Source organism: Pseudomonas germanica (genome assembly GCF_019614655.1).
In the GTDB taxonomy this organism is placed as follows: Bacteria; Pseudomonadota; Gammaproteobacteria; order Pseudomonadales; family Pseudomonadaceae; genus Aquipseudomonas; species Aquipseudomonas neuropathica.
The window spans coordinates 4504300-4561970 of record NZ_CP071586.1 but is presented as its reverse complement, the minus strand read 5'-3'; the positions used below and the strand labels follow the sequence as shown (position 1 = coordinate 4561970).

At 60.2% G+C, this 57671-nt stretch carries 47 protein-coding genes and 1 pseudogene (2 of these 48 only partly in view); 19 read left to right on the top strand and 29 right to left on the bottom strand.

Annotated elements, in window-relative coordinates:
* The 3 genes from J0G10_RS20030 to mnmH all read left to right on the top strand — a co-directional run.
* On the top strand, nucleotides 1–6303 hold the 3' portion of the coding sequence (locus tag J0G10_RS20030) for an autotransporter-associated beta strand repeat-containing protein (RefSeq protein ID WP_220556541.1). It extends 4221 nt beyond the left edge of the window; only the last 6303 of its 10524 coding nucleotides appear in the window; the start codon falls outside the window, past its left edge; its stop codon occupies nucleotides 6301–6303.
* 239 nt (nucleotides 6304–6542) lie between these two features.
* Nucleotides 6543–7577 (top strand): selenide, water dikinase SelD, encoded by a 1035-nt coding sequence (selD, locus tag J0G10_RS20025; RefSeq protein WP_095124423.1) that lies wholly within the window; start codon nucleotides 6543–6545, stop codon nucleotides 7575–7577.
* Nucleotides 7577–8680: a tRNA 2-selenouridine(34) synthase MnmH gene (gene mnmH, locus J0G10_RS20020; protein WP_220556540.1), complete on the top strand. Its 1104-nt coding sequence runs from the start codon at nucleotides 7577–7579 to the stop codon at nucleotides 8678–8680. The genes selD and mnmH overlap by 1 nt, the downstream gene beginning before the upstream one ends.
* A gap of 135 nt (nucleotides 8681–8815) precedes the next feature.
* Here mnmH and J0G10_RS20015 read toward each other — a convergent pair whose 3' ends face one another.
* Nucleotides 8816–9490, bottom strand: coding sequence for a hypothetical protein (locus tag J0G10_RS20015; RefSeq protein WP_007918234.1), 675 nt, complete (start codon nucleotides 9488–9490; stop codon nucleotides 8816–8818).
* A 343-nt stretch (nucleotides 9491–9833) separates the two neighbouring features.
* On the opposite strand from J0G10_RS20015, the gene J0G10_RS20010 reads away from it, so the two are divergent.
* Together J0G10_RS20010 and hemB are read left to right on the top strand one after the other, a co-directional pair.
* On the top strand, nucleotides 9834–10532 hold the full coding sequence (locus tag J0G10_RS20010) for a glutathione binding-like protein (RefSeq protein WP_093433898.1): 699 nt from the start codon (nucleotides 9834–9836) through the stop codon (nucleotides 10530–10532).
* Between the two features lie 255 nt (nucleotides 10533–10787).
* A complete protein-coding gene (gene hemB / locus J0G10_RS20005; protein WP_095051006.1) occupies nucleotides 10788–11762 on the top strand; it encodes a porphobilinogen synthase in 975 nt (324 codons plus the stop codon).
* A 128-nt stretch (nucleotides 11763–11890) separates the two neighbouring features.
* Here hemB and J0G10_RS20000 read toward each other — a convergent pair whose 3' ends face one another.
* Together J0G10_RS20000 and J0G10_RS19995 are read right to left on the bottom strand one after the other, a co-directional pair.
* On the bottom strand, nucleotides 11891–13426 hold the full coding sequence (locus tag J0G10_RS20000; RefSeq protein ID WP_095124425.1) for an FAD-dependent oxidoreductase: 1536 nt from the start codon (nucleotides 13424–13426) through the stop codon (nucleotides 11891–11893).
* Nucleotides 13427–13762: 336 nt separating this feature from the next.
* Nucleotides 13763–15967 (bottom strand): TonB-dependent receptor, encoded by a 2205-nt coding sequence (locus J0G10_RS19995; RefSeq protein ID WP_220556539.1) that lies wholly within the window; start codon nucleotides 15965–15967, stop codon nucleotides 13763–13765.
* A 273-nt stretch (nucleotides 15968–16240) separates the two neighbouring features.
* Between J0G10_RS19995 and J0G10_RS19990 the strand changes: the two genes are divergently transcribed.
* Entirely contained in the window at nucleotides 16241–17332 is a 1092-nt protein-coding gene (locus J0G10_RS19990) for a DUF1615 domain-containing protein (protein WP_220556538.1), read from the top strand.
* 73 nt (nucleotides 17333–17405) lie between these two features.
* On the opposite strand, the pseudogene J0G10_RS19985 reads toward J0G10_RS19990, so the two are convergent.
* The 12 genes and pseudogenes from J0G10_RS19985 to J0G10_RS19930 all read right to left on the bottom strand — a co-directional run.
* Nucleotides 17406–17687, bottom strand: a pseudogene (locus J0G10_RS19985) (hypothetical protein); the annotation flags it as partial.
* A 132-nt stretch (nucleotides 17688–17819) separates the two neighbouring features.
* On the bottom strand, nucleotides 17820–18512 hold the full coding sequence (locus J0G10_RS19980; protein ID WP_220556536.1) for an anti-sigma factor: 693 nt from the start codon (nucleotides 18510–18512) through the stop codon (nucleotides 17820–17822).
* Nucleotides 18509–19042: a sigma-70 family RNA polymerase sigma factor gene (locus J0G10_RS19975; RefSeq protein ID WP_095124429.1), complete on the bottom strand. Its 534-nt coding sequence runs from the start codon at nucleotides 19040–19042 to the stop codon at nucleotides 18509–18511. The genes J0G10_RS19980 and J0G10_RS19975 overlap by 4 nt, the downstream gene beginning before the upstream one ends.
* A gap of 163 nt (nucleotides 19043–19205) precedes the next feature.
* Complete coding sequence (locus J0G10_RS19970; protein ID WP_093433916.1) at nucleotides 19206–19727, bottom strand: DUF3455 domain-containing protein; 522 nt, start codon at nucleotides 19725–19727, stop codon at nucleotides 19206–19208.
* 114 nt (nucleotides 19728–19841) lie between these two features.
* Nucleotides 19842–21527 (bottom strand): ABC transporter ATP-binding protein, encoded by a 1686-nt coding sequence (locus J0G10_RS19965; protein ID WP_245397988.1) that lies wholly within the window; start codon nucleotides 21525–21527, stop codon nucleotides 19842–19844.
* Nucleotide 21528: 1 nt separating this feature from the next.
* A complete protein-coding gene (locus tag J0G10_RS19960) occupies nucleotides 21529–22551 on the bottom strand; it encodes an ABC transporter permease (protein ID WP_220556535.1) in 1023 nt (340 codons plus the stop codon).
* Entirely contained in the window at nucleotides 22551–23615 is a 1065-nt protein-coding gene (locus tag J0G10_RS19955) for a microcin C ABC transporter permease YejB (RefSeq protein ID WP_220556534.1), read from the bottom strand. Before J0G10_RS19955 ends, J0G10_RS19960 begins: the two co-directional genes overlap by 1 nt.
* Before the next feature lies 1 nt (nucleotide 23616).
* A complete protein-coding gene (locus tag J0G10_RS19950; protein ID WP_220556533.1) occupies nucleotides 23617–25482 on the bottom strand; it encodes an extracellular solute-binding protein in 1866 nt (621 codons plus the stop codon).
* 149 nt (nucleotides 25483–25631) lie between these two features.
* Nucleotides 25632–28343 (bottom strand): TonB-dependent receptor, encoded by a 2712-nt coding sequence (locus J0G10_RS19945; protein WP_220556532.1) that lies wholly within the window; start codon nucleotides 28341–28343, stop codon nucleotides 25632–25634.
* 208 nt (nucleotides 28344–28551) lie between these two features.
* A complete protein-coding gene (locus tag J0G10_RS19940) occupies nucleotides 28552–28953 on the bottom strand; it encodes an ExbD/TolR family protein (RefSeq protein WP_220556531.1) in 402 nt (133 codons plus the stop codon).
* Complete coding sequence (locus J0G10_RS19935) at nucleotides 28953–29639, bottom strand: MotA/TolQ/ExbB proton channel family protein (RefSeq protein ID WP_371857721.1); 687 nt, start codon at nucleotides 29637–29639, stop codon at nucleotides 28953–28955. The genes J0G10_RS19940 and J0G10_RS19935 overlap by 1 nt, the downstream gene beginning before the upstream one ends.
* A gap of 67 nt (nucleotides 29640–29706) precedes the next feature.
* Nucleotides 29707–30531, bottom strand: coding sequence for an energy transducer TonB (locus J0G10_RS19930; protein ID WP_095051017.1), 825 nt, complete (start codon nucleotides 30529–30531; stop codon nucleotides 29707–29709).
* Between the two features lie 1112 nt (nucleotides 30532–31643).
* Between J0G10_RS19930 and J0G10_RS19925 the strand changes: the two genes are divergently transcribed.
* Entirely contained in the window at nucleotides 31644–32267 is a 624-nt protein-coding gene (locus J0G10_RS19925; protein WP_095051018.1) for a glutathione S-transferase, read from the top strand.
* 55 nt (nucleotides 32268–32322) lie between these two features.
* Here J0G10_RS19925 and J0G10_RS19920 read toward each other — a convergent pair whose 3' ends face one another.
* Nucleotides 32323–32763, bottom strand: coding sequence for a CBS domain-containing protein (locus tag J0G10_RS19920; protein ID WP_008084932.1), 441 nt, complete (start codon nucleotides 32761–32763; stop codon nucleotides 32323–32325).
* 198 nt (nucleotides 32764–32961) lie between these two features.
* Between J0G10_RS19920 and J0G10_RS19915 the strand changes: the two genes are divergently transcribed.
* On the top strand, nucleotides 32962–35322 hold the full coding sequence (locus J0G10_RS19915) for a DNA polymerase II (protein WP_177409298.1): 2361 nt from the start codon (nucleotides 32962–32964) through the stop codon (nucleotides 35320–35322).
* On the opposite strand, the gene J0G10_RS19910 is transcribed toward J0G10_RS19915, so the two are convergent.
* The 3 genes from J0G10_RS19910 to J0G10_RS19900 form a co-directional block, all read right to left on the bottom strand.
* Nucleotides 35287–35757 (bottom strand): DUF1810 domain-containing protein, encoded by a 471-nt coding sequence (locus J0G10_RS19910; RefSeq protein ID WP_095051020.1) that lies wholly within the window; start codon nucleotides 35755–35757, stop codon nucleotides 35287–35289. The genes J0G10_RS19915 and J0G10_RS19910 overlap by 36 nt on opposite strands.
* A 25-nt stretch (nucleotides 35758–35782) precedes the next feature.
* The gene (locus J0G10_RS19905; protein WP_220556530.1) at nucleotides 35783–36604 is read right to left on the bottom strand and encodes an aldo/keto reductase; all 822 of its coding nucleotides are present in this window, start codon (nucleotides 36602–36604) and stop codon (nucleotides 35783–35785) included.
* Between the two features lie 184 nt (nucleotides 36605–36788).
* Nucleotides 36789–37937, bottom strand: a complete 1149-nt coding sequence (locus tag J0G10_RS19900) for an aldose epimerase family protein (RefSeq protein ID WP_095051022.1) — start codon at nucleotides 37935–37937, stop codon at nucleotides 36789–36791.
* Nucleotides 37938–38281: 344 nt separating this feature from the next.
* Here J0G10_RS19900 and J0G10_RS19895 point away from each other — a divergent pair, with 344 nt between their 5' ends.
* The 3 genes from J0G10_RS19895 (at nucleotide 38282) to J0G10_RS19885 (ending at nucleotide 41577) form a co-directional block, all read left to right on the top strand.
* Complete coding sequence (locus J0G10_RS19895) at nucleotides 38282–39031, top strand: hypothetical protein (protein ID WP_095051023.1); 750 nt, start codon at nucleotides 38282–38284, stop codon at nucleotides 39029–39031.
* A gap of 316 nt (nucleotides 39032–39347) precedes the next feature.
* Nucleotides 39348–40562 carry an MFS transporter gene (locus J0G10_RS19890; RefSeq protein ID WP_220556529.1) on the top strand — a complete coding sequence of 405 codons (1215 nt, stop codon included), beginning with the start codon at nucleotides 39348–39350 and terminating at the stop codon, nucleotides 40560–40562.
* Nucleotides 40563–40791: 229 nt separating this feature from the next.
* Nucleotides 40792–41577 carry a sulfite exporter TauE/SafE family protein gene (locus J0G10_RS19885; RefSeq protein WP_034154648.1) on the top strand — a complete coding sequence of 262 codons (786 nt, stop codon included), beginning with the start codon at nucleotides 40792–40794 and terminating at the stop codon, nucleotides 41575–41577.
* Nucleotides 41578–41688: 111 nt separating this feature from the next.
* Here J0G10_RS19885 and J0G10_RS19880 read toward each other — a convergent pair whose 3' ends face one another.
* A complete protein-coding gene (locus J0G10_RS19880; protein WP_095050840.1) occupies nucleotides 41689–42153 on the bottom strand; it encodes a GNAT family N-acetyltransferase in 465 nt (154 codons plus the stop codon).
* Nucleotides 42154–42361: 208 nt separating this feature from the next.
* On the opposite strand from J0G10_RS19880, the gene J0G10_RS19875 reads away from it, so the two are divergent.
* Nucleotides 42362–42925: a DUF4174 domain-containing protein gene (locus tag J0G10_RS19875; RefSeq protein ID WP_095050839.1), complete on the top strand. Its 564-nt coding sequence runs from the start codon at nucleotides 42362–42364 to the stop codon at nucleotides 42923–42925.
* A gap of 147 nt (nucleotides 42926–43072) precedes the next feature.
* Here the strand turns inward: J0G10_RS19875 and ampC are convergent, their stop codons facing one another.
* Nucleotides 43073–44239 (bottom strand): class C beta-lactamase, encoded by a 1167-nt coding sequence (ampC, locus tag J0G10_RS19870; protein ID WP_220556528.1) that lies wholly within the window; start codon nucleotides 44237–44239, stop codon nucleotides 43073–43075.
* A gap of 160 nt (nucleotides 44240–44399) precedes the next feature.
* Here ampC and J0G10_RS19865 point away from each other — a divergent pair, with 160 nt between their 5' ends.
* On the top strand, nucleotides 44400–45272 hold the full coding sequence (locus J0G10_RS19865; protein WP_220556527.1) for a LysR family transcriptional regulator: 873 nt from the start codon (nucleotides 44400–44402) through the stop codon (nucleotides 45270–45272).
* 187 nt (nucleotides 45273–45459) lie between these two features.
* Here the strand turns inward: J0G10_RS19865 and gudD are convergent, their stop codons facing one another.
* Both gudD and J0G10_RS19855 read right to left on the bottom strand, forming a co-directional pair.
* On the bottom strand, nucleotides 45460–46803 hold the full coding sequence (gene gudD / locus J0G10_RS19860; RefSeq protein ID WP_095050836.1) for a glucarate dehydratase: 1344 nt from the start codon (nucleotides 46801–46803) through the stop codon (nucleotides 45460–45462).
* Nucleotides 46804–46843: 40 nt separating this feature from the next.
* Entirely contained in the window at nucleotides 46844–48190 is a 1347-nt protein-coding gene (locus J0G10_RS19855) for an MFS transporter (RefSeq protein ID WP_220556526.1), read from the bottom strand.
* Nucleotides 48191–48535: 345 nt separating this feature from the next.
* Between J0G10_RS19855 and J0G10_RS19850 the strand changes: the two genes are divergently transcribed.
* Together J0G10_RS19850 and J0G10_RS19845 are read left to right on the top strand one after the other, a co-directional pair.
* A complete protein-coding gene (locus J0G10_RS19850; protein WP_093433993.1) occupies nucleotides 48536–49249 on the top strand; it encodes a FadR/GntR family transcriptional regulator in 714 nt (237 codons plus the stop codon).
* 92 nt (nucleotides 49250–49341) lie between these two features.
* Complete coding sequence (locus tag J0G10_RS19845; RefSeq protein ID WP_095124442.1) at nucleotides 49342–49575, top strand: hypothetical protein; 234 nt, start codon at nucleotides 49342–49344, stop codon at nucleotides 49573–49575.
* A gap of 217 nt (nucleotides 49576–49792) precedes the next feature.
* Here J0G10_RS19845 and trhP read toward each other — a convergent pair whose 3' ends face one another.
* Complete coding sequence (gene trhP, locus J0G10_RS19840) at nucleotides 49793–51124, bottom strand: prephenate-dependent tRNA uridine(34) hydroxylase TrhP (RefSeq protein WP_220556525.1); 1332 nt, start codon at nucleotides 51122–51124, stop codon at nucleotides 49793–49795.
* 225 nt (nucleotides 51125–51349) lie between these two features.
* Between trhP and J0G10_RS19835 the strand changes: the two genes are divergently transcribed.
* Nucleotides 51350–52411: an AI-2E family transporter gene (locus J0G10_RS19835; protein ID WP_093434002.1), complete on the top strand. Its 1062-nt coding sequence runs from the start codon at nucleotides 51350–51352 to the stop codon at nucleotides 52409–52411.
* On the opposite strand, the gene J0G10_RS19830 is transcribed toward J0G10_RS19835, so the two are convergent.
* The 3 genes from J0G10_RS19830 to J0G10_RS19820 form a co-directional block, all read right to left on the bottom strand.
* Nucleotides 52408–52590 (bottom strand): hypothetical protein, encoded by a 183-nt coding sequence (locus J0G10_RS19830; protein ID WP_095050832.1) that lies wholly within the window; start codon nucleotides 52588–52590, stop codon nucleotides 52408–52410. The two genes, J0G10_RS19835 and J0G10_RS19830, sit on opposite strands and share 4 nt — an antisense overlap.
* Before the next feature lie 98 nt (nucleotides 52591–52688).
* On the bottom strand, nucleotides 52689–52883 hold the full coding sequence (locus J0G10_RS19825; protein WP_016984641.1) for a hypothetical protein: 195 nt from the start codon (nucleotides 52881–52883) through the stop codon (nucleotides 52689–52691).
* 230 nt (nucleotides 52884–53113) lie between these two features.
* Nucleotides 53114–53473: a hypothetical protein gene (locus tag J0G10_RS19820; protein ID WP_007917357.1), complete on the bottom strand. Its 360-nt coding sequence runs from the start codon at nucleotides 53471–53473 to the stop codon at nucleotides 53114–53116.
* Nucleotides 53474–53729: 256 nt separating this feature from the next.
* Between J0G10_RS19820 and J0G10_RS19815 the strand changes: the two genes are divergently transcribed.
* Together J0G10_RS19815 and J0G10_RS19810 are read left to right on the top strand one after the other, a co-directional pair.
* On the top strand, nucleotides 53730–54548 hold the full coding sequence (locus J0G10_RS19815; protein WP_095050831.1) for a shikimate 5-dehydrogenase: 819 nt from the start codon (nucleotides 53730–53732) through the stop codon (nucleotides 54546–54548).
* 188 nt (nucleotides 54549–54736) lie between these two features.
* Complete coding sequence (locus J0G10_RS19810; RefSeq protein WP_095124445.1) at nucleotides 54737–55255, top strand: cupin domain-containing protein; 519 nt, start codon at nucleotides 54737–54739, stop codon at nucleotides 55253–55255.
* Between the two features lie 116 nt (nucleotides 55256–55371).
* Here the strand turns inward: J0G10_RS19810 and J0G10_RS19805 are convergent, their stop codons facing one another.
* Nucleotides 55372–56019, bottom strand: a complete 648-nt coding sequence (locus J0G10_RS19805; RefSeq protein ID WP_095124446.1) for a YceH family protein — start codon at nucleotides 56017–56019, stop codon at nucleotides 55372–55374.
* A 125-nt stretch (nucleotides 56020–56144) separates the two neighbouring features.
* Here J0G10_RS19805 and J0G10_RS19800 point away from each other — a divergent pair, with 125 nt between their 5' ends.
* Nucleotides 56145–56654: a DUF1993 domain-containing protein gene (locus J0G10_RS19800; protein ID WP_034154670.1), complete on the top strand. Its 510-nt coding sequence runs from the start codon at nucleotides 56145–56147 to the stop codon at nucleotides 56652–56654.
* Between the two features lie 251 nt (nucleotides 56655–56905).
* On the opposite strand, the gene sstT is transcribed toward J0G10_RS19800, so the two are convergent.
* Nucleotides 56906–57671, bottom strand: the 3' portion of a protein-coding gene (sstT, locus tag J0G10_RS19795) for a serine/threonine transporter SstT (protein WP_095050828.1). 467 nt of this gene lie beyond the right edge of the window; 766 of the gene's 1233 nt are visible here — the last part of the coding sequence; its start codon lies beyond the right edge, outside the window; it ends in the stop codon at nucleotides 56906–56908.

Sequence of the window (57671 nt, the reverse complement as noted above, 5' to 3'; positions counted from 1 at the left end):
ACCCTGACCGGTACCGGCTCTGCGCTCGGCGCGGTCAACATCAACAACGGTGGGCATCTCGCGTTGTCGTCGGGCAACACCTTGTCGGCGAGTGCTCTGACTCTCGGCGCCGGCAGTAACGTTGATGTGGCACTGGGCACACCGTCGACCTCATCGCTGATGAATGTCGGTGGCAACCTGACTCTCGACGGCAATCTCAATGTCACCGATGCCGGCGGCTTCGGCGTCGGTGTGTATCGCTTGTTCAACTACACCGGCAGCCTGACCAATCTCGGTCTGGACGTCGCCAGCGTGCCGGTCGGCTACGGCCTCGGCGATCTGCTGGTGCAAACCGGCGTGGCCAATCAGATCAACATTCAGGTCTCCGCGCCGAACAGCAACATCCGTTACTGGGACGGCAGCCAGACCATTGCCAACGGTGTGGTCGATGGCGGCAGTGGCACGTGGAATGCGGTCGGCACCAACTGGACCGATGCCAACGGTCTGGTCAACCAGCCGTGGGCCGGCGACTTCGCGGTGTTCCAGGGCAGCGCCGGCACTGTGACGGTGAACGGCACGCAAGCGTTCACCGGCATGCAATTCCTCACCGATGGCTACAACGTGGTTAACGGTGCGGCGGGGCAACTCACGGCGGTCAACGGCACCGGCGGCACCACTTCGTTGCGCGTCGATCCGGGCGTGACGGCGACCATCAATGCCAATATCGATGGCAGCGGCATCCTCAATAAACTCGATGCAGGCACCTTGGTGCTCGGTGGTGCCAACACCTATACCGGCGGCACGCAACTGGATGGCGGCAAGATTATCGTCGGCAGCAACACCGCACTCGGCACCGGAACGTTGACGGCGAATGCCGGTACGCAACTGGACAGCAACGCGGCGGTGACACTGGCTAACGCGGCGACGCTCAACGGCAACCTCACCGTGGTCGGCAGCAATGCGTTGACCCTCAACGGCGTGATTGGCGGCACCGGTGGCTTGATCAAAACCGGCACGGCCAATCTGACCCTCGGCGGCAATAACGCTTTCCTCGGCCCGGTGGCGCTGAATGCCGGCGGACTGATTCTGGCGTCGAACTCAGCGCTCGGCTCCGGCACGTTGAACGCGGCGGGCGGTACGACGCTGGATGCCAGCACGGCGGTTTCGGTAAACAACGCGGTCAACCTGGCCGGCAATCTCGGCATCGGCGGCACGGCGGATCTGACCTTGGCCGGTACGGTCAACGGCGCCGGCAGCCTGAGCAAAAACGGCGCGGCCAACCTGACCCTCAGCGGCAACAACAACTTCCTCGGCGGCACCACCCTGAACGCCGGCACCCTGACCGCCGGCAGCAACTCGGCACTGGGCCTGGGCAACCTGACCGTGGCGGGCGCCTCGGCGCTGGACAGCAACAGCGCGCTGAGCCTGGGCAACAACGTTGTGCTCAATGCCAATCTGAGCAACACCGGCAGCAACAATCTGACCCTCGCGGGTGTGGTCAGCGGCGCGGGTGGCTTGATCAAGGACGGCGCGTCGAACCTGACCCTCAACGGCATCAACACCTTCACCGGCGGTACCACGCTGAATGCCGGCACGCTGACCCTTGGTACAGGCGCGTCGCTGGGCAGTGGCGCGCTGACCGTGGCCGGCGCTTCCACCCTCGATAACTCCGCGCCACTGGTGCTGGCCAACAACCTCAACGTCAACGCGAATCTGGCCCTGGCCGGCAACAACAACCTGACCCTTGGCGGTGTGATTGCCGGCGCCGGCACGTTGAGCAAAAACGGTCTGGCCGACGTCACGCTGAGTGGCAACAATACCTTCAGCGGCACGTTCGATGTGGCGTCCGGCAGCCTGACCACACTGAGTGGCGCAGCGCTGGGCAACAACGCTACGGTCAATCTCGCGGGTGGCGCGGCGCTGAATCTCGGTGCTTCGGGCAGCCTCGCCAGCCTAACCGGCAGCGGCACTGCGCTGATCGGTACGGGCAATACGTTGAGCCTTGGCGGCAACAACGTCAGCAGCACTTTCGCCGGCATCCTCAGCGGTGACGGCAGCCTGAGCAAACTCGGCAGCGGCACCCTGACCCTCAGCGGCATCAGCGATCTGACCGGCGACACCAGCGTCAACGCCGGCACCTTGCAGGTCAACGGCTCGCTGACCAGCGGCAACGTGTTGGTCAACAACGGTGGCACCCTCGGCGGCAGCGGCACCTTGACCGGTGCCGTGACGGTGGCCGATGGCGGTCATCTGGCGGGCGTCACCGGCAGTACGCTGAACGTGAGTTCGCTGGTGTTCAACGGCAACTCAAACTTCGACGTCGGACTTGGCACACCGGTGTCCGGTGGCGGCAATGCGCTGGTCAGCGTTGGCGGCAACCTGACCCTCGACGGCACTCTCAATGTCAGCGACATCGGCGGTTTCGGCAGCGGTGTGTATCGCCTGATCGACTACACCGGCGGCCTGACCGACAACGGCATGCTCTTCGGCACGTTGCCGGGTAGCGTCAGCCCGGGCGATCTGCAACTGCAAACCGCGCTGGCCAATCAGATCAACCTGCTGGTCACCGCACCGGGCGTCACCGTGCAGTTCTGGGACGGCAATCAACTGGTGGCCAACGGTTCGGTCGAAGGCGGCAGCGGCACCTGGGGCACCGGCACCACCAACTGGACCGACGTCAACGGCACTACCAACCAGGCCTGGACCAACAGCTTCGCGGTGTTCCAGGGTGCGGCCGGCACGGTGACCGTCAACGGCGCGCAAACCATTACCGGCCTGCAGTTCGTCACCGATGGCTACAGCTTGGTGAATGGCACGGCGGGCTCGCTGAATCTGGTCAACGGTTCACTGGGCAATGCCACGGTGCGGGTTGACCCGAACGCCACGGCAACCATCGGTGTCGCGCTCAACGGCAGCGGCACGCTGGGCAAATACGACAGCGGTACGCTGGTGCTCAACGCGGCCAACGGCTACACCGGCGGCACGGCGCTCAATGGCGGCAAAATCGTGGTTGGCAACAACGCGGCGCTCGGCACTGGTGTGTTGACCGCTGCTGACGGCACGGCGCTGGACAGCAACGCGGCCGTCAGTCTGGGCAACGACGTGGTCGTCAATGGTGGTTTGACCGTTGCCGGCTCCAACGCCTTGACCCTCGACGGCGTGGTCAGCGGCAGCGGCAGCCTGATCAAGGCCGGCGCATCGAGCCTGACCCTCAACGGCAGCAACACTTTCAGTGGCGGCACTCAACTCGCCGGCGGCACGCTGGTTCTTGGCAACAACAGTGCGATCAGCAGCGGTGCGCTCAATGTGATCGGCAATGGCACCCTCGATAGCACTTCAGCGCTGCAACTGGCCAATGCCATCAACCTTGGCGCTCAACTGACCCTGGCCGGTAATCAGAACACCACATTGATCGGTGCGGTGACCGGCACCGGCAGTCTGCTGAAAAACGGTAGCGGTGATCTCGTTCTCAGTGGAGCTAACACTTACAGCGGTGGCACCACGCTGAACGGCGGCACGACGCGCGGTGACACCAGCAGCCTGCAAGGTGCGATCGTCAACAACGCAACGCTGACCTTCGAGCAAAACGCCGACGGCAGCTACACCGGTAACCTCACCGGTGCCGGCACGCTGAACAAAACCGGGGCTGGAGAGTTGCTGCTGACTGGCAACAACACCTTCACTGGCAACACGTCGGTGCAGGCTGGCAACCTGATCGTCAACGGCGTGCTCAACAGCGCCAATGTCGACGTTGCCAGCGGTGCGGGCATCGGCGGCGGTGGCCAGTTTGGGGGTGCCGTGCAACTGGCCAGCGGCGCGACGCTGCTGGGTGGCGGTACGGCAACGCCATTGTCAGTCGGTTCGCTGGCACTGTCGTCGGGGACCAATCTGGACTTCAGCCTCGGCTCGGCGGCCAGTTCGACCACGGTGGTCAATGTCGCCGGCAACCTGACCCTCGACGGTACGTTGAACATCAGCAACGCCGGCGGTTTCGGCACTGGGGTTTATCAACTGTTCAGCTATGGCGGCAGCCTGATCGACAACGGTCTGGTCTACGGTAGCCTGCCGGTGTCGGCGGCCAACCTGACCCTGCAAACCGCCATCGCCAATCAGATCAACCTGCTGGTGCAAGGCACCCCGGGTGAGGTGCAGTTCTGGAACGGTGGCACCACCAATCCGGACGGCAGCATCGGTGGCGGCAGCGGTGTGTGGGGGCCGGACACCAACTGGACCGATCCGAGTGGTACTCAGGCGCTGGCTTCAAATGGTCAGTTCGCGGTGTTCGGCGGTCAGGCAGGTACGGTTACGGTGCAGGGCAATCAGAACTTCACCGGCCTGCAATTCCTCTCCGGCGGCTACAGCCTGGTTCCAGGGGCTGGCGGTACGCTGACCCCGGTCAACGGCACGGACGGCAGCCTCGCACCGGTGCGGGTCAATGCCGGAGGGAGCGCAGAAATCTCCGCGCCGCTGGTGGGCACGGGCGGCATCGAAAAACTCGATTCCGGCACGCTGGTATTGAGCGGCGCCAACACCTACAGCGGTGGCACCACGGTCAGCGGCGGTACGCTGGTCGGTAACACCACCAGCCTGCAGGGCAATATCCTCAACAACGCATCGCTGCTCTTCTTGCAGAACTTCAATGGTCAGTTCAATGGATCGCTGCGCGGACTTGGCGCGATGCTCAAACGCGGTACCGGCACCTTGCTGTTGACCGGTGATAATCCGTTCAGCGGCACAGTCGCGGTCGATCAAGGCGTGCTGCAAGTCGGCAGCCGTGCGGCGCGCGCTTCGTTGGGTGGGCAAGTCACCGTGGCCAACGGCGCCGGCCTGAGCGGTAATGGCAGCGTCGGCTCGGTGGTCAACCATGGCGTTGTCGCCTCGGGCTCCGAAGCAGGAACCCTGAGCGTGGCCGGTAACCTGACCAATGCGAGCGACGGGGTGCTGGCGCTGACCGTCAGTTCGCCAACCGCGACACCGCTGGCCGTCGGTGGCACCGCAACCTTGGGCGGCGCTTTGCAAGTGAATTCGCTGGCACCGTTCACCGGCAACACCACGTATTCGCTGATCACGGCGGGCGGTGGCGTGAATGGCACCTTCAGCGCTGCGGACCTGCCGCAATACGCGTTCCTCAACACAGCACTGGTGTATGACGCCAACGCGGTGAACCTGGTGGTCAGCCGCAATGGCAATTCGTTCGCCGATGTCGCCGCCACTGGTAACCAGTTCCGCACCGCCACCGCGTTGTCGAACAACGGCCCGGCCGGTGCGGCGTTGCAGAACGAGATCGTCAACCTCAGTGTTGCCGGTGCGCGCAATGCCTTCGACAGTCTGTCCGGTGAGATCCACGCCAGCACCGCCAGTGCCATCCTTGAGGATTCGCGTTATGTGCGTGACGCAGTCAACGATCGCATGCGCCAACCGTCATGCAGCGCGGCGGATGATCCACGCCGTGCTCTGGCGCCAAGTGACAACCAGTTGAGTAGCAACGGTTGCCACGGCGAAATGGTTGGCTGGGCGCGGGCTCTTGGTGCGTGGGGTGAGTCGGATGGCGACAGCAACGCGGCGAAACTCGACCGTAACCTCAGCGGCTTCATGCTCGGCACCGACAAGCAACTCGATGACCAGTGGCGCGTGGGCATGGCCGCCGGTTACACCCGCAGCGATCTCGATGCGCATGATCGTCGCTCGGATGCCACCGTTGAAAGCTACCATCTGGCGGCGTACCTCAATTCGCAGTTCGATGCACTCGCAGTGCGCCTCGGCGCCGCGTACAGCTGGCACGACATCGAAACCAAACGCAACGTCAGCGTCGGCAGCTACAACGACCGTCTGAAAGCCAACTACGACGCGCGCAGCGCCCAGGTGTTCGGTGAAGTCGGTTACGCCATCGACGCGGGCGGCATTGCCCTCGAGCCGTTCGCCGGTCTGGCCTACGTCAACTACGACACCGACAAAGCCAAGGAAAAAGGCGGAGTAGGACGCTTGGAAGCCGATGCCGATCAAGACATCACCTTCTCGACCCTCGGTGTACGCGCCGGCAAAGTCATCACCCTGGCCAACGGCGGGCAATTCACCCCGCGCGCGGCGCTCGGCTGGCGCCATGCCTTTGGTGACACCAAGCCTGACGCTGATCTGACCTTCATCGACGGCGGCGCCTCGTTCAGCACCCAGGGCGTGCCGATCGCCAAGGACAGCGCGATTGTTGAAGCGGGGGTCGACTTCCAGATCAGCCCGACCGGCAAACTCGGCGTCGGCTACTCGGGTCAACTGTCGAACGACAGCAACGACCATGCGATGACCATCAGCTTCAGCCTGGGCTTCTGATTTAGGGGCGAAGCACTTTTAGCCGCCCGTAAGGGCGGTTTTTTTTTGCCTTGTCGCCAGATGATCGTTCCCACGCTCTGCGTGGTAACGCCTCTAGGGACGCTCCGCGTTCCGGCTCCGTGAAGGGACGCGGAGCGTCCCGGGCTGCATTCCCACGCGGAGCGTGGGAACGATCGACGATCGGATAGACCCGGCGTGCTCTGCTAGAATCGGCCCCATCAACAGCCTGAGACTCCCCCATGAGCGAGCCGATTCGTCTGACCCAATACAGCCACGGCGCCGGTTGCGGCTGCAAGATTTCCCCGCAGGTGCTGGAAGTGATTCTGGCCGGCAGCGGTGCGCAGAACCTTGATCCGAAACTGTGGGTCGGCAACGCCTCGCGCGATGACGCGGCGGTCTACGAGATCGATGCCGAGCGCGGTGTGGTCTCGACCACCGACTTTTTCATGCCGATCGTCGATGACCCGTTCGACTTCGGCCGCATCGCCGCGACCAATGCGATCAGCGACATCTACGCGATGGGCGGTGATCCGCTGATGGCCATCGCGATTCTCGGCTGGCCGGTCAATGTGCTGGCGCCGGAAGTGGCGCGTGAAGTGATTCGCGGCGGCCGTGCCGTGTGCGACGCGGCGGGCATTCCACTGGCAGGCGGGCATTCGATCGATGCGCCAGAGCCGATCTTCGGCCTCGCCGTCACCGGTCTGGTCGAGAAGCGCCATATGAAGCGCAACGACACCGCCACCGCCGGTTGCCTGTTGTACCTGACCAAACCGCTAGGCATCGGCATCCTCACCACCGCCGAGAAGAAGGGCAAGTTGCGCCCGGCCGACGTCGGCGTGGCCCGCGACTGGATGTGCACCCTGAACAAACCCGGCAGTCGCTTCGGCAAACTCGCCGGCGTTACAGCGATGACCGACGTTACCGGTTTCGGCCTGCTCGGGCATCTGGTGGAAATGGCCGATGGCAGCCAGCTCACCGCGCGCATCGCCTATGACCGTGTGCCACGTCTGGACAGCGTCGAGTATTACCTCGATCAAGGTTGTGTCCCCGGCGGTACGCTGCGCAACTTCGACAGCTATGCGAGTAAGGTGGGCCGCGTGCAGGAACTGCACAAACGCGTGCTCTGCGACCCGCAAACCAGTGGCGGTCTGCTGATCGCGGTGACGCCGCAAGGCAATGAAGAATTCCTCGCTGTTGCCGCCGAACTGGGTCTGAACCTTGCGCCAATCGGCGAACTGGTTGAGCGACAGACGAACGCAGTCGAGGTGATTTGATGCTCCGCGACTGCACTGACTACCGAGACATTTTTCTCAACGACCGGCCGTTGATGGACGCCCGCGCACCGGTCGAATTTCACAAGGGCGCGTTCCCCGGCGTGATCAATCTGCCGCTGATGAACGACGTTGAACGGCAGAAGATCGGTACCTGCTACAAGCAACACGGCCAGCAGGCCGCCATCGAGCTGGGCCATCAACTGGTGTCGGGCGCGGTGAAGGCCGAGCGCATCCAGGCCTGGGCCGATTTTGCCCGCGCCCATCCTGACGGTTATCTGTATTGTTTTCGTGGCGGCCTGCGCTCGCAGATCACTCAGCAATGGCTGCGTGACGAGGCCGGCATCGACTATCCGCGCATCGGCGGTGGTTACAAAGCGATGCGCAACTTCCTCATCGACACCCTTGAACAGGCCATCGCGCAATGTGATTTCGTCCTGCTCGGCGGCATGACCGGCACTGGCAAGACCGAAGTGCTGGTGCAGTTGCGCAATGGCCTGGACCTGGAAGGGCACGCCAATCATCGTGGCTCAAGCTTCGGCAAACGCGCCACCGGACAGCCGTCGAACATCGATTTTGAAAACCGCCTGGCCATCGACATTCTCAAGAAACGCGACGCGGGGTTTGCGCAGTTCGTGCTGGAGGACGAGAGCCGGGTGGTCGGCAGTTGCGCCTTGCCGCTGCCGCTGTATCAGGGCATGCAGCAGTACCCGATGGTCTGGCTGGAAGACAGTTTTGACGATCGCGTGGAGCGGATTCTGCGTGATTACGTGGTGGATCTGTCTGCGGAATTTACGGCTGTGCACGGTGAAGAGGGCTTCACGTTGTTTTCTGAACGCTTGCTGGAAAGCCTCAACAATGTGCAAAAACGCCTCGGCGGCGAGCGTCATCGGCGAATGCTGTTGTTGATGGAAGAGGCGTTGATCGAGCAGGGGCGGAGTGGGGCGGTGGACTTGCATCGCGGCTGGATCGAAGGGTTGCTGCGTGAGTATTACGACCCGATGTATGTGTTTCAGCGCGAGAAGAAGGGCGGGCGGATCGAGTTTGCCGGGGAGCGTGGGGCGGTGCTTGAGTATCTGCGTGAGCGGGTGAATCAGAAGGATTGATAGTGCTTTTGCTGGCCTCATCGCTGGCAAGCCAGCTCCCACAGTTATTGCGGATGTACATGGATTTTGTGTACACCCTAGAACCCTGTGGGAGCTGGCTTGCCAGCGATGGGGCCGGTTCAGACAGAAGATGACTCAGGTCGGGCAGGTTTCCTTGCCATGATCCAGCCCCTGCTTGTAGCTGTGGCTCTGCAGACTGGCCTTGCCGTTGTGCCAGGTCAGGGTCAGTACATACAGCGAGTCAAAATCGTTGCCCGCCCAGTCCTCGGTGATGTTCTGCTTCTCGCCGACCGCTTTGCCCGCCACCTTGTTGATCAGCTCTGGCAGATAGCCGTGGGACCAGGCGGTGTAGATCGTCGAGTTGTGATACTTGTCTTCCAGCAGTTCGCGGGCCAGATCGCTGGTGTCGTTGGCCGAGAACTCGATGTTCACCGGCAGGCCGAGCTTGATCGCGGCGGGGCTGATGGTCATCAGCGGGCGAATGTAGCTGTAGGAATTATCCAGCTCACCTTCCTCGACATTGCGCGTCGGGTTGGCGGCAAACACGTAATCGGCCTTGCCGAATTTCTCCGGCAGCAGCGTCGACAGGTCGATGGCGCGGTTCAGGCCCTGACAGTTGAGCTGGCCGAGGCCACCTTCGGGTTTCTCCGCATGGCGCAGGAACACCAGCGTCTGGGTACCGTCCACCGGTTGCGCGCGGCTTTCGCTGGACTCCAGCGACAGGAACAGCGCACTGACGGCCAGCAGGGAAGGCAGGGCCACATATGCGCGGTGTTTGAAACGTTTGGCGAATCGCATAAGGATCGTCATGAAATAAAAGGTTCTTCAACAAATTCGGTTAAGGCTGACAAACCTTTACACCGCGGGCTCCCAGCACCGGGTGTTTTCCCTGTCTTGAACGGCTTCCTCTGCAACAAAGGCATAGCTCAGAGTCCCCTGAGGGCCGATTGGTTCGATCGTCCGAGTGCGCAGCACTCTAACGGCTACGTTCAGCGGCCTGGTGGCAGGTTAGCGACAGGATGTTACGGGTTCATGTAGGCGCTGGCGCAGGCTGTGATCTTTTTGCAGGCTGCAAAGGCTCAAGATCAAAAGATCGCTGCCTGCGCAGCGCCTACATTATGATCAGGCTTTAATTTGTGACTGGATGCTTCCCATGACCGATCTGTCCGCGTTCCCGATCACCCAGAAATGGCCGGCGCAGTACCCTGACTGGATTCAGCTCTATTCCTTGCCGACGCCCAATGGTGTCAAAGTCTCGATCATGCTCGAAGAGATCGGCCTGCCGTACGAACCGCACAAGGTCGCTTTCGACAGCAATGATCAATTGTCTGCCGAGTTCCTTTCGCTGAACCCGAACAACAAGATCCCGGCGATCCTGGATCCGCATGGCCCCGAAGATCAGCCACTGGCGCTGTTCGAATCCGGTGCGATCCTGATTTATCTGGCCGACAAAAGCGGCCAGTTGCTCGCGCAGGAAGGTGCGCAGCGCTACGAAACCATCCAGTGGCTGATGTTCCAGATGGGCGGCATCGGTCCAATGTTCGGCCAGCTCGGTTTCTTCAACAAATTCGCTGGCAAGGATTACGAGGACAAGCGCCCGCGTGATCGTTACGTCGATGAAAGCAAGCGTCTGCTCAAGGTGCTCGACGGCCGGCTCGAGGGTCGTGACTGGATCATGGGCGAGCGTTACACCATTGCCGATATCGCCACGTTTCCGTGGGTGCGTAACCTGATTGGGTTTTATGAGGCCGGTGATCTGGTCGGCATCAGCAACTTCCCGAATGTCACCCGCGTACTGGAGCGATTCCTCGCCCGCCCTGCGGTCATTCGCGGCCTGACCATCCCCTCATGATTTTCGGGCTATACACATAACCTTGTGGGAGCTGGCTTGCCAGCGATGACGCCGGTACAGTCGACATCTATGTTGACTGAACCACCGCCATCGCTGGCAAGCCAGCTCCCACAGGGATTTACAGTGTTCTGAAAGATTGTTACCCGCCCGGTAATGCACTCTTGATTGATCCAGGTTTGTACCGCGCGCCCCGCAAGGCATAAGCTTCGCCCCCTACGACTTTCGTCTCATCTGCCGTTTTCAGGAAAGGCCCCCATGTCCAGTCAGTTCCCCGAAGCACGTCCCCGCCGTCTGCGCCGCAATGCGAGCCTGCGCAGCCTGTTCCAGGAAACCGAATTCAGCCTGAACGATCTGGTCCTGCCGATTTTCGTTGAAGAAGAAATCGATGACTTCGTGCCGATCAAGAGCATGCCCGGGGTGATGCGCATTCCCGAGCGCAAACTGGCCAGCGAAATCGAGCGTTATGCCCGTGCTGGCGTCAAGTCGGTGATGACCTTCGGCGTGTCGCATCATCTGGACAGCAACGGCAGCGATACCTGGCGCGAGAATGGTCTGGTCTCGCGCATGTCGCGCATCGCCAAGGACGCTGTGCCGGAGATGATCGTGATGTCCGACACCTGCTTCTGCGAATACACCGATCACGGCCACTGCGGCGTGATGCACAACCATGAAGTCGACAACGACCAGACCCTGATCAACCTCGGCAAACAAGCTGTGGCGGCGGCCCGCGCTGGTGCCGACGTGATCGCGCCGTCAGCAGCGATGGATGGACAAGTGCGGGCGATTCGTCAGGCGCTGGATGCCGCCGGTTTCACCCAGATTCCGATCATGGCTTACTCGACCAAGTTCGCCTCGGCACTCTACGGCCCGTTCCGCGAGGCCGGTGGCAGTGCGCTGAAAGGCGACCGCAAAAGCTATCAGATGAACCCGATGAACCGCCGCGAAGCCCTGCGCGAATCGCTGCTCGACGAGCAGGAAGGCGCCGATGCGCTGATGGTCAAGCCGGCCGGCGCTTACCTCGACATCATCCGCGACATTCGTGAGGCCTCGAACCTGCCGCTGGCGGCGTATCAGGTCAGTGGCGAGTACGCGATGATCAAGTTCGGCGCGCAGGCCGGGGCAATTGATGAGGATCGCGTGGTGCGAGAGAGTCTGGGCGCGATCAAGCGTGCGGGTGCTGATTTGATCTTTACTTACTTTGCGATGGATCTGGCATTGGCCGGGATCTAAAGACCAACGCACAACCCTGTGGGAGCTGGCTTGCCAGCGATAGCGTCAGCACAGTCAAAATCAATCTTGACTGATCCACCGCTATCGCTGGCAAGCCAGCTCCCACAGGTTCTTGTGGTTTCCTTGGGTCAGAGGCAGGCAAAGAACGGGCGGATGCCGTGATCGCGGAAGTAGCGTTCAATCACTTTCGGATCCGCACTGCTTTCGGCAATCGCCACATAAGTATCCGGGCGCAGCAGATAAAAACCGTTGCGCCCTAATCCTGCCGCGTCAAACGCCGGGCGCCAGTCGAACACATGCAGCGGTAAATGGTGTTCATTGCACCAGGCGATCATTTCGTCGCTGGTGTCGCCGTACACGTGCACCTGCCAGCATGGTTGCCTTAGCGGTTCGTAATTATCCCCCTCACCATCATGCGCCCACGGCAAGCGATCGCCGCCATGCACGTGGCCGGCGGCGCCCTGGCTCAGCGGCATGCCGCGATAGTTGAGGGTGACTTGTGACACGGTGCGAAAAAGGAACTCGCGACTGGCCTCGAACGAAGCCATTTTCGGGATCAGAAACGGTGCCACACGCATGCGTAGCAGATCGGCCATGCGTCCTTCGGCAGTGACAAAACTGAAGACTTTGTCGGTGGTCGACACCAGTCGGCGGGCGAAGGCAATGCGTTCTGTTTCGTAGCTGTCGAGCAGGCTTGGTTCGGCGCCACCGCTGAGCACAGCGGCGAGTTTCCACGCCAGATTGATCGCGTCGCCAATGCCGGTGTTCATGCCCTGACCGCCCGCCGGGCTGTGCACATGCGCGGCATCGCCGAGCAGAAACGCACGACCGCTGCGAAAATGCTCGGCCACGCGGTGATGCACGCGGTAGGTCGAGAACCAGTGCACGTCTTCGATATGCACTTTCAGATGTTCGATGGCACGGCTGCTGACGTCGGAGAATTCCAGGCTTTCGGCGCGATCCGCGCGCTCATCACGCACCGTGCCGATCAGACGGGCACGGCCTTCGCCGGCCAGGGGAAACACGGCGAGGAAGTCCGCCTCATCCAGATCCAGGTGCAACTCGCCGTTCATAGCCGGGCCGCTGGCCTTGACGTCGGCGACGTAGAAAATCTGCTGATAGGTGCCGCCGGGAAAACCGGTGTCGAGGGTTTTGCGCACCACTGAGCGGGCGCCATCACATCCCGCCAGATAACAGGCCTGGCAGATTTCCTGCTCGCCATCGGGCAGGCGCAAGTGCGCGGTGAGGCCGTCGCCGGTTTCCTCGAAGCTTTCCAGGGTGGTATCGCGTTCGACCGTGACCCCATAGTCTTCAAGACGCTCGATCAGCAGCCGTTCGTGTTGATCCTGCGGGAAGATTTCGACGAACGCGTACGGCGTCAGGCCTTCGCCGATGCGGTTCAGTGGCAACTGCGCGACCGGTTTACCGTTGACCCAGAAATTCGCCGCCGCCACCCGATGGCCGTTGCGCACCACGGTGTCGGCGAGGTCCAGTTGCCGGTACAACTCGAGGGTGCGCGCCTGCACCGCCAGCGCTCGCGACGTGGTACCGGGCGCGGAGGCCTTGTCGATGATCCGCACGCGCACGCCCAGTTTGCTCAGCCACAGGGCCAGCACCAGCCCGGTGGGACCGGCGCCGATGATCAGAACGTCGCTGCGGTTCATGGGCCTGTCCTCCGTTTGCTGTGCAGCAAGTATGGATCAGAAGGAGAGGCTGGCCAGTTGATCGGCCAGACGGAAGACGGCCCCGCAGCGGTGAGGCTGTGGGGCCTTTTTTGGGTGTTCGGCGGGAAGGTATTGGCGGTAGTGAAATTTACCCCCTCACCCCAGCCCTCTCCCCCAGGGGGCGAGGGGGAAAGGGAGCCGATTTGTGTGTTTTTTAAGACTTGAGTTCGACTCGATATTTCAGGTCGGTGTAACTTGCAAGAACACCACGGTCAGTCCCCTCTCCCTCTGGGAGAGGGTTAGGCGGGCGGCGTTCCGATGAGGGGCTTTTCAGCCTTAGAAATCAATAGTCCCGGACAACTTCGCCACCCGCGGCTCACCCTGAGTCAGATACCCCCCCTGAGCCGATTCCCAATACTTCTTGTTCGCCAGATTTTCCACGCCCAGACGCACGGTCACGTCCTTCTCCGACACCTTGAACGCATAACGCGCCCCCGCATCGAAGCGGTTCCAGGTCGGCAGGCTGAGGTTGTTCGCCGCGTCAGCGTATTGACCGCCGGTACGCAGCATCCGCGCATTCAGCGCCACGCCTTGCAGACCCGGCACGTCCCAATCCGCACCGGCGTTGAACTGGAAGGTCGGCACACCGATCGCACGGTTGCCGTCGTTGGCGCCATTGAGGGTGTTCTTCAGTTCGGTGTCCATCAGGGTCAGACCGCTGATCAGGCGCAGACCATTGATCGGTTCGCCGAACACGTTCATTTCCACGCCTTTGTTGATCTGCTCGCCTTCACGCACGTAGGTGCAGGTGGTGGCGCTGTCGATTTCGCAGTAACCATCGCTCGGCTGTTCGATGCGATAAACACCCAGGCTGGCGCCGTAAGTGCCCATGTCGACTTTCACCCCGACTTCGGTCTGCTTGGAGCGTTTCGGCGCATAGACTTCGTTGCCGTTGGTGACACGGAAACCACCGGAACTGGTCGGCGAAGTCGGGCCCTGGGCCAGACCTTCGATGTGGTTGGCGTAGAACGACACATGGTCCCACGGCTTGAACACCACGCCGTAGACGGGTGTGGTGATCGATTCGTCGTAGCTCGACTTGCGACCGCCGCTGCCCCAACTGGCGTAGTTGTAGCCTTGCACCACCAGTTGCTGGCGACGCAGGCCGGCGGTGACCAGCAGGCGATCATCGAAGAAACCGAGGGTGTCAGAGAGTGCGATGCTGCGGTTGAAGGTCTTGCCGACGATGCCGGGATCATTCAAGTCGCCGCCGGCAAAGTTGCCCACCGGCGACGGCGTTTGCACCGGGTGGTAGATGTTGTTGGCGTATTGGGTCAGGTCAAAATCATAGGCGCTGCGCTGCTCGGCCCAGATGCCGGTCAGGCCGAAGTTGAGCTTGTGGCTGACCGACCCGGTGTTGAATTTACCGTTGAGGCCGGCCATCACGCTGGTGTTGTCTTCGTCGTGCGGAATGAACGAGCCGGTGGTGAACGACGCGCCGTTGTTACCGACCAGCGTGGTCGAGTTGTAGCGCCCGACTTCGCGGGTGTGCTTGGCGCCGCCAGCGGCGTAGGCAGTCCAGTTGTCGTTCAGGTCGTACTCGGCGCGAAGCATGCCGAAGGTGTCTTCGATGTCGGTGTAGCCCCACTTCGGCGCGTAGTTGGTGTCGGCCGAGGGCGCGTCTGGAATGTGCGTGGCAGTGCCGAGGTTGACCGAGTTACGACCACCGTTGACGCGTTCTTTCTGGTAGGCGAAGTCGCCGGAGAGGCGCAGGGCGTCGCCGCGATAATCGAGGCCGATGGCAAACAGTTTCGAGCGCTGGTTCTCGTGATCGATACCGGTGTCACCTTCACGCTGGGACAGGTTGATCCGGGCGCCGAAGCGGTTGTCTTCACCGAAACGCTGACCGATGTCGAAGTGATGACCGATACGGCCTTCGCTGTTGATGTCGGTGGTGTAACGACGCAGCGGCACATCGCCGGCGCGCTTCGGTTGCAAGTTGACGCCGCCGCCGATGCCGGAGCCGGTCGGGGTCACGCCGTTGATAAAGGCGTTCGGGCCTTTGAAAACTTCCACGCGCTCCAGGGCATCGGTGGAAATGATCTGCCGGGGCAGCACGCCGTACAGGCCGTTATAGGAAATGTCGTCGCCGTTCAGTGGCAAGCCACGGATCATGAAGACCTGCGCCTGGTTGCCGTAACCGGACGCCTGACGTACCGAGGAATCGTTGAGCAGCACGTCGGCGACGTCTTCGGCCTGCTGATCCTGAATCAATTGTTCGGTGTAGGACGCGGCGCTGAACGGCACGTCCATCATGTCCTGATTGCCGAGCACGCCGAGTTGACCACCACGGGCGACCTGACCACCCGCGTAAACCGGGGGCAGGGCGTTGGGCGTCGGGGCTTGGGCGTTGACGTTGACGTCGTCCAGCACCAGCGCTTTGGTATCGCCTTCTGCGGCTTGGGCGGTGATGGTCAGGGAACACAGCAGGGCGAGAAGCGTCGGGCGAAACGGGACGGCGAGTCGAGCTGGAACGGGCATGTAGATACCTGGAGGCGCACGGCCGGTGAGAAAAATAAGGGCGGCGCGGGAACTCCTTGCGCAAATGCGACTCCAGGCGCAAATGATAGGTTTTCTCAGTAACGTTTTGCAATCAGTTTGTCATCACCCTCTCAAAACACACATCACCTGTAGGAGCTGCCGCAGGCTGCGATCTTTTGATCTTGTTTTTTAAAATCAAAAGATCGCAGCCTGCGGCAGCTCCTACACGGATTGTGTATGGTGGTTTGGGCTTAACGGACTGGATAAAGCTTCATGCACAACTTTCAATTACCGATCACGCTCGCCGTACTGCTGGTGCTCGCCGGTTGCGCGGGGCAACGCAGTACCGAGCCGGTGCCCCGTGCGCCTGCTGAAGTGAAGGCCGAGATCGTGCGGCTGATGCCGGCCAAGACTGCCGATCGCCAAGGCTGGGCCACCGATATCTACGCCGCGTTTGCCGCGCAGAACATCAGCCCGACCACGCAAAATCTTTGCTCGGTGCTGGCCGTGGCCGAGCAGGAATCGACCTTCCAGGCCGACCCCACGGTGCCAGGCCTGGGCAAAATCGCTCGCGACGAAATCGACCGTCGCGCCGCCAAAGTGCACATCCCCAGCTTGTTGGTCAGCGGCGCGCTGCAAGTGCGCTCAACCAACGGCAGGACCTACAGCGAACGCTTGAATACGGCGCGCAGTGAGAAAGAACTCAGTGGTATTTTCGACGACTTCATCGGCCGGGTGCCGATGGGCCGTACGCTGTTCGGCGGTTTTAACCCGGTGCACACCGGCGGGCCGATGCAGGTCAGCATCGAATTTGCCGAACAGCACGCCAAGGATTATCCGTATCCGGTTGACGGCACGATCCGCCGTGAAGTGTTCAGCCGCCGTGGTGGCATGTATTTCGGCATCGCACATTTGCTCGGTTATCCGGTGAGTTATCGCGAGCCGCTGTATCGGTTTGCCGATTTCAACGCCGGTTGGTACGCCAGTCGCAATGCCGCGTTTCAGAATGCGGTGAGCCGCGCTTCGGGCATCCCGCTGGCGCTCGATGGCGACCTGATCCGCTACGACTCGATCATGCCCAGCGGCACGGAACTGGCGGTGCGCACCCTCGGCAAGTCGCTGGGCATGCGCAACCCGACGATTCGCGACCAATTGGAGGAGGGCAAAACCCTGGAATTCGAAGAGACCAAGCTCTATCAGCGAGTGTTCGAACTGGCGGAGCAAGCGGAGGGGAAAAAGCTGCCGCGCGCGGTGTTGCCTGGGATCGTGCTGCAGAGCCCGAAGATCACCCGCAAACTCACCACAGCTTGGTTCGCCAAGCGCGTGGACGAGCGCTACAAGCGCTGCATGGCCAAGGCCGGATAAATCAGGCAGACATAAAAAACCCGGCCAAGGGAGCCGGGTTTCTCTGGGTTGTTGCGCTTACAGCCAATCATCAGGCAACGCGACGTTCGATCAGACGATCCGAGCCACCTTCGGCAACGCGACGTTCGATCAGACGATCCGAACCACCTTCGGCGACGCGACGTTCCAGCAGACGATCAGCGCCACCTTCAGCAACGCGACGTTCGATCAGACGATCCGAACCACCTTCAGCCACACGGCTTTCGATCAGTTTGTCCGAGCCGCCTTCGGCGATCATGGTGTGGGCCGGGGTAGCGGCGAAAGCGTTGATAGCGAAGACCGAGAAAGCGATGCCGAGAAGAGTTTGGCGTTTCATGATGGTGTGCTCCGGGGTGTTGTTGGTTGGTATGGAGCAGATGTTACGCCCGGGATTTTTTATGAGAACTTCATTGCCGTGATGGTGAACATCGATGCCGATGATGGTTGCCGGAACCCGCAGATCAGAGCCTCACAGCACCTTCACCGCACGCCCGATCGCCTGAATCGGCCCGGTCGGTTTGCCGATCGGCGAGCCATTGGCGCCCTCAAGTGTCAGCTCGAATAGCTGATTGGGTTGCAGCGGCGGTAACTTGTCCAGCGGCACCGACAAGGCCTGCCCGGGTTTGACCAGCCCCAGCGAAACCGGCCCCTGCCAGCCGTCAGCCTTGGTCCAGAATTCCAGAGCCTTGTCGGCTGGTACCTCAACCACGCCGAGCGGGATCAGTTGAATTTCATGCGAATTGCTCGCCTGAATCACCCAGCCCGGGGCTTTGTCCTGCGGCGCAACCAGCACCACCAGATAGCTGGGTTTCGGCGTGGTCTGGGTCAGCAGGATAGAACCCAGAATCAACGTCGCGGCCAAACCGGCTGCGCTCAACCCACGCCAGAGCGGCAGCAGGTTCCACCATGAAGTTGAAGGTGCTTGCCGCGCCAGTCGCCCGATACTGCGCTCGATGCGTTGCCACAACTGCGCCGAGGGTTGCTGCGGCTCCGCGAGATCCGTCAGCTCCAGCAGACGCCGCTCCCAGGCGTCTACCGCTGCGCGCAATTGCGGATCATTCGGCAAACGCCGTTGCACCTCGCTGCGCTGTTCGAACGACAGCGTGCCGAGCACATATTCGCCGGCCAGTTCATCCCGTTCTTGCGCTGATTCGCTGGTCATCCCATGCACTCCCGCAAGGCATTGAGGCTGCGCTTGATCCACGCTTTGACGGTGCCCAGCGGCGTGTCGAGGCGCGCGGCAATTTGCGCGTGGCTGTAGCCGTCGACGTAAGCATGCAGGACGCAACTGCGCCGTTGTGGCTCCAGCTGTTCAAGGCAATGGTAGATGCGCGCCGAATGCGCGTGGGCGTCGAAGCTGGCATCGTCCGCAGCGGTTTCGTGGGCCTCGCTGAACGGCGTTTCCCGGCCGTGATCACGCAGCAGATTCAGCGCCAGATGCCGGGTCACGCTGAACATCCAGCCACGCGCCGAACCGCGCGCCGGGTCAAACCCCGCCGCGCCGTTCCAGATCTTGATGAAGGCCTCATGAACAATGTCCTCCGCCAGCGCCGTATCGCGCACCAGGCGCTTGGCCACGCCGAGCAGACGCGGGCCTTCCTGCACATACAAATCGCGCAGGGCCGCACGCTCGCCACGGGCACAGGCAGCGAGATGGGCTTCGTAATCGAAAACGGATTCGGCTAAAGGCATGTCGTGCAATCTAGCTCACATTCCGTAAACATCCAGAACACATAATTCCCCTTGTAGGAGTGAGCCTGCTCGCGATAGCGGTGTATCAGCAGCATATTCTTCACTGATACACCGCTATCGCGAGCAGGCTCACTCCTACAGGGGATTTGTGGTGTTCCGGAGATCAGTTCGCCGCCCAGAAAATGTAATCAGCCTGGTACTTCACCACTTCCTGCTTGCCCTTGTTCGCCGTCGTGCATTCACTGCCCGGTGCCACGCCGCCCTTGAGCGCGACACGCTGGATGTAACTCACGCCGCTCATCGCGCCTTTACCCTCGGCGGGGTTGGCCTTGACCAGTTGATAGGGCAGGTTGCCCGGAGTCGACGGCGCCACGGCCAGTTGCGTGCCGGTGACTTTCGAACCGTCCTTGGCCTGCCAGGTCGCTGGCGGGCCGAAGTAGGTGCCGACCTGCTTGCCGCTGCGATCATTGAGCACCGCTTTCGGACCGACAAACGTCCACTCGGTCTGCCCGGCCGCGTTGGGCTTGTCGCGGCACTCGTAGGTGATCTCGCCGACGCCGGTGGTTTCCATCGCAATCTTGTGGCCGTCCGGCACTTTGATCGCGTCGGGGTAACTGCTTTGGGCGAAGGTTGTCGAGGACAGGGCGAGCAAACCGGTGAGGCCAATCAGCTGGGTGATGTTCATCAGTGTTATCTCCGAAAAGGGTAGACCGCTGACAGCCGAAGAGGGCTGTTACAGGGACTACCCGTGACGGAGGCGTTTGGATGCAGTGCCTGAAAAATATTTTTTGGATCACTTCTATACCTGTGGGAGCTGGCTTGCCAGCGATAGCGGTGGGTCAGCGAAGGGGATGTCGACTGACCCGGCGCCATCGCTGGCAAGCCAGCCCCCACAGGGTTTTGTGTCGGGCTTGAGGCCGGAGGCGTTCAAGAGCTCTTGGGTGTAGGGGTGTTTGGGTGCGGCGAAAATCTCGCGTGAAGAACCCTGCTCAACCACCTTGCCATCCTTGATCACCATCAAGTCATGCGCCAGCGCATGTACCACCGCCAGATCATGGCTGATGAACAAATAGGTCAGCCCATGCCTGATCTGCAATTGCCGCAACAACTCCACCACCTGTTTCTGCACCGTGCGATCCAGCGCCGAGGTCGGCTCATCAAGCAGAATAAGCGCCGGCTCCAGCACCAGTGCGCGGGCGATGGAGATGCGCTGGCGCTGGCCACCGGAAAACTCGTGGGGATAACGATGGCGGCTCTGCGGATCGAGGCCGACTTCCTCCAGCACCCGGATCACCGCCGCTTCCCGCTCAGCCTCAGTGCCGATACCGTGAGTCAGCAAGCCTTCGGCAATAATCTGCTGCACTGACATCCGTGGGCTGAGGCTGCCGAACGGGTCCTGGAACACCACTTGAATCTGCCGCCGCAACGGCCGCATCAAACGTTGATTGAGCAAGCTCAGTTGCTTGTTACCAAAACGGATATTGCCCTCGGACTCGACCAACCGCAGGATCGCCTGACCCAGCGTCGATTTACCCGAACCCGACTCACCGACAATCCCCAAAGTCTTGCCGCGTTGCAGGGTGAAACTCACGCCGTCCACGGCTTTGATGTAATCCTGCTGGCGACTGAACAACGCCTTGGGCAATGGAAACCACACCTTCAAATCATCGACTTCGAGCAGGTTGTGGTCGTACTCACTGGGCACCGGCGCACCGCTCGGTTCGGCCTCGATCAACAACCGACTGTAAGGATGCTGCGGCGCGCGAAACAGCGCCTCGCAATCCGCCTGCTCGACGATTTCACCATGGCGCATCACGCATACCCGTTGCGCGATGCGCCGTACCAGATTGAGGTCGTGACTGATCAGCAACAGCGACATGCCGAGGCGTTGCTGCAACTCGATCAACAACTCAAGAATCTTCTGCTGCACCGTGACGTCGAGCGCCGTGGTCGGCTCGTCAGCGATCAACAATTCCGGCTCATTCGCCAGCGCCATCGCAATCATCACCCGTTGCCGTTGACCACCGGAAAGTTGATGCGGATAGGCTTTCAAGCGCTGCAACGGCTGGCGAATGCCGACCAGTTCCAACAGCTCCAACGTCCGTTCACGGGCAGCGCGGCCCTTGAGGCCTTTGTGAATCTCCAGTACTTCGCTGATTTGCTTTTCCACCGTGTGCAGCGGGTTCAGCGAGGTCATCGGCTCCTGGAAAATCATCGCAATGCGGTTGCCGCGCAAGCCGCGCATCTGCTGCTCGCTGGCGTGCAATAAGTCCACGCCGTTGTAGCGGATCGCGCCGCTGCTGCTGACGTTCTTGCCCGGCAACAAACGCAGGATCGAATGCGCGGTCACCGACTTGCCTGAGCCGGACTCTCCGACCAGTGCCAGGCACTCGCCGCGGCGGATATCCAGGTTCAAACCGTGCACCACTTCTTGTCCGGCGAATGCGACGCGCAGATCGCGAATTTCAATCAGGTTGTCGTTCATGTCAGCTCCGGGGATCAAATGCATCACGGCAAGCCTCACCGATGAAAACCAACAACGACAAAATCAGCGCCAAAGCAAAAAACGCCGTTAGCCCCAGCCATGGCGCTTGCAGATTGCGCTTGGCCTGTCCGATCAACTCGCCCAGCGACGCGGTGCCGGCCGGCATGCCGAAGCCGAGAAAATCCAGCGCAGTCAGGGTGGCGATGGCGCCGGTGAGAATGAACGGCAGGTAGGTGAGGGTGGAGGTCATCGCGTTGGGCAGGATGTGCCGGCACATCAGCTCGTTGTCGGTCAGGCCCAGCGCTCGCGCGGCTTTGACGTATTCCAGATTGCGTCCACGCAGAAACTCGGCGCGCACCACATCAACCAGCGCCAGCCAGGAAAACAGCGCCATGATCCCCAGCAACCACCAGAAACTCGGCGAGACGAACCCGGACAAAATGATCAGCAGGTACAGCACCGGCAACCCCGACCAGATCTCCAGCACCCGTTGCCCGAGCAAGTCGACCCAGCCACCGTAATAACCCTGCAACGCCCCGGCAACGATGCCGATCAACGCACTGATGCCGGTGAGAATCAGTGCAAACAGAATCGAAATCCGCGTGCCGAAAATCACCCGCGCCAACACGTCGCGGGCCTGATCGTCAGTGCCCAGCCAATTGCTTGAGGACGGTGGGCTCGGTGCCGGCTCCGCAAGGTCGTAATTGACCGTGTCGTAACTGAACGGGATCGGCGGAAACAGCATCCAGCCGCCCTGATCCTCGATCAGTTTGTGCACGTAGCTGCTGGCGTAATCCGGCTGAAACGGCAGCTCGCCGCCGAAATCGGTTTCCAGGTAATCGCTGAGGATCGGGAAGTAAAAAGCGTCGTGATAACGGATCACCAACGGCTTGTCGTTGGCGATCAACTCACCGCCCAGACAAATCAGGCACAAACCGATAAACAGCCACAGCGACCAGCGTCCACGGCGGTTGGCCTTAAACTGAGCCACGCGACGCTGACCAAGAGGGGAGAGAGTGAACATCAGGCAGTCCTCGCCGAGAAGTCGATGCGCGGGTCGAGCAGGGTGTAGCAAAGGTCGCCGATCAGCTTGATCAACAGGCCGAACAGGGTGAACAGGAACAACGCACCGAACACCACTGGGTAATCCCGCGACACCGCCGCTTCGTAACTCATGCGCCCGAGGCCGTCGAGGTTGAAGATGGTTTCGATCAGCAGGGAGCCGGCGAAAAACACCTCGATCAGTGCTGACGGCACTCCGGCCACCACCAACAACATCGCATTGCGAAACACGTGGCCATAGAGCACGCGCCTCTCGGTCAGCCCCTTGGCCCGGGCGGTGATCACGTACTGGCGGCTGATCTCGTTGAGGAAGCTGTTCTTGGTCAGGATCGTCAACGTGGCGAAGCCGCCAATCACCAGCGCCGTCACCGGCAACACCAGGTGCCAGAGGTAATCGCCAATCTTGCCCATCGTGCTGAGGCTGTCGAAGTTATCCGAGACCAGCCCCTGCACCGGAAACCAGTTGACGTAGCTGCCACCGGCAAACACCACGATCAACAGAATCGCGAATAGAAACGCTGGCATCGCGTAGCCAATGATGATCGCCGTGCTGCTCCAGACATCAAACGCGCTGCCGTTCCTGATCGCTTTGCGAATGCCCAGCGGGATCGAAATCATGTAGGTGATCAACGTCGCCCACAAGCCCAGCGACAGCGACACCGGCAACTTCTGCACAATCAGATCGGTGACCTTGGCGCCGCGAAAGAAACTGCTGCCCAGATCCAGCTGCGCGTAGTTTTTCAGCATCAGCCACAGGCGTTCGTGCATGGGTTTGTCGAAGCCGTAATGGTGTTTGATTTCCTCGATCAGCGCGGGGTCGAGACCACGGCTGCTGCGACCCGCGCCGCCAACCGCCGCAACCTCGCCACCACCGCCCATGCTGTGCCCGCCGAAGCCCTGCAAGCGGGCGATGGCTTGCTCCACCGGCCCACCTGGCGCGGCCTGCACAATCAGAAAATTCACCACCAGAATGCACAGCAGCGTCGGGATGATCAGCAGCAATCGTCGGCTCAGATAACGCAGCATGTCACTGGCCCCCCGCGAGTTGAGAGTGCATCTGCTGGGTGGTCAGCGCCTTGGCCGCTACCTCCCACCAGGTGTTGAGGCCTTCGTCATACGCCGGTTGCACGGGTGGCATGCCGAAGCGGTTTTGATACACCGTCGGTGTGCCTTTGGAGTAGTAGTTGGGAATCATGTAGTAACCCCATTGCAGCACCCGATCGAGGGCGCGGGCGTAATGCACCATGGCTTCGCGGCTGTTGGCCTGGACCAGTCCGTCAATCAGTTGATCGACCGCCGGATTGGCCAGCACCATCGAGTTCGAACTGCCGACTTGCGTGGCGCTTTGCGAGGCGTACAGGCTGTACAACTCGCGGCCGGGAGAGACGATCGGATCGCCGCTGCGCGGGAAAGCGACGACGATCATGTCGTAGTCGCGGGCGTTGAGGCGGTTGATGTATTGCGCCGAATCGATCCGGCGCAGATTGAGCGTAATGCCGATCTGCGCGAGGGTGCGTTTGAACGGCAGCAACATGCGATCGAAGCCGCCCTGACCGTCGAGGAAAGTGAACTCCAGCGGCTCACCCGCAGCGTTGACCAGACGATTGTGTTGCGGCGTCCAGCCGGCCTCGGCGAGCAGCTTCAGCGCTTGCAGTTGTTTGTCGCGGATGTAGCCACTGCCATCGGTTTTCGGTGCCTGGTACACCGTGGTGAAAACCTCGTCGGGAATCTGCCCACGCAGCGGTTCGAGGATCTTCAATTCTTCGGCGTCAGGCAGGGCGGTGGCGGCCATTTCGCTCTTCGGCCAGAAGCTGTTCTGGCGCACGTAGAAGCCGCGCATCATCTGTTTGTTGGTCCACTCGAAATCCCACAGCAGGCTGATCGCCTGACGCACGCGGCGATCCTTGAAGAACGGGTTCTGCAGGTTGAACACGAAGCCCTGAGCGGCGGTGGGTTTGTCCGGGGCGAGGATCGACTGTTGCAAACGACCGTCGCGCAATGCCGGGCTGTCATAGCCGACCACATAACCGGACGAGGAGAACTCGCGGTTGTAGTCGAACGCGCCGGCCTGCAGCAGTTGCCGGGCGACGTCGGTGTCACCGTAGAAATTCACCGTGAGCGTGTCGAAGTTGTACATGCCGCGACTGACCGGCAAGTCCTTGCCCCACCAGTCCGGATCACGTTCGAAACTGATACTGCGCCCGGCGTCGACCTTGCTCACCCGGTACGGGCCGCTGCCCAGCGGTGGCTCGAAACCGCCGCCATTGGCGAAGTCGCGGGTTTTCCACCAGTGTTCGGGGACCACGCGCATCGTCGCCAGATCCAGTGCGAGGGTGCGGTTGAGGTTGTTCTTGAAGGTGAAGCGCACCTGTCGTGGGCCGTCGATCAGCACGTCCTGCACATCGGCGTATTGCTGGCGATAACTCAGGCTGCCCTTGGTCATCAACAGGTTGAAGGTGTAGCGCACGTCTTCAGCGGTGATCGGCGTGCCGTCGGCGAAACGTGCTTGTGGATTGAGGGTGAAGCGCACCCAGAGTCCATCGGGGTCGCGCTCGATCTGCTGCGCGACCAGTGCATAAACGGTGTACGGCTCGTCCAGCGAGCGGAACGCCAATGGCGAATACACCCAGTCGTTGACCTGCACCACGGAAATGCCCTGATCGGCATACGGGCTGATGTAGTTGTATTGGCCGATCTCCATCGACGCACGGCTGAGCGAACCGCCCTTGGGCGCCTTGGGATCGACGAAATCGAAATGCTCGAAGTTCGCCGGATACTTCGGCGCTTCGCCGTACACCGTCAGCGCATAACTGCCGCCGGCCAGCGCCGAAGTGCCGGTGCATAACAGCGCACTGCCCAAAAGCAGGCCCGCCATGTTGCGCAAAAAACTCATGAAGTCACCCTGAAAATCCCTGAAGAAACCCGGCCCCCATGTGGGAGCTGGCTTGCCAGCGATAGCGGTATGTCAGTGAAGTAAATGTCGACTGATACAACGCCATCGCTGGCAAGCCAGCTCCCACAGGGTTTTATGGTGCTCGTTCTTTAGAAGTGGTAAGTCATGCGCGCAAACAAAGTACGGCCCAGCGGGTCGGTGTAGCGCGGGTCATAGCCGCTCTGGAAGTTGTAGGCCTGGTTGGAAAACGGCGGGTTGCGGTCGAACACGTTCTTCATCCCGGCATCGACATCCAGCACCTTGTTGAAGGTGTAACCGGCCGACAGATCCCAGACCGAATACGACGCCACGCGCGCGTGGGTGTCGCGGTCGTAGTCGTTGTAACCCGTGGTGAAACGGTTGGTCAGTGCTGCCCGCGCCGCGCCGAAGGTCCAGCTGCCGGTGAGGTTGTGCTTCCAGCGGGCGATCACGCCGTCACCCTGAAAGTCGCCGACCTTGTCGGTAAACGGGCCTTTGATGGTGCTCTGGAAGTCGTACTCGTCAACATAAGTGCCTTGCAGCCCCAGTCCGAACTGACCGTACGGCGTGTTCGGGAAGCGATAGTCCAGCGACACATCGACACCGTTGGTTTCGACGATGCCGAGGTTGGCGTTGCCGGTGACGATGTAGTTGAGCGTGCCGTCGGCGTTGCGCACGAAGCGGTCCGGGTAGGAACCGGCCTGATCAAACACGGTGGATTCCGGGAACGGCTGGATCTGGTTGGAGATGTGAATCCACCAGAAATCCAGACCCACCGAGAGGTTGTTGATCGGCTGATACACGAAGCCGAGGGTCACGTTACGCGCCTTCTCCGGGGCCAGGTCTTCGTTGCCGCCAATCTGATTGAGGAACTGCTGACCGCAATCGCGGCCGCCGTTGCCGCCCGGTTGCACCACACCGCCGGTACACAGCACCGGGTCGTTGTAGTAGCCCTGGGTGAAGGTGATGCTGCGCGGCGAATACAACTCATACAGCGACGGCGCACGGAAGCCTTCGCTGTAGGCGCCACGTACCACCAGCTCTTTCAACGGCTGATAACGGAACGAGTATTTCGGGTTGGTGGTGCTGCCGAAGTCGCTGTATTTGTCGTGACGCACGGCGGCGGACAGTTCGAGGCTGTCGAGCACCGGTACGTTGATTTCCGCGTAGGCGGCTTTCACGCTGCGGTCGCCTTCGACGCTGCCGGCCGGGTCGATGCCGAGGCTCTGGATGTCGCCGGCGAACGACTCGAAATCCTGATGGAATTTCTCTTTGCGGTACTCGCCACCCAGGGCCAGACCGGCCGGACCTGCGCCGAACCAGTCGCCGATTTCACGACTGATACGACCATCGAAACCGGCTACACGGCCCACCGCGGTGGAATAGGCGCCGTGATACGCCGCGTTGTCGATGTACTGCTGACCGGCCGCCGATTGCGGGCCGAACGGGTTTAGCAAACCACTGGCCAGACCATTGATCATCGCCTGATCGCTGACAAAACCGCTGGTGACGCTGGAGACGATTTTGTTCTGGTTGTACGAGGCGCCGACGTTGTAATCCCAGCCGCCAACCAGACCATCGAAACTGAGCAGGAAGCGCTGGCTGGTGTTCTGGTCTTTCGATTCACGCGGGCCGGCAGCGGTTTCACGCCAGTTGACGTCCACCGGTTGGGTCGGGTCGAGGGCGAAATCGGTTGGCGCCGGGGTGATGCCGTTGCCGGGATAGTAGGGCGACGAGGAATCGAGGCTCAGACCGGTCAACGGCGCAGGGCCGATCGCCGTGGCGTTGTTGTTGCGCGACCAGAAGTATTCGAGATTGACGTTGTGATCGTCGCCGAGCTTGCCAGTGGTTTTGCCGAAGAACGAGGTCTTCTCGGTTTGCGGCACCAGGTCGATGTATTCGCGGGTGCTGAAGCGGCACAAACCGTCGCGGGCGATCAGGTTGGGGCCGTTGCAATTACTGTTGGCCAGCGGGTTGGTGGCGTTGCCGTTCTGGCTGTAGTTGCCGGGGAACGCGGTGCCGGAGGTCTGATCGAGGCCGCGACCGGGGGCGTAGTCGGTGGCGAAGGAGCGGTCGTTGGCGTCGAGGTTCTGCTGCTTGTTGTAGTTGAACACGCCGAGGACGTTGAAACGGTCTTCTTCCAGATCGCCGTAGCCCCAACTGGCGCTCATGTCTTTGGTTGCACCGCCGCCGCTGTGGGTCGGGGTTTCGCCGCCGAGGGTCAATTGGCCGTCGGTCAGGGATTTCTTGGTGATGAAGTTGATCACGCCGCCGATGGCGTCGGTGCCGTACAGGGCCGAGGCGCCGTCGCGCAGCACTTCCACACGTTCGATGGCGGCAAACGGGATCATGTTCAGATCCACCGCGCCGCCGGCCGAGTTGGTCCCCGACAAGGCGTTGTTGGCCAGGCGTCGACCGTTGAGCAGCACCAGCGTCTTGTTTGCGCCGATGCCGCGCATGTCGGCGAATGAGGCGCCGCCAGTGGCTGCGCCCACGGAGCCTGCGCTGTTGTTGATCGACTGGCTACCGGTGATGCGCTGCACCAGTTCGGCGGTGGTGGTCACGCCCTGTTTGCGCAGCTCATCGGCCTTGAGAATGGTGATCGGCACCGCCGTTTCCGCATCGACCCGGCGAATCGCCGAACCGGTCACTTCCACCCGTTGCAGTTGCGTGGTCGGCGCAACCACCGCCGCAGCTGCCGGGACGTTAGCGTTGTCGTCCTCGGCCGCCTGCACAGTCCCGGCGCCCATCCCCATGGCCACCAGATACAACGGAACAAAACGGTGGCGAGAAATCGTTGCCACCAATGGTTTGAGCGTGAAGCGTGGAGTGTTCATCAGCATGGTTATTTCCGACTTTTTAGACGTTATCGAATTGGCCTTGTGAGCCCCTCATTGCTCCGCTATCGGTGATACCGCGTGCGGAAAACCACTTTCTTCAAGCAAGCCGATCCCCTCCGAAGACGCGTGGCGTTTTTTCGGTCGGCCGTTTACGACGGGATTCGGTCAGCGGTGCCGGACGCGTGTTTTCAGTACGCGGCCGGCACCGCACTCAGTGGGTGGTCATCACCGATATTTTGGTAATGCCCGAGCGTTCGATAGACGCCATGGCCTTGGCCACCTGGCCGTAATTGACGGCGGAGTCGGCCTGCAACTGCACGCGCACTTCGCTGTCCTTGGCCTTGACCTCTTTGAGGTTGGCTTCCAGTGATTCCGGGGCCAGCTCGGTCTTGGCCAGATAGAACTTGCCGTCCTGATCGACGCTGACCACCACCGGATCCTTCTTCTCGGCGGGGGCGACGGCGTCGGTTTTCGGCAGGTTGACCTTGATCGCGTTGGTCATCAGCGGTGCGGTGACGATGAACACCACCAGCAGCACGAGCATCACGTCGACCAGTGGCGTGACGTTCATTTCGCTGAGCACTTCATCGCTGTCTTGAGTGGAAAAGGACATCAGCTGGCCTCCCGCACGGCGGCCGTGGTTTTGCTGGCGATGGCCTGACGGCTGATGGAAAACGCACTGCGCGAGGCGAGGGCGTCGAAGTCGTGGGCGAAGTCATCCATGTCTGCCGAGGCGAGTTTCAAACGGCGCAGGAAGAAGTTGTAAATCAGTACCGCCGGTACGGCGACAGCGATACCGACGCCGGTGGCGATCAACGCGTGACCGATGGGACCGGCGACCGCTTCAAGGCTGGCCGAGCCTGTTTCGCCGATGCTTTTCAGCGCTTCCATGATTCCCCACACGGTGCCGAACAAACCAATGAACGGCGCGGTGCTGCCAATACTGGCGAGGATCGCCTGACCGTTTTCCAGGGAGCGACGTTCCTTCTGGATCTGCTGGCGCAGGTTGCGTTCCAGGCGATCCGAACGGTTGATGGTGTGCGCCAATTGCTGGGTGGTACGCGGCGAATCTTCCACCAGCAGCGCTTCGAAACCGCTGCTGGCGATACGCGCCAGCGCGCCCGGATACTGGCTGGCGTGTTCGGCGGCGGTGAGCAGATCCGGCGCGCCCCAGAAGGCTTTGCTGAATTGTTTGTTCTGCGCTTTCTGCCGCAGGTACTGCGCCGACTTGACCAGCAGGATCGCCCAGCTGACCACGGAAAACAGCACCAGACCCCAGAGCACGCCGGGGACAATCATCGAAGACAAATCGTTCATGGTGACACCTCGCTTGCGTTATTCGGTTGTGCGTTGATTGAGCGTTCGGTTATTGCGGCAATTTGAAATCGATGGTCTGGGTGGCGAAGCCGTCAATCGGCGTGTCACCGCGTTTGGCCGGAATGAATTTCCAGTTCTTCACGGCGGCAACAGCAGCGTCATCCAGTTGCGGTTTGCCGCTGGATTTGGTCACCGTCACCGAACCGGCGCGGCCGTTGGCGAGTACCTGAATGCGCAGTACCACGCTGCCTTCCCAGTTGCGCCGCAGTGCCAGCGACGGGTATTCCGGCGGCGGGTTGCCAAGGCTGGCGAGACCGGAAATCGCTGCCGACTCCTTGACCGGACCCGGCGCGGCGGCAGGAGCCGGTGGCGCGCTCGGGGTGGCCGGGGCAGCAGGAGCCGCCGGTTGTGCCGGCGCCGGTGGCGCTTTCGGTGGCTCGACCTTTTTCACCGGTTTCGGCTTCTCGACCGGTTTCGGTTTTTCGATCGGCTTGGGTTTCTCCACCGGTTTCGGCGGTGGTTTGACCGCATCCTCGTCTTCCACCGGTTGTTCCGGTTCCGGCGGCGGTGGCGGAGGCGGCGGTGGTGGCGGTTCCGGTGTGGGCGGTGCCGGTGGCGTCGGGCTGGTCAGCTCGACGGTCATTTCCGGAATCTGCGGTGGCGTTGGCAATGGCTCTGTTTTGGATTGCTGGAGAAACCACCAGGCGCCGCCATGTATCAGTGCCGACACAGCGACCAGCAACACCATCTGCTGTTTATTCAGACCGCCGGGTTGCGAAGTGTTGGCTTTAAACGCCGGCCTGCCCGGAGGCGGCGGAATTGGCGCTTCCCGCAACGACCCCGGCAGGGTTCTGTGCTTTACCGCATCGTTCATTAAAGCTCCCTCGGGTTGATGAAGGGCAATAAGGTGCCGTCCGAACATCCAGGAGATGTTCGAGTGGGTGGGTGCAACTTTCTTCAAGGTGAGCAGAAGCCGATAGTTGAACTATCCGGTTAACAAGGCTTGTGCAAACTTACTGGCTTGGCGTCATCGACTTCGACTGTTCATTAGCCATTCCCTGGTTGTTCTTCTATTACGTAAGACAACGGTCGGTGTCTCATGCTTGTTACACATAGCAACCGCTGTGCCACATGTTGCTGAAATGTAGAGTGCGTATTTCATGAGTGTTACCCATGTCGCATTTATATAAGTTTTACCCTTGTCGGGGTTTTTCCATGGCGCGCAGATTGCCGTTACTCCGGTCGAGGGAGCTTTTTCACAGGCGAGTCAGGCTGTGCGCCATATCACGCTGATCGGCGGGATAGAGCGGCGGCCTGGCTTGCGGCCAGGGCACTTGCTGGTGCGCGGCGGACCGAATTGGTGCGGGTCAATGTTTTAGCGGCTCACGGGGCATGTTCCTTGTTGTTGTTTAAATGAAATCACTGTTTGAACTACTGAATAGTTAAAAGCTGTGGAGCAGTTTTGGTGCACTTGTAATGATGCTGAAAGTTATTGTTCGACAATCCTGCTGTCGTTCAATGCACACTGCGCTTGTGCAATAACTGTCCGAGTCTTATTTAAAAAATAAATAGCACGCTGCCGTCGGCCAATAACTCATTGCCGAACGCAGTGCGCTGTCGAAGTGTCAGGTAATAAAGTAAGTGTGAAGGCAGCCGGGACTGTTCGGATGAACTCGGCGGCGAACGGATAAATGCAAAGAGGCTGTGATGCGGCAGAGCGTTTGAAGATTCACGCGGTGAACTCCTGTTGCCAGCTCGGATACGCGAACTTTTGGTTCGGTATCGCACCTTACAAGAACGCGGATAACGTTCGATGATTGCTCTTGGTGCGGGATGGGCACCGCAAGCGCTGTTTTGCGAGGTTTGAATTCGCAAGTCGCGAGTGCATGGGAAAACCGTGCCAAAGCCGATACACAGGCAGATTATTTCTACATCCACGCTACAGCCATCTACCCTGTGGCAATGGTCTTTTCGGGGGGATTGGATATGTACCAGCTCTATGGGCACAGAAATTCAGGCGCGGCGGCCATCGAAGCGGCGCTGGAGCTGTGCCAGATCGCTTACCGTTTCATTGATGTCGAAGCCAGCACCGAAGCTGCCGAGGCGTTGGCGCAGCTCAATCCGCTCAAGCAGATACCGACCTTGCAACTGCCCGATGGCGGCGCCATCACCGAGAGCGCGGCGATCCTGATTCACTTGGGGCTGACGTTTCCCAAGTCCGCTTTGCTGCCTGCCAAAGCAGAGGATCGTGATCAGGCGATTCGCGGTCTGGTCTACATCGTCAGCAACTGCTACGCGGCGATCGGCGTCATCGATTATCCGGAGCGCTGGCTGCTGATGCCCGACGAAGCCTCGCGGCAGAATCTGGTCGCCGGCGCGCGCGAGCGTTTGCACTGGAGTTGGGAGGTGTTTGCCGACCAGTTTTCCGCCGAGCTGTATCTGGATGACGAAACGCCGGGGGCGTTGGATGTGCTGGCGGCGGTGGTGACACGCTGGGCGGGCAGTCGCGAGCATTTGCGCCAGACGCGACCGGGGTTTTATGCGTGGCTGCAGCGGATTGACCGGCATCCGGTGCTGGCACCGGTCTTCGCCCGGCATTGGCCGTCCTGACCGACGATGATCGTTCCCACGCGGAGCGTGGGAACGATCATGAGGAGGACGGGGATTATTCCCCGCGGATGTACTGCTCCAGTTGCTTGATCAGCTCTGCCTGTTCGGCAATCGCTTCCTTGACCAGGTCACCGATCGACAGCAAGCCGATCAACTTGCCGTTCTCCACCACTGGCAAGTGCCGCAGGCGTTTGTCCGACATGATGCCCAGGCAGGTGTCGACAGTTTGGTGGGTGTCGACGGTGATCACGTTCGCCACCATGATGTCGCGCACCGGCGTGCCCACGGATGAGCGGCCATGCAGCACCAGTTTGCGTGCGTAATCGCGTTCACTGATGATGCCGACCACCTTATCGTCTTCGACCACCAGCAAGGCGCCGACGTTTTTCTCGGCCATCTTCATCAGCGCTTCGAGCACCATGTGATCAGGCTTGATCTGGTGCACTTCCTGATTTTTCTGATCTTTGAGCTTGAGCAGTTGGGCGACGGTCTTCATGGTGGTTACTCAGGTGTTGTCGTTGTTCTCCAAGCATCGTAGACGCAAGCGCGCAGGGCAAGGTGGCAAAGCGGCAGATAACACGCAAAAAACGTCATTCGCCGGTTTTTTCCGTGGTTGACGCCGATTTATCGCCAGGGTCATCCCACGCAATGCCGCGTAGAATGCCCCTCTGATTCAATTCCTGAGGTTGCAGTGGTGGATTTACCGCAGGGCTTCGTCCTGACCCGGCATTGGCGCGATACCCCGGCCGGCACCGAAGTCGAGTTCTGGCTGGCGACTGACGCCGGGCCCCGTCGTGTGCGTTTGCCGCATCAGCCGTCGGTGGCGTTTATCCCCGCTGAGCAGCGCGAAGCGGCCGAACGCCTGCTGCATGGCGAGAAGAATGTCGAACTGCGCCTGCTGGCCCTGCAGGATTTCGAGCATCGCCCGGTGCTCGGTCTGTATTGCCAGCAACACGGCCAATTGATGCGCCTGGAAACCGCGCTCAACCGCAATGGGGTCGACGTCTACGAAGCCGATGTACGCCCGCCGGAACGCTACCTGATGGAGCGCTTCATCACTGCGCCGGTGCAGTTCAGCGGCACGCCCGATGCCGACGGCGTGTTGCTCAACGCCCAGCTCAAACCTGACCCCGATTACCGACCGAAGCTGCGCCTGGTCTCGCTGGACATCGAGACTACCGAAACCGGCGAGCTGTACTCCATCGCGCTCGAAGGCTGTGGCGAGCGTCAGGTGTACATGCTTGGCGCGCCGAATGGCGACGACAGCATCGTCGATTTCGACCTCGAATACTGCGACTCGCGCACCATCATTCTGAAGAAGCTCAACGACTGGTTCGCCCGCCACGATCCTGACGCGATCATTGGCTGGAACGTTGTGCAGTTCGATTTGCGCATCCTCCACGAACACGCACGGCGCCTCGGCGTGCCGCTGAAGATCGGCCGTGGCGGCGAAGAGATGCAATGGCGCGAACATGGCAGCCGTAATCACTACTTCGCCTCGGCGGCGGGGCGGCTGATCATCGATGGCATCGAGTCGCTGCGTTCAGCGACCTGGAGCTTCCCGTCGTTCAGTCTGGAAAACGTCGCGCAGACCCTGCTCGGCGAAGGCAAGTCCATCGACAACCCGTACCAGCGCATGGACGAAATCAACCGCATGTTCGCCGAGGACAAACCGGCGCTGGCCAAGTACAACCTCAAGGACTGCGAACTGGTCACGCGGATCTTCGCCAAGACTGAATTGCTGACCTTTTTGCTCGAACGCGCCAGCGTCACCGGGCTGCCGGCCGATCGCAGCGGCGGCTCGGTGGCGGCGTTCACGCATCTGTACATGCCGTTGATGCATCGTCAGGGGTTTGTCGCGCCGAACCTCGGCACCAATCCCCCGCAGGCCAGCCCCGGCGGCTTCGTCATGGACTCACAGCCGGGCCTGTATGAATCGGTGCTGGTGCTCGATTACAAGAGCCTGTATCCGTCGATCATACGCACCTTTCTGATCGACCCGGTGGGCCTGATCGAAGGCCTGCAACACCCGGATGACGCCGATTCCGTGCCGGGTTTCCGTGGCGCGCGTTTCTCGCGTACTCGCCATTGCCTGCCAGCGATCGTCTCACGTGTCGCCGAGGGGCGTGAGACCGCCAAGCGTGAGCACAACGCACCGTTGTCGCAAGCGCTGAAAATCATCATGAACGCCTTCTACGGCGTGCTCGGCTCCAGCGGTTGTCGCTTCTTCGATACGCGGCTGGCTTCATCGATCACCTTGCGTGGTCACGAGATCATGCTGCGCACGCGCAAGTTGATTGAAGAGCAGGGCCACGCGGTGATTTACGGCGACACCGATTCGACCTTCGTCTGGCTGCGTCGTCCGCACGGGCAGGAAGAGGCGGCGAACATCGGTCATGCACTGGTCAAGCACGTCAACGATTGGTGGCGCGAACATGTGCGGGAGGAGTACGGACTGGAAAGCGCCCTCGAACTGCAATTCGAAATTCACTACAAACGCTTCCTGATGCCGACCATTCGCGGTGCCGAGGAGGGCAGCAAGAAACGCTACGCCGGCCTCGTCACCCGCGCCGACGGCAGCGATGAAATGGTCTACAAAGGTCTGGAAACCGTGCGCACCGATTGGTCGCTGCTGGCCCGGCAATTTCAGCAGGAACTCTACGAGCGGATTTTCCAGCGCAAGCCCTATCAGGATTACGTGCGCGACTACGTGCGCAAAACCCTTGCCGGCGAATTCGATGATCGGCTGGTGTACCGCAAACGCCTGCGCCGCACCCTCGACGATTACGAGCGCAACGTACCGCCGCATGTGCGTGCGGCGCGGCTGGCCGACGACTACAACGCCCAGCACGGGCGCCCACGGCAATACCAGAACGGCGGCTGGATCAGCTACGTCATCACCCTGGCCGGCCCGGAGCCTTTGGAAGTGCGCCGCGCCGCCATCGACTACGACCACTACATCACACGGCAACTGCAACCGGTGGCGGATGCGATTCTGCCGTTTGTCGACGACGATTTCTCAACCCTGATCGGGGGGCAACTGGGCCTGTTTTGAGTCGAGCAATTGCAGCGTCCATTCATCGAGAATGCCGTGAAAATAGCGCTCCAGCGCTTGAGTGAACACGCTGTCTTCAGCGGCGAACTGAGCAAACAGGGTCATCGAGGAATGAAACTTCAGGTCATCGGGATGGCCGAAAATCTCCGCGATCGAGCGCTGTTTCACCTTCAGCACTAACTGCGTGCAGGTACGCAGGCGCGCGCCGAGCAGCTCGTGGGCCAGATAGGCCCGGGCTTCCTCGGCTGAACCGATGGCGAAGCGCCGGGACATTTCACTGCCGCCCAGGCCGGCGAACTGCGGAAAGACAAACCACATCCAGTGGCTGCGTTTGCGGCCCTCATCAAGTTCGCGTTGCACGCGCTCGAACACCGGGTCCTGGGCCTGGACAAAACGTTGCAGGTTGAACGGGTCGTACTGATCTGTGCTTCTCATCGCGAAGCCCTCGCCAGTCGGCGGCTCAGACCATGGCCAGCCGCTGCTTGCGTTGTGGCGCTTTAAAAACCTGGTCCAGCGCCGCCAGATCCCCGGCCTCCAGTTGCAGTTGCGCGGCTTGTGCATTGAGTTGCACGTGTTCCGGTCGCACAGCCTTGGGAATCGCAATCACACCATCCTGACGCAGAATCCACGCCAGCGAAACCTGTGCGGGGGTTACGCCATGACGAGCGGCAATCTCATTCATCAGCGGTTCAGCCAGCATCGCGCCGCCTTGGCCAATCGGGCAGTAAGCCATCAGCGGCATGCGCTGGTGTTGGCACCACGGCAGCAGATCGAATTCGATACCGCGCTCTTCGAGGTTGTAGAGCACCTGATTGGTCGCGCAGACCGAACTGGAGAGTTCTTCGAGATCGTCGACATCGAAATTCGACACGCCCCAACGGCCGATCTTGCCGTCCTCGCACAGGCGTTCAAAGGCTTCGACGGTTTCTTCCAGCGGATACTGGCCGCGCCAATGCAACAGATAGAGGTCGATGTAATCGGTGTCGAGCCGCCGCAGACTGCGCTCGCAGGCCTGCGGGATGCCTTTGCGGCTGGCGTTGTGCGGGTAGACCTTGCTCACCAGAAACACCTGATCGCGCAGACCGGCAATGGCTTCGCCAACCACGCTTTCGGCGCCGCCCTCGGCGTACATTTCCGCCGTGTCGATCAGGGTCATGCCCAGCTCGATCCCCGTGCGCAGCGCCGCCACTTCACGCTTGTGCGCCGAGCGGTCTTCACCCATGCGCCAGGTGCCTTGGCCAATGATTGGAACCTGGACGCCGGCCAGTTCGAGGGTACGCATGCAAACCTCCTTGCTGAATGTGTCGATACCTTTTAGTGGGCAGCAGGATAGACCAGATCGTTCCCACGCTCTGCGTGGGAATGCAGCCCGGGACGCTCCGCGTCCCTTCGCGAGCTGGAACGCGGAGCGTCCCTTGAGGCATTCCTTTGCTGCGCGTGGGAACGATCAGGTACGGCGGGGCGAGTTATTTTGCGGAGAACTTCAACACCACGCTGTGGCTGTAAGCCTGCCCCGGATCAAGCCGAGTACTCGGGAAGTCCGGTTGATTCGGTGAATCCGGATAGTGCTGAGTCTCCAGGGTAAACGCGCCCCAGTGCGGATAGACCTTGCCACCCTTGCCCTTGACGGTGCCGTCGAGGAAGTTGCTGGTATAGAACTGCACACCCGGCTCCGTGGTGAACAACTGCAGCACACGACCGGACTGCGGGTCACTCACCTCAGTAGCAACTTTGCCGATATCGCCCTTGGTATCCAGCGCCCAGTTGAAATCAAACCCACCCTGTTTCGGCTCAGCGAATTTTAGCTGCGGATGATCCGCTTTGATGTGCGTGCCGATCTCCGTCGGTTTGCTGAAGTCCATCGGCGTGCCCGCCACGGGTGCCAGTTCGCCGGTCGGGATCAGTTTGGCGGTGACCGGGGTGTAATGGCTGGCGTGCAGGGTGGCGACCTGTTTGAGAATGTCGCCATTACCAGCGCCGGCGAGGTTGAAATAGCTGTGGTTGGTCAGGTTGAGCACGGTCGGTTTGTCGGTGCTGGCCTTGTAGTCGATGCGCAGCTCGTTGTTGTCGGTGAGGCGATAAGTCACCTCGGTGGTGAGGTTGCCGGGGAAACCCATTTCGCCGTCCGCCGACAGATAGGTCAGGGTCACGCCGACCGAATCCTTGTCCTTGGTTTCCTGGGCTTTCCAGACTTTCTTGTCGAAGCCCTGCGGGCCGCCGTGCAGCGCGTTGGTCTTATCGTTCTGCGGCACTTGATAGCGCTTGCCGTCGAGTTCGAAGGCACCTTCGGCGAGGCGATTGCCGAAGCGGCCGATGGTTGCGCCGAAGTAGGCGGTGCCTTTCTGGTAACCCTGGACATCATCGAAGCCGAGCACGACGTCGTCGAACTTGCCGTGCTTGTCGGCGACTTTCAGCGATTGCAGGGTCGCGCCGTAGGTGATGACGGTGGCTTGCATGCCGTGGCTGTTGCGCAGGATGTATTGCTCGACGGGCGTGCCGTCATTGGTTTTGCCGAAAGCTTTGTGTTCGGCGCTGAGGCCGGCCGCGTTGGCGGAGAGGGTGGCGATCATCAGGGACAGTCCGAGGCCGGAGAGCAGGTGACGGGATTGAAGCATGGTTGACCTTCCTTTTTGTTGTTGTTTTCAAAATGGCGCCGATGCCGTGTAGGAGCCGCCGAAGGCTGCGATCTTTTGATCTTGCTTCTAAACCCCAACGTCAAAAGATCGCAGCCTTCGGCAGCTCCTACAGGATAACTAGTCATGCTATTTGTGTGTGCAGTGAAGATTTATAGTTGATTAATCGTTTATTTCAACAATAAAGACAGACTAATTGGTTGGGCAAACATTGCCGAAGGTCGGCTGGTCGTGCGCACCACTGCACTTTTTCGCAATCGGCGGCTCTATCCATGGCCAGGATGCGGTGACTCCCGCCGCACAGGAATGTGCCTGTTCGAGATTTCATGCCGAGAGCTTTTGCCCTGATCGCCGCTTTTTTCCGCCGCCCGTGCCTGTTGCTGGCCTGTTTGTCGTCGCTGCTGTTCAGCGGTTGCAGTCACCAGGACGGCAATGGTTTCTTCAATCAGATGCGTGAAGGGAAGCCGCAGGAGTTCCTGCAGACCAGCGTCGACCGCATGGCCACGTTGGCGATGCGCGACAACCTCAGCAGCCTCTATCGCTTGCAAGCCAAGCTGTACCTGCGCAACCCGGACGAGCTGCGCAAGTCAGGGTTTCTCAACATCCATGCCGCTGTGAAGCAGGTGCGGATGGCCGTGGAGCAGCAACAGCCGTTGCCGGTGCTTGGCGGTCGAAAAGATTTGGCGGCGCTCAGCTATGCGATGAGTCCGGAGTTTCTCGGCGACCGTGTCGGCGCGTTCATCTATGCCATCGGCAGCATGCTGGTCACCGCCCATGGCAATCGCACTGAGTTCTACATGACCGATGCGATCAACCCGACGTTCGTTCACAACGCTGCACGCAATATCGAAAAAGCCACGTGGATCTTGTCCCAGCGGCAGAACAAGGAAGGGCAGCCGCTGCTGTTTTCCAATGAGATCTCGGAGGAGGGCAGCAACCTGAGCTTCGCCACCGAGTTCGGCAAAATCGTCGCGCGGCTGGACCTGATCACGCAGATGCTTGATGAGCGTTATCGGCGGATCGGCCTTAACTACGCGCAGAGTTTGTTGTTCCTGAATTTCTTGCCGGTGCAGTGAGTTCGGTTGGGGCGGTGATCATCAATGCAGCACAAAACCTGTGGGAGCTGGCTTGCCAGCGATGGCGGTGGGTCAGGCAAAACTATGTTGCCTGGCCTGGCCTCATCGCTGGCAAGCCAGCTCCCACAAGTTTTTGTGGTGGGCAGAGATCCAATGTGGGAGCGAGCCTGCTCGCGAAAGCGTTCCTTCAGGCGCTGAAGAGTTGACTGGTCCACCTCATTCGCGAGCAGGCTCGCTCCCACATTGATCAAATGGTGCGCCTATTTTTTGTATACAATCCGACGCCGCTATTGATCAAAATGGAGCCGCTCCCGTCATGACCGACCCTGCAAGCGCCGATTTCAGCCGCGTCGACCGCACCGCCCGTGCGGACAAACTACCCTATGCCGCGTTGCTGGCGTTCGCCATGACCGGGTTCATCGCCATTCTCACCGAGACCCTGCCCGCCGGGCTGCTGCCGCAAATCGGTGCCGGGCTCAACGTCAGTGAAGTACTCGCCGGGCAACTGGTGACGCTGTATGCACTGGGTTCGATTGTCGCGGCGATTCCGCTGACCGTCGCCACACGCGGCTGGCCGCGACGGCGGGTGTTATTGATGACGGTCGGCGGGTTTCTGTTGTTCAACACCGTCACCACGTTCTCCAGCCATTACGGTTTGACCCTCGCCTCGCGCTTTCTCGCCGGGATGGCGGCGGGGTTGTCGTGGGGGATCATGGCCGGGTATGCGCGCGGCATTGTGCCGGTGCATCAACAGGGTCGAGCACTGGCGATTGCCATGCTTGGCACCCCGGTGGCGCTGTCACTGGGCACGCCGGCGGGGACGTGGCTGGGCAATCTGATCGGCTGGCGTGCGTCGTTCGGGATCATGTCGGCGCTGGCTCTGGTGCTGGCCGCGTGGATTGTTATCGCCGTGCCGGATCGTCCGGGGCAAACCAGCGAGGAGCGTCTGCCGTTGCTCGAATCGCTGCGCCTGCCGGGTGTGCGACCGGTGTTGTTCGTGGTGCTGACGTGGATGCTCGGGCACAACATTCTCTACACCTACATCGCGCCATTTCTGATGCAGGCCGGGCTCGCCGATCGGGTCGATTTGGTGCTGCTGGTATTTGGCCTGTGTTCGCTGGGTGGGATCTGGATCATCGGTCTGCTGGTGGATCGCTGGTTGCGCTGGCTGACGTTGATCAGCCTCGCGGTGTTTGCGCTGACGGCGCTGGTTCTGGCGTTGGCAGCGTCGTCGCCGCTGATCATTTATACCTGCATGGCGGTGTGGGGATTGTCGTTTGGCGGTTCGGCCACGTTGCTGCTGACCTCGGCGGCGGACTCGGCAGGTGATCACGTCGATGTGGTGCAGGCGATGCTCACCACCTCTTGGAACGTGGCGATTGCCGGGGGCGGGTTGTTTGGCGGGTTGTTGCTGGATCGGGCGGGGGCGATGTCGTTTCCGTGGGCGTTGCTGATTCTGTCGCTGATTGCGCTGGCCACGGTGTGGGCCAACAAAAACCACAGCTTCAAACCTGGCCGAAGGGTGCACTGATCTAAGGCTCACCAAAAATCCCCTGTAGGAGTGAGCCTGCTCGCGATAGCGGTCTATCAGTGACGAACTCAGTGACTGAAACACCGCTATCGCGAGCAGGCTCACTCCTACAGTAAAGCGATGGTGAGGTCGATATGGCATAACGATAGACCGCATCGATATATGTGGTTATAAGAAAAATCGCTATGCTGCGGGCCAGATTTTTCCTGTCGTTTTTCTGGACGGTTTAATGGAATTGGCAAATTTCGGCCTGGTGATTGCCGGGCTGGTGGTGGGTTTTATTGTCGGCATGACCGGTGTCGGCGGTGGTTCGTTGATGACGCCGATCCTGCTGTGGTTCGGCATCAACCCGGCAACGGCGGTGGGCACTGACCTGCTGTACGCCGCCATTACCAAATCCAGTGGCGTACTCGTCCATCGCAAAAACAAGAACATCGACTGGGCCATCACCGGTTGGCTGACCCTCGGCAGCGTGCCGGCGGTGGCTATGACCTTGTGGTTCCTCAGCACCCTGCACACCGCGCCGGACGCGATGAACGCCATCATCAAACAGGCATTGGGCTTCGTCCTGTTCGCCACGGCGCTGGCGATCTTCTTCAAGAAACGCTTGCTCGACTTCGCCCACAAACGCGCCGGCGGCAACTACAACCCGAGCGGTTCGCGCCTGAACGTGATGACTGTGATCACCGGTCTGATCCTCGGCACCATGGTCGCCCTGACCTCGATCGGTGCAGGCGCCCTCGGCACTGTCGCGCTGTTCATCCTCTATCCGCTGCTGCCGACCCGGCGTCTGGTCGGCACCGAAATCGCCCACGCCGTGCCGCTGACCCTGGTTGCAGGCCTCGGCCACGCGAGCATGGGCAACATGGATTGGGGCGTGCTGGGCTTTTTGCTGGTGGGTTCTCTGCCAGGCATCTGGCTCGGCAGCCACCTGACCGGACGCATCTCCGATGAAGTGCTGCGCCCGTGCCTGGCGACGATGCTGGTGCTGATCGGCTACAAACTGGCGTTCTGATCTGGCCCCGCCAAATACGGTCTCATGTAGGAGCTGCCGCAGGCTGCGATCTCTTGATGTTGTTTTTAAAGATCAAAAGATCGCAGCCTTCGGCAGCTCCTACGGGTGTTCTTACTGGCGGGTGGCGTATTTCATCACCGTCACCGGCAAATCGTCGTAGACCAGCTCTTCAACCACTTCCCAACCCAGTCGCGCATACAGCGACTGCGACGTGTCGGTGTACAGATACAACTCGGGCACGCCTAGCGCCGCCGCTTCTGCAACCACTCGATCGACCAGTTGCGAAGCAATCCCGCGACCGCGCTCCTCAGCCTTCACATAAACCCCCGCCAGCCATGGCGTCAGGTTCGGGCGCAGCTTCAGATCGCTTTCGATCAGCAGCGCGCCGCCCAGCAAACGTGAACCTTCAAGCGCCACCACCACGCTGGGCACTGCGCCTTTGCCGCAGGATTCGCGCATGTGTTCGATGCGGTGTTCGACGGTTTGCCCGGGGCGAAACTCGCCCCACTCCTTGAAGTTGAGCGTGGCCAGTTCTTCGATCAATTCGGGGTGATCGCACAGGTAATCGATGTGCATGCGGGTGAACTCCATTTCATGGGCAGAACTACCACCCTAATGCGGTCATAAAAGGTAATCAAATCCGCGTTGCGATCACCTCGGATATGTTGCGCAATGTCGCGCCTGTCCTAAGCTTCTGACTAGGCGGAAGATATTTGCCGGGTTGTCCCGGAACAATCGCCACGATGCGCAATCATTAGAGCGTGGATATCAAAAGGAGATGCGCATGCTCATCAGGTCATTGACCCTGACACTCTTGCTGGCGATTGCCGGCCCCTTGTTCGCCGCTGACAACGATTCGCCCATCGCCGGGGACATGGGCCGCGCCCGACCGCTGATCGTGATCGCACAAAGCACGGTCGACCCCGTGTGGGTAAGCCTGAAAAAGTCGCTGGAAGACCCCGCGAACAAAAAAGGCGTAGCCGACCGCAACATCAAGGTCTACACCATCCTCAACATGTCCGGCCAGCTCGACGGCAAGGACATGGGCCAGCAAGACACCATGGCGCTGATCCGCGCATTGAAACTTGGCGCCGGCGCGTTGCCCAAAGTGATTTTGGTGGGCAAGGATGGCGAGAAGAAACTGGAAAGCTCCGGGGACGAATCGAAGTCGGTGGATTTGAAGAAGATCTTTGACACCATTGATGCCATGCCAATGGCTGAGAAGGAAGCGGCCGCTGCGGCTCAGGCGCCAGTTGCTGCCGAGCCTGAACCGGCCAAAGGTACGAAAGGCGCAAAGCCGACCAAGCCTGCAAAACCGTCTAAGCCGCCGGAAATGCCGGATGATTGATGGCATGGCCTGATTAAAAAAAGGGCGACCTCAGCAGGTCGCCCATTTTTTGTCCGCGAAAAGATCGCAGCCTGCTGCAGCTCCTACAGGATCGGGTTTTTCACTCGGTCGATGTAGGAGCTGCCGCAGGCTGCGATCTTTTGATTTTCAGTCAGCAACAGCGCTAAGAATTGTATGGGCGATTTTCACCCGCTCAGGAATCGGGAAGTTCTTGTTCGCCATGATCACAATGCCAATATCCTTGCTCGGCACAAACGCCACGTAAGTCCCGAAGCCACCCGTCGAGCCGGTCTTGTTTATCAACACATCTTCCGGTTGCGGTTGCGGCGGATTCAGCCACTGCACCTTGTGCGCCTCCATGGCCATTTCCGTCGAGTTGCCGGCGAGCAAACGCTCGAGACTGATCGGGTAGCGGTACATTTCCCAACCCAGGCCTTGGGTCATGTCGCCAACCGTGTAATAACCGGTGTGGGTATTGGCGATGGTTTTTTGCAGTACCGCTTCCAGCGTTTCAGGTTTCAGGTTGGCCTGCACGTAACGCAGCATGTCCACCGCGCTGGTTTTCACCCCGTAGGCCTGCGAATCCAGCGCACCGGGCGTGACGCGCACCGGTTTGCCGTTTTTGTCATAGCCCTGGGCATACAGGTCCATTTGCGCGGCCGGCACGCTGAGGTAGGTGTGCTGCAAACCGAGTTTCGGCAGCAGGGTTTGCGTCATTGCTTGGTCAAACGGCTGGCCGAGGCTCTTCGCCGCCAGATAACCGAACAATCCAAGGCTTGGATTTGAATACTGGCGATGACTGCCTGCCGGATAAACCGGTTTCCACTGTTGGAAATAGCCGAGCATCTTGTCAGGCGAATCCGCGTTGTCCGGAAATTGCAGTGGCAAGCCGCCGGCGCTGTAGGTGCCCAGTTGCAGCACGCTGATGTTGTCGAAGGTGCTGCCTTTCAGATCAGGCCAGAGCTGGCTGGCCTTGGTCGACAGGTCGAGTTTACCGGTCGCCAGGGCGTAACCGGCGAGGGTGGCGGTGAAGGTTTTGCTCACCGAGCCGATTTCGAACAAGGTGTTTTCGCTGACTTTTTGTCCGGTGTCTTTGCTGGCGACGCCGTAGTTAAAGTAATGCGCCTTGCCGTTGATGGTCAGCGCTACGGTGAGGCCGGGAACGTTCTGTTGCTGCATCACCGGCGTCACCGCTGCGTTGACCAGCGCTGACAGTTGCGCATCGTCGGGCACGGCGGCGAAGCAGGCACTGGTGCCGAAGAGCAGACCGAAAGCGGCGCAGGAAATGACTTTGCTCGATTGAATGGATGACATGAATGAACCACTCTCCATGAGTGTTGATGACGTTATCCCGCTACACTGCGGGCGATTTCTGTGTTGGGCGACTGATCAGCGCCGCCAATTTAGTCAGCGCGGTACCAATCGACAAACGACGAAAACTCGCACGAGCCATTAGAAAAATTTGGGGCTGGGCATGATTCGACCGCAATTGCCGCTGAATGCACTGCGTGCCTTTGAAGCGTCCGCGCGTCATTTGAGTTTCACTCGCGCGGCCGTGGAGCTGTGCGTCACCCAAGCGGCGGTCAGCCATCAGGTGAAAAGCCTTGAGGCGCAACTCAACGTCACCCTGTTCAAACGCCTGCCCCGTGGGCTGATGCTGACCAGTGAGGGTGAAACCTTGCTGCCGGTGCTGAGCACCTCGTTCGATCACATCGCGCAGATTCTGGAACGCCTCGCTGGCGGACAGTATCGCGAAATGTTGACCGTTGGCGCGGTGGGTACGTTCGCCGTAGGGTGGCTATTGCCGAGGCTGGCGGACTTCCGGGCGAAACATCCGCTCATAGATTTGCGGCTGTCGACCAACAACAATCGCGTGGATGTCGCCGCTGAGGGTTTGGATTACGCCATTCGCTTCGGTGCCGGGGCGTGGCATGGCATTGAGGCGACGCGTTTGCTCGATGCGCCGCTGTCGGTGTTGTGCGTGCCGGAGATCGCTCGGCAATTGCAATCGCCGGGGGATTTGCTGCAACAGACGCTGCTGCGCTCCTATCGCACCGATGAATGGCCGGAGTGGTTTCAGGCGGCCGGGTTGGCGACCCAGGCTGCGCCGCCGCAAAGCATCGTGTTCGACTCGTCGCTGGCGATGATGGAGGCGGCTTTGCAGGGCGGTGGGGTGGCATTGGCGCCGCCGCTGATGTTCGCCCGGCAACTGGCGGCGGAGGCGATTTGTCAGCCGTTTGCGATCGAGATTACGACGGGGAGTTATTGGTTGACGCGGTTGCAGTCGCGCCCTGAAACGACGGCGATGACAGCGTTCAAAACCTGGCTTCTGCAAATCTCTACATGACTCACATCATCCCCTGTGGGAGCTGGCTTGCCAGCGATAGGGCCGGCACGGCCAACATCGATGTGCTGACCCACCGCTATCGCTGGCAAGCCAGCTCCCACAGGTTCATTTGTTGAACCAGCTACTCGGATTCAACCCCTATTCCCAGTAGAAGTGAGCCTGTGGGGATATCGGTTTGGGTTGATGATCAGCGCACTAGACACGGCCGCTTGTTATCGAACTTCCAGCCCGGAATCAAAAACTGCATCGCCACGCTGTCATCCCGCGCGCCGAGGCCCATGCCTTTATACAGTTCGTGGGCCTTGGCCACCTGGTCCATGTCCAGCTCGACACCCAGCCCCGGTTTTTTAGGCACCTGCACCAGACCATCGATGATTTGCAGCGGCGCCTTGGTCAACCGCTGGCCGTCCTGCCAGATCCAGTGGGTGTCGATCGCGGTGATCTCGCCCGGTGCGGCGGCAGCGACATGGGTGAACATCGCCAGCGAGATATCGAAGTGGTTGTTGGAATGCGAACCCCAGGTCAGACCCCATTCATGGCACATCTGCGCCACGCGCACCGAACCTTGCATCGTCCAGAAATGCGGGTCAGCCAGCGGAATGTCTACCGACTGCAACTGGATCGCATGACCCATTTCACGCCAGTCAGTGGCGATCATGTTGGTGGCGGTTTTCAGCCCCGTGGCACGACGAAACTCGGCCATAACCTCTCGACCGGAATAACCGTTTTCCGCACCGCACGGGTCTTCGGCATAGGCGAGCACCTGATGCTGATCGCGGCACAAGCGAATGGCTTCTTTCAGTGACCAAGCGCCGTTCGGATCGAGGGTAATCCGCGCATCAGGAAAACGTTCGGCCAGCGCCGTCACCGCTTCAATTTCCGCATCGCCACTGAGCACGCCGCCCTTGAGCTTGAAGTCCTTGAAACCGTACTTCGCGTGGGCAGCTTCGGCTAGGCGCACCACGGCTTCGGCGCTCATGGCCTTCTCGTGACGCACGCGGAACCAGTCATTGTCGGCGTCCGGTTCGCTGCGATAGGCGAGGTCGGTTTCGCGCTGATCGCCAACGTAAAACAGATAACCGAGCATCTTCACTTCATCACGTTGCTGACCTTCGCCGAGCAGCGCCGCCACCGGTACATCGAGATGCTGACCGAGCAGATCGAGCAGCGCGGCTTCGAGGCCCGTCACCGCGTGGATGGTGATGCGCAGGTCAAAAGTCTGCAGACCACGACCGCCAGCATCGCGGTCGGCGAAGGTCTGGCGCACTTGATTGAGGATCTTCTGATACGTGCCGATCGGGCTGCCGACCACCAGGCTGCGCGCGTCTTCCAGGGTCTGGCGAATACGCTCGCCACCTGGCACTTCTCCGACGCCGGTGTGGCCGGCGTTGTCCTTGAGGATGACGATATTGCGGGTGAAAAACGGCCCGTGAGCGCCGCTCAGATTGAGCAGCATGCCGTCGTGGCCGGCCACCGGGATGACTTGCATGTCGGTGATGATCGGGGCTTTGGCGGTGTCGTGTGCGGTCATGGTTTTTATCCTTCTTATTTGCAATCTTTAAAAATGGACGTCAGGCGTGCTTTGGCGCGGCATCGGCGACGGCAATGTCAGCCGCAGGTTTCGGCGTGGTGCGCGCGAAGAAGACGATGATCGCGGCAATGATCGAGGTCGCGGCCAGGCCATAGAGGCCGCCCTGAATCGAGCCGGTGTGTTCTTCGAGCAGGCCGAAAGTGGTCGGCGCGACGAAGCCGCCGAGGTTGCCGACCGAGTTGATCAACGCGATCACCGCCGCCGCGATGCGTGCATCCAGATACGCCTGCGGAATCGGCCAGAACAGCGACGAAGCGGATTTGAAACCCAGCGCGGCAAAACAGATCGCGACGAAAGCGAAGATTGGCCCGCCGGTGGTGGACATGAACATCCCCGCAGCGGCGATCAACAGGGCGGTGGCGACCCACGCCTGTTGGTGTTTCCACTTGGCCGAGAACGAGGCGAAAGCGTACATGCCGATGATCGACAGCAACCACGGAATCGAGTTGAACAGGCCGACCTGGAAGTCGCTCATCTCGCCCATTTTCTTGATGATGCTTGGCAGCCAGAAGGTTGCCGCGTAGATCGTCAGTTGAATGAAGAAGTAGATCAGGCAGAACAGAATGATCTGGCGGTCCTTGAGCAGCTTGCCCATCGATGGCCGGATTGGCGTCGCGGTTTCGCGGGCCTTCTGTTCAGCATCGATGGCGTTGACCAATGCATCCTGTTCGGCGCGGGTCAGCCATTTCGCGTCGTGGGGTTTGGCGTCGAGCCAGAACCAGACGAACACGCATAGTCCCACCGAGAACATCCCTTCAATGAAGTACATCCATTGCCAGCCGTGCATGCCCAGCCCGTTGATTTGCAGGAGCAGACCGGACAACGGGCCGGAGATCAACGAGGCCACGGCGGAGCCGCTGAGGAAGATCGCAATCGCCTTGCCGCGTTCGGCGCCGGGCAGCCAGCGGGTGAAGTAGTAGATCACCCCGGGAAAGAACCCTGCCTCGGCCACGCCGAGCAAAAAGCGCAGTACATAGAAGTGGGTTTCGTTCTGGATGAACGCCATACCGGCGGCGACCAGGCCCCAGGTAAACATGATGCGGGTCAGCCAGATGCGTGCGCCGACTTTCTGCAGCAGCATGTTGGAGGGGACTTCGAACAGCGCGTAACCGATGAAGAACAGACCGGCGCCGAAGCCATAAGCGGCGGCACCAATACCGAGGTCATGTTCCATGTGAGTGCGGACGAAACCGATGTTCACCCGGTCAATGTAATTGACGATGAACATGATCACGAAAAGCGGCAGGACGTGGCGTTTCACTTTCGAGATGGCGGACGCGAGTGTCGAATCGACGCCCTCGTTCATCCCGGAGACGGAGGTTTTCACTTGGTTTTCTCCCACTGATTATTTTTATGCGGGGTAGGGCAGGTGCTGCGTTGTTGCTAGACATCATACAACCTAGAAATTTTGTCCTACAAGTAGGGTTGGCCGATTATTTTTCTCTGGGATGCCGGTTTTTTATGCTTTTTTGCGTTAATGATCAATGTTTACTGGGTTTTTTAAGGCGTAGAACATCGCGTCACCCCCAGGGAGACACGGTTCTGTTTGTCAGGAGTGTTTGAAGGTATTTCCGTTTATTTGAGTGTTGTCATACAAGTTGAGCCGCTAGACTCAATTTCGTCATCCCCGCAGGATGCTACGATCCACAAGCCCCGATCACCGGAACCGATCATGCAAGAAGACCTCGACGCTCCCGCCCGTAAACGTGCGCACAACCTCGCCCATGACCTGGTGGAGAAGCTCACGCAAAGCATACTGCTCGGCCAACTGTCGCCCGGCGACAAGCTGCCGTCAGAGAATTCCATCGTTCAGGAACACGGTGTCAGCCGCACGGTGGTGCGCGAGGCGATTTCCAAGTTGCAGGCCTCCGGCCTGGTGGAGACGCGCCACGGCATCGGCACCTTTGTCATCGAGCGTGTTGCGGAGCAGGGCTTACGCCTGAATGTCGACACGGCGCTCGGTGTGCGCAGCATTCTCGAACTGCGTCTGGGCCTGGAAACCCAAGCGGCGGCGCTGGCGGCGCAGCGGCGCACGGAGGCGCAAGTGCTGCAGATGCGCCAGGCGCTGGATGACTATCAGCGTCTGCTGGACAACAACGACAGTTGCGTCGAAGCGGATCGGCGCTTTCATCTGCTGATTGCCGAGGCCACCGGCAATGTTTGCTTCAGCGAGATCATGCAGCACCTGGGCAGCGCGATGATTCCGCGTCACCGGCTCAACGCCGCCGAGCGCGGTGCGGCGGATCTGAGCAAACTTGGGCAACTGGCTCATCTGGAGCACGAGGCGATTCTGAATGCGATCAAGCGTCAGGATGCGGACGCCGCGCGCGCGGCCATGTGGCTGCATCTGACCAACAGCCGCGACCGGTTTTCCGCGCGGGGTTGATGGCCGTTGGTCTGTTCGATAGCACGCCGTGCAAAGGGCTGATTCCAAGTTGAACGGCCCGGATATTCCGGACCTCCTGAGTGAGGTGCGTCATGGCTAACGATTTGCTGTTTCAGGGTGGCGTGCTGCCCACCGATTCGACCCGGCCGCTGCCCGGTACCGATGAACCGACACTGGCTGATCACGACTCACCGATGGGAATGCCCCCGGGGCGCGATCCATTGAGTGACGCCGACCGGCCGGATGATTGGAAAGATCCGGGAGCGGACGATGAGGGTGTGCCGCCGGCGGATGAGCCGACGCCGTTGTCGGATGATCGGCGCTGAGACTTGGTTTTTATGTTGAGTTTGCTGGCCTCATCGCGAGCGATTATGGATTCAGCCAAGCTGAACGATCGAGTCGATTATGGATTCAGCCAAGTCCAATGTTCTTGATGAAGTGTCGGTGATGGATTCACCGACGTAATTTCAGGTCGGTGAACTTCTCCAATATCCCCCAATCGGTCCCCTCTCCCTCTGGGAGAGGGCTAGGGTGAGGGCCTTCTCAGGCATCACGCAGATCCCGCATCAACAACCCAAACCGCAAATCCACCGCATCCGGAATCGGCACATAAACCGTATGCCCATCCCCCGGTGCCACCTCGATCGCTTCTTCTTTAGCGTTCTGCAACTCATGCAGATCAAAATGGAAATTGCCCTTCGGCGTCATCAACTCCAGATGATCACCCAAGGCAAAGCGGTTCTTCACCTTGACCTCTGCCAACCGCCCACGCCGCTCGCCGGTCAACTCGCCAACGAACTGCTGACGCTCCGACACCGAACTGCCGTGCTGATAATTCTGGTACTCGTCATGCACATGCCGACGCAGAAATCCTTCGGTGTAGCCACGCTGTGCGAGTGATTCCAGATCCGCCATCAGGCTGCGATCAAATTCACGCCCGGCCACCGCATCATCAATCGCGCGGCGATACACCTGGGTGGTGCGCGCGCAATAGAAGTGCGATTTGGTCCGGCCTTCGATTTTCAGGGAATGCACGCCCATGCGCGTCAAGCGTTCGACGTGCTGCACCGCGCGCAGGTCCTTGGCGTTCATGATGTAAGTGCCGTGTTCGTCCTCGAACGCTGGCATCAATTCATCGGGGCGATTGGCTTCCTGCAGCAGGAACACCTGATCGGTGGGCGTGCCCAGCCCCAGCGTTGGCTCTGGCTGGAAGGTCTGGACGATCTCGCCGAGCTGGTTTTCGGTGGCCTCTTGCGCTGAGTATTTCCAGCGACAAGCATTGGTGCAGGTGCCCTGATTGGCATCGCGCTTATTCATGTAACCCGACAACAGACAGCGCCCGGAGTAGGCCATGCACAGCGCGCCGTGGACAAATACTTCCAGTTCCATGTCCGGCACCTGCTCACGGATTTCGCCGATTTCCTCTAGCGACAATTCCCGCGACAGGATGATCCGGCTCAAACCCATCTGCTGCCAGAACTCGACGCTCGCCCAGTTCACCGTATTGGCCTGCACCGACAGGTGAATCGGCATCTGCGGGAAATGTCGTCGCACGAGCATGATCAATCCCGGGTCGGACATGATCAGTGCGTCGGGGGCCATGTCGATGACCGGTGCCAGATCCTTGAGGAAGGTCTTCAACTTGGCGTTGTGCGGGGCGATGTTGACCACCACGTAAAAGCGTTTGCCTTGCGCCTGCGCTTCACGAATCCCCAGCGCCAGATTGGCGTGATCGAACTCGTTGTTGCGCACCCGCAGACTGTAACGCGGCTGGCCGGCGTAGACCGCATCGGCGCCGTAAGCGAAGGCGTAACGCATGTTTTTCAGGGTGCCAGCGGGGGCGAGCAGTTCGGGGGCGGCGAGGGTAGGGATCATGGCGGTGTCGGTCGCAAAAGCGCGGCAGGGTAAGGCGGATTCGGGCGCGGCTTATTGATCTGGATCTACGCTTTGCACTGAGCGCGTTTTGTTGTGGGTGAACGAGCTCGATAAGCGGCTAACGCTGATCCGCAACTATGCTCCATGAATAAAGATGGCACTCGTGCAGGCCGCGGTTGACTAAGCATCGGGGCGTGCATGACGCCTGACTGACATGGATCGGACATGAACGAAAAAAGCCTTCAATTCAAATCCCTCACCGTGCTGCTGTTGCTGGTCACGGTGGCGTTTATCTGGATCCTCTTGCCGTTCTACGGCGCGGTGTTCTGGGCGGTGATTCTCGGCATTGTGTTTGCGCCGATGCAACGCCGGCTGCAGGCGAAATTCGGCTGGCAGCGCAACCTGACGTCCCTGTGTACCTTGTCGGTCTGCCTGGTGATCGCGATTCTGCCGGTGATCATCCTCAGTGTGCTGCTGGTGCAGGAAGGCGCGGCGGTCTACAAGAACATCGAAAGCGGCGAACTGGACATCGCTGCGTATCTGGCGCAATTCAAGCACAGCCTGCCGCCATACTTTCAGCATTTGCTCGACCGTTTCGGCATGGGCGAGCTCAATGGCCTGCGCGAGAAAATCGTCAAATCGGCGATGCAGGGTAGCCAGGTGCTGGCCAGTCAGGCGTTCAGTTTTGGCCAGGGCACATTCGAATTCGTGGTGAGTTTTTTCATCATGCTGTATCTGCTGTTTTTCTTTCTGCGTGACGGCGCCGAGCTGGCGCGCAAGGTGCGCACCGCCGTGCCACTGGAGGAAGGCCACAAGCGGCGCTTGCAGTTGAAATTCAACCGCGTGGTACGCGCGACGGTGAAGGGCAATCTGGTGGTCGCGGTGACGCAGGGCGCATTGGGCGGGGCGATTTTCTGGTTTCTCGACATCCCCAGCGCGCTGCTGTGGGCAGTGTTGATGGGGTTTTTGTCGTTGCTGCCAGCGGTCGGCGCGGGGATTGTCTGGGCGCCGGTGGCGGTGTATTTCCTGCTCAGCGGGATGATCTGGCAGGGCGTGGTGTTGGGCTTGTTCGGGGTCTTCGTGATCGGTTTGGTGGACAACGTGCTGCGGCCGATTCTGGTGGGCAAGGACACCAAAATGCCCGACTACATGATTCTGATCTCGACCCTTGGCGGCCTGGCAGTCTTCGGTCTCAACGGCTTTGTGATCGGGCCGCTGATCGCGGCATTGTTCATGTCGAGCTGGGCGCTGTTCGCCGAGACCAAGCCCAAAGTGCAACTGCCTTAAGCGTGAAACGGCGCGCTGACGATCTTCTGCGACAGTGCCTGCGCAGCAGGCAAGGAAGTCAGCGGGCCGCTGATCGCTTCGCCGTCACGCATCAGATACCAGCAGGCGAGCAGGCCCGTGGCCCTGAGCGAAGCGGGGACGGCGCTGCCGATAACGGACATGATTTGAACCTGAGCCATGACGAGTACCTCCATCTATCAATGGAGCTACCTTAGAGATTCGCCGGTTCTACGGACAATCAACGCTTTCGATAGTGGTCATTGATGCCGTTGAGGCTTCAGTCGACCACTTGATCAAGCATGTGCATGACTTCGCGCTCGTTGAGCAAACCTTTGTGCACGAGGTTTTCCGCCAGCAGCGAAAGGAACTTGGCGCAACGATGGCCTTCCAGGTGCTTGAGCTCGGTCAGCGCGCTGTACACCTTGCTGGAGGTGCACAGGCCGACGATGCGGTGCGGGTTTTGTGTTGGCATACAGTCGTCCTTGTTGTTATCAACCTGTTGTTTACGGACGGATTCAGATTGCGGTTCCGTCATGACAAATAAGTGACCGTTTTATGGAAAAGTACACAACGGTCAAACAATCATGCCGACTTTAGCCGGTGAAACTGTCCTCACAGCGACCTTGGCGAGATTTTTTCAGACGCTGGCCGACCAACGGTCATAAAAAAGCCCCGCTGTAAAAGCAGGGCTTTGTTTTTTGGTTACCAGCGTGGACCGCCATAGTAGCCATGTGGCCGACCGTAATAACCGCGAGGCGGGCCGTAATAGACGGGGGCCTGTTGAATGTACACCGGCTGCTGCACATACACCGGTGCTGGCTGGTAGTAGACCGGTGGTGGCGGCTGCTGCACGTAGACCGGTTGCGGCTGCACATAAACTGGCTGTTGCTGCACATATACCGGCCGATCCTGGTTGATCAGCGCCGAGCCGATGATGGCCGAGCCGACGATCGCGCCAAACACCGCAGGGCCTTGCCAGCCGTGGCCACCACCGGCTTCTGCCTGACCTGTGACAGCAAGTGCGCCAATCAACAAGGCCAGAATGGGGAGTTTACGAATCATGATAAATCCTCGGTTCTTCGACCCGGCGGCAGGGCCTGCACCAGGCCCACAGTTGTCGCGGGGATACTTCTAAGACAGCGAAATTCTGAAAATCAGCACAGCCGCTGGGTAAATTTTGTGTAAGGTCTGTACCGGCTTCTTTACCGTGACGCTTGATGGTCCCGGAACACGTTTAATACAGGCCTCTATGATCATTCAGAAGCCGATGGGCTGGCTAATCCCGTTTATCCGAAAGTGCGTTTGAAGGAGAAGTTTCATGCAGATGAACCCGAACAAAGACACCCAATTGTGCATGTCCCTGTCGGGGCGCCCGGGTAACTTCGGTCTGCGTTTTCATAACCATTTGTATGAGCAGTTGGGCCTGAACTTCTATTACAAGGCTTTCAGCAGCCAGGACCTGACCGGCGCGGTGGGCGGTATTCGCGCGTTGGGCATCCGTGGTTGCGGCGTGTCGATGCCGTTCAAGGAAGCGTGCATTGCGCTGGTCGATGAACTGGATGCATCGGCAGCGGCGATCCAGTCGATCAATACCATCGTCAACACCCACGGCCATCTCAAGGCTTTCAACACTGATTACATCGCTGTGGCGCAGTTACTGGAAACCCACGCGGTGCCCAAGGCATCGACCTTCGCCCTGCGCGGCAGCGGCGGCATGGCCAAGGCGGTGGCCAGCGCCCTGCGTGACGGTGGTTATAAAAACGGTTTGATCGTTGCGCGCAATGAGCGGGCAGGGCGTGCGTTGGCGGATTCGCTGAGTTATCGCTGGCAGGCGGACCTGGGGGAGGAGCGGCCGCAAATGCTGATCAATGTGACCCCGGTGGGCATGGATGGCGGACCGGAAGCGGGGCAGTTGGCGTTTGAGCCTCAAGTTATTGCTGCGGCTGAGACGGTATTTGATGTGGTCGCGATCCCGTCGGAGACGCCGCTGATTGTGCGGGGCCGGGCCGAGGGTAAAAAGGTCATTACCGGGCTTGAGGTAATTGCGATTCAGGCGCTGGAGCAGTTTGTCCTGTACACCGGCGTGCGCCCGACTGAAGAGCAGTTTGCGGCGGCGGTGGCGTTTGCCCGGAGCTGATTGAGTGTTGTGGTGGCAGGGCGGGCCTCTTCGCGAGCAGGCTCGCTCCTACAGTTGGAAAGCGTTCACCCTGTAGGAGTGAGCCTGCTCGCGATGGCCTCACTACGGATTCAGATCTGAACATTGCCTATACTGCCTCCCCAGCAAGCACAGACTTGCCCACCATAAAAACCGTGACCGAGGCTCCCATGCATCCGCCCATCCTCAACCTGCATCAGGTCGAACTCGAACCCCTGCCCGAAGCCCTGGCCCCGGAAGGCGAAACCGCCGGGCGCTATCAACAGCGCATGGCGCGGATTGGCCAGCAACTGGGTTCGCAGAAACTCGGTTATCGCCTGTATGCCTTGCCACCGGGCATGCGCGGCAGCCCGTTTCACAGCCATCGGGTCAACGAAGAGATGTTTTACGTGGTGGCCGGGGAGGGCGAGGTGCGTCTGGGCGCCGAGCGTTTCCCGATCCGCGAAGGCGACGTGATTGCTTGCCCGCCGGGTGGGCCGGAAAAGGCGCATCAGATCATCAATACCAGCTCGGGCGAATTGCGCTATCTGGCGGTGAGCACCCAGCAGCAGCCCGATATTTGCGAATACCCGGATTCGAACAAGTACGTGGTGATGGATAACTTCAAGGTCGATGCTGAGGGCAATGCCTCAGGCTTTGTCGCAGTGGCACGGCAGGCGGATGGCGTGGATTACTGGGATGGTGAATAACACGCAGATCCCTTGTAGGAGTGAGCCTGCTCGCGATAGCGGTGTGTCATCCAAAAATGATGTGACTGACACACCGCTATCGCGAGCAGGCTCACTCCTACATTGGTTTTGTGTGATTATTCGAGGCGGGCCAGGCGTTCTTCCAGCGCTGCGATTCGCGCTTCTAGCTCTTCGATACGCTCAACCGAAACGCCACTGCTTGCACCGCGATCCTGCGGACTTTGCCGCGCTGCCATAATTGCCTCGCTATCCGCCGGATCACCCAACGCATGGGTATAGCGGTCTTCGCGCTGCCCGGCCTGACGCGGAATCAACACCGCCAGCCCCCGCGCAATCAATCGCTCAAGCTGATGCACAACCTGTTCTGCGTCTTCGAAATCATGCATGCGCCCGCTGCGGGTCAGCAGTTCATTGACGGTTTGCGGGCCGCGCAGAAACATCAGTCCGCTAAGAATCACCTGCGCTGGCACCAGTTCCAGCGCCTTGTCGACCTTGTGCTCCCAGCGGTCGGCGCGACTGCCCATCACCAGCCTGGCGAAACCGCGACCTTCCAGCGCCCGCAAACTCTGGCCGACCTGACCCTGGCTCAGGTTCATCACCGGTTCGCGGCTGGTTTTCTGATTGCAGGCCAACACCAGCGCATTGAGAGTCAGCGGATAGGTTTCCGGGCTGGTTGCCTGTTTCTCGATCAGCGAGCCGAGAATACGGATTTCCGTTGCGTTGAGCCGTGGTTCGTCGAAGCTGGATTCTGTCTCTGTGGTCATCGCGCGTTCCCTCTGCAGTCGAAGGCGCCTAGCCTAATCCTTGCCAAACAAAAGGCAAGCCGTGTGGTCATCAAGCATGGCTATAATCGCCTCCTTGTTCCACCCAGCCACCACACGAGACTGCCATGACCATTTCCCTGTACGCCGCATCCGTCCCGGTTTTTCAACAAATGCTCAACGCCCTGAGCGATGTCCTGAAAAAGGCTGAAGCCCACGCCACCGAGAAAAACATCGATCCGAACGCTTTCCTGCAGGCCCGTCTGTACCCGGACATGTTCCCGCTGACCCGCCAGGTGCAGATCGCCGTTGACTTCGCCAAAGGTGTTTCCTCGCGTCTGGCTGAAGTCGAAGTGCCTAAGTACGACGATACCGAAACCACCTTCGCCGAGCTGCAAGCCCTGATTGCCAAGGTGCTGGCCTACATTGGCGAGATCAAGCCAGAGCAGATCGATGGCAAGGAAGGCATCGAAATCGTTACTCGTCCGGGTACGCCGAAAGAGAAGCGCTTCAGTGGTCAGGCTTACCTGCTGACTTACGGTCTGCCGCAGTTCTTCTTCCACGTCACTACCACCTATGCGCTGCTGCGTCATAACGGGGTTGAAGTGGGCAAGCGTGATTACATGGGCGCGTTCTAAAACGTCAAAGCCCTCATCGGAACGCCGCCCGCCTAGCCCTCTCCCAGAGGGAGAGGGGACTGACCGAGTTGTTTGTTCTAGATACGCCGACCTGATCTATCGAGTCGAACTCAGGTTTGAGCAGCACTCGGTCTGCCCCCTTTCCCCCTCGCCCCCTTGGGGGGAGAGGGCTGGGGTGAGGGGGAAAAGATCTCAGCCACAAAAAAGACCGCCAGGTTCACACCATGGCGGGCTTTTCATTACAGCGAATATCAAGCCGTGCGTTGGGCTTTCGCTTCTTCACCCAAACACGCCGCAGCGGTAAACAACACGTCAGTCGACGAGTTCAGCGCCGTCTCTGCCGAATCCTGCAGCACCCCGATTATGAAACCGACTGCCACCACTTGCATGGCGATTTCGCTTGGAATACCGAACAGGCTGCACGCCAGCGGAATCAACAGCAACGAACCACCCGCCACGCCCGAAGCGCCACAGGCGCAAATGGCGGCGACAACGCTGAGCAGAATCGCCGTCGGAATATCCACGGCAATACCCAGCGTATGCACGGCCGCCAGGGTCAGCACGGTGATGGTGATCGCCGCACCGGCCATGTTGATGGTCGCGCCCAGCGGGATCGACACCGAATAGGTGTCTTCATGCAGACCCAGACGCTTGCTCAATTCCAGATTGACCGGAATGTTTGCCGCCGAGCTGCGGGTGAAGAATGCGGTGATGCCACTTTCACGCAGGCATTTGAGAGTCAGCGGATACGGGTTGCGACGCAGTTTCCAGAACACGATCAGCGGGTTCATCACCAGTGCCACGAACAGCATGCAGCCGAGCAGCACGGCCAGCAGGTGCGCGTAACCGATCAGCGCACCGAAACCGGAGGTGGCCAGTGTCGATGCCACCAGACCGAAAATGCCCAGCGGTGCGAAGCGAATCACCACGCGCACGATCACCGTCACGCCATTGGACAGATCACCCAGCACTTCACGGGTGGTGTCGCCGGCATGACGAATCGCGATGCCCATGCCG

What these genes read in the sequence shown, in the direction of transcription:
- selD (WP_095124423.1), top strand. Translation starts at nt 6,543, where the DNA reads ATGAGCGAGCCGATTCGTCTGACCCAATACAGCCACGGCGCCGGTTGC.
- mnmH (WP_220556540.1), top strand. Translation starts at nt 7,577, where the DNA reads ATGCTCCGCGACTGCACTGACTACCGAGACATTTTTCTCAACGACCGG.
- J0G10_RS20015 (WP_007918234.1), bottom strand. Translation starts at nt 9,490, where the DNA reads ATGACGATCCTTATGCGATTCGCCAAACGTTTCAAACACCGCGCATAT.
- J0G10_RS20010 (WP_093433898.1), top strand. Translation starts at nt 9,834, where the DNA reads ATGACCGATCTGTCCGCGTTCCCGATCACCCAGAAATGGCCGGCGCAG.
- hemB (WP_095051006.1), top strand. Translation starts at nt 10,788, where the DNA reads ATGTCCAGTCAGTTCCCCGAAGCACGTCCCCGCCGTCTGCGCCGCAAT.
- J0G10_RS20000 (WP_095124425.1), bottom strand. Translation starts at nt 13,426, where the DNA reads ATGAACCGCAGCGACGTTCTGATCATCGGCGCCGGTCCCACCGGGCTG.
- J0G10_RS19995 (WP_220556539.1), bottom strand. Translation starts at nt 15,967, where the DNA reads ATGCCCGTTCCAGCTCGACTCGCCGTCCCGTTTCGCCCGACGCTTCTC.
- J0G10_RS19990 (WP_220556538.1), top strand. Translation starts at nt 16,241, where the DNA reads ATGCACAACTTTCAATTACCGATCACGCTCGCCGTACTGCTGGTGCTC.
- J0G10_RS19980 (WP_220556536.1), bottom strand. Translation starts at nt 18,512, where the DNA reads ATGACCAGCGAATCAGCGCAAGAACGGGATGAACTGGCCGGCGAATAT.
- J0G10_RS19975 (WP_095124429.1), bottom strand. Translation starts at nt 19,042, where the DNA reads ATGCCTTTAGCCGAATCCGTTTTCGATTACGAAGCCCATCTCGCTGCC.
- J0G10_RS19970 (WP_093433916.1), bottom strand. Translation starts at nt 19,727, where the DNA reads ATGAACATCACCCAGCTGATTGGCCTCACCGGTTTGCTCGCCCTGTCC.
- J0G10_RS19965 (WP_245397988.1), bottom strand. Translation starts at nt 21,527, where the DNA reads ATGAACGACAACCTGATTGAAATTCGCGATCTGCGCGTCGCATTCGCC.
- J0G10_RS19960 (WP_220556535.1), bottom strand. Translation starts at nt 22,551, where the DNA reads ATGTTCACTCTCTCCCCTCTTGGTCAGCGTCGCGTGGCTCAGTTTAAG.
- J0G10_RS19955 (WP_220556534.1), bottom strand. Translation starts at nt 23,615, where the DNA reads ATGCTGCGTTATCTGAGCCGACGATTGCTGCTGATCATCCCGACGCTG.
- J0G10_RS19950 (WP_220556533.1), bottom strand. Translation starts at nt 25,482, where the DNA reads ATGAGTTTTTTGCGCAACATGGCGGGCCTGCTTTTGGGCAGTGCGCTG.
- J0G10_RS19945 (WP_220556532.1), bottom strand. Translation starts at nt 28,343, where the DNA reads ATGCTGATGAACACTCCACGCTTCACGCTCAAACCATTGGTGGCAACG.
- J0G10_RS19940 (WP_220556531.1), bottom strand. Translation starts at nt 28,953, where the DNA reads ATGTCCTTTTCCACTCAAGACAGCGATGAAGTGCTCAGCGAAATGAAC.
- J0G10_RS19935 (WP_371857721.1), bottom strand. Translation starts at nt 29,639, where the DNA reads ATGATTGTCCCCGGCGTGCTCTGGGGTCTGGTGCTGTTTTCCGTGGTC.
- J0G10_RS19930 (WP_095051017.1), bottom strand. Translation starts at nt 30,531, where the DNA reads ATGAACGATGCGGTAAAGCACAGAACCCTGCCGGGGTCGTTGCGGGAA.
- J0G10_RS19925 (WP_095051018.1), top strand. Translation starts at nt 31,644, where the DNA reads ATGTACCAGCTCTATGGGCACAGAAATTCAGGCGCGGCGGCCATCGAA.
- J0G10_RS19920 (WP_008084932.1), bottom strand. Translation starts at nt 32,763, where the DNA reads ATGAAGACCGTCGCCCAACTGCTCAAGCTCAAAGATCAGAAAAATCAG.
- J0G10_RS19910 (WP_095051020.1), bottom strand. Translation starts at nt 35,757, where the DNA reads ATGAGAAGCACAGATCAGTACGACCCGTTCAACCTGCAACGTTTTGTC.
- J0G10_RS19905 (WP_220556530.1), bottom strand. Translation starts at nt 36,604, where the DNA reads ATGCGTACCCTCGAACTGGCCGGCGTCCAGGTTCCAATCATTGGCCAA.
- J0G10_RS19900 (WP_095051022.1), bottom strand. Translation starts at nt 37,937, where the DNA reads ATGCTTCAATCCCGTCACCTGCTCTCCGGCCTCGGACTGTCCCTGATG.
- J0G10_RS19895 (WP_095051023.1), top strand. Translation starts at nt 38,282, where the DNA reads ATGCCGAGAGCTTTTGCCCTGATCGCCGCTTTTTTCCGCCGCCCGTGC.
- J0G10_RS19890 (WP_220556529.1), top strand. Translation starts at nt 39,348, where the DNA reads ATGACCGACCCTGCAAGCGCCGATTTCAGCCGCGTCGACCGCACCGCC.
- J0G10_RS19885 (WP_034154648.1), top strand. Translation starts at nt 40,792, where the DNA reads ATGGAATTGGCAAATTTCGGCCTGGTGATTGCCGGGCTGGTGGTGGGT.
- J0G10_RS19880 (WP_095050840.1), bottom strand. Translation starts at nt 42,153, where the DNA reads ATGCACATCGATTACCTGTGCGATCACCCCGAATTGATCGAAGAACTG.
- J0G10_RS19875 (WP_095050839.1), top strand. Translation starts at nt 42,362, where the DNA reads ATGCTCATCAGGTCATTGACCCTGACACTCTTGCTGGCGATTGCCGGC.
- ampC (WP_220556528.1), bottom strand. Translation starts at nt 44,239, where the DNA reads ATGTCATCCATTCAATCGAGCAAAGTCATTTCCTGCGCCGCTTTCGGT.
- J0G10_RS19865 (WP_220556527.1), top strand. Translation starts at nt 44,400, where the DNA reads ATGATTCGACCGCAATTGCCGCTGAATGCACTGCGTGCCTTTGAAGCG.
- gudD (WP_095050836.1), bottom strand. Translation starts at nt 46,803, where the DNA reads ATGACCGCACACGACACCGCCAAAGCCCCGATCATCACCGACATGCAA.
- J0G10_RS19850 (WP_093433993.1), top strand. Translation starts at nt 48,536, where the DNA reads ATGCAAGAAGACCTCGACGCTCCCGCCCGTAAACGTGCGCACAACCTC.
- J0G10_RS19845 (WP_095124442.1), top strand. Translation starts at nt 49,342, where the DNA reads ATGGCTAACGATTTGCTGTTTCAGGGTGGCGTGCTGCCCACCGATTCG.
- trhP (WP_220556525.1), bottom strand. Translation starts at nt 51,124, where the DNA reads ATGATCCCTACCCTCGCCGCCCCCGAACTGCTCGCCCCCGCTGGCACC.
- J0G10_RS19835 (WP_093434002.1), top strand. Translation starts at nt 51,350, where the DNA reads ATGAACGAAAAAAGCCTTCAATTCAAATCCCTCACCGTGCTGCTGTTG.
- J0G10_RS19830 (WP_095050832.1), bottom strand. Translation starts at nt 52,590, where the DNA reads ATGGCTCAGGTTCAAATCATGTCCGTTATCGGCAGCGCCGTCCCCGCT.
- J0G10_RS19825 (WP_016984641.1), bottom strand. Translation starts at nt 52,883, where the DNA reads ATGCCAACACAAAACCCGCACCGCATCGTCGGCCTGTGCACCTCCAGC.
- J0G10_RS19820 (WP_007917357.1), bottom strand. Translation starts at nt 53,473, where the DNA reads ATGATTCGTAAACTCCCCATTCTGGCCTTGTTGATTGGCGCACTTGCT.
- J0G10_RS19815 (WP_095050831.1), top strand. Translation starts at nt 53,730, where the DNA reads ATGCAGATGAACCCGAACAAAGACACCCAATTGTGCATGTCCCTGTCG.
- J0G10_RS19810 (WP_095124445.1), top strand. Translation starts at nt 54,737, where the DNA reads ATGCATCCGCCCATCCTCAACCTGCATCAGGTCGAACTCGAACCCCTG.
- J0G10_RS19805 (WP_095124446.1), bottom strand. Translation starts at nt 56,019, where the DNA reads ATGACCACAGAGACAGAATCCAGCTTCGACGAACCACGGCTCAACGCA.
- J0G10_RS19800 (WP_034154670.1), top strand. Translation starts at nt 56,145, where the DNA reads ATGACCATTTCCCTGTACGCCGCATCCGTCCCGGTTTTTCAACAAATG.